The sequence below is a fragment of the Pontibacter saemangeumensis genome, assembly GCF_039541895.1.
GTDB classification, from domain to species: domain Bacteria; phylum Bacteroidota; class Bacteroidia; order Cytophagales; family Hymenobacteraceae; genus Pontibacter; species Pontibacter saemangeumensis.
In genome coordinates, this window is sequence record NZ_BAABHC010000001.1 from 57,672 (window position 1) to 115,342 (window position 57,671).

At 54.7% G+C, this 57,671-nt stretch carries 52 protein-coding genes (2 of these 52 cut by a window edge); 30 read left to right on the forward strand and 22 right to left on the reverse strand.

Going from position 1 to position 57,671, the window contains the following annotated elements:
• Window positions 1-331, reverse strand: the 5' end (the start) of a protein-coding gene (locus tag ABD920_RS00265; protein WP_345156119.1) for a sigma-54-dependent transcriptional regulator. Its footprint begins 1,058 nt before the window's first position; only the first 331 of its 1,389 coding nucleotides appear in the window; its start codon is at window positions 329-331; the stop codon falls past the left edge of the window.
• Window positions 332-755: 424 nt separating this feature from the next.
• Window positions 756-1,127 (reverse strand): hypothetical protein, encoded by a 372-nt coding sequence (locus ABD920_RS00270; protein WP_345156120.1) that lies wholly within the window; start codon window positions 1,125-1,127, stop codon window positions 756-758.
• 317 nt (window positions 1,128-1,444) lie between these two features.
• On the opposite strand from ABD920_RS00270, the gene polA reads away from it, so the two are divergent.
• Window positions 1,445-4,297 carry a DNA polymerase I gene (gene polA / locus ABD920_RS00275; RefSeq protein ID WP_345156121.1) on the forward strand — a complete coding sequence of 951 codons (2,853 nt, stop codon included), beginning with the start codon at window positions 1,445-1,447 and terminating at the stop codon, window positions 4,295-4,297.
• A 210-nt stretch (window positions 4,298-4,507) separates the two neighbouring features.
• Here polA and ABD920_RS00280 read toward each other — a convergent pair whose 3' ends face one another.
• Together ABD920_RS00280 and ABD920_RS00285 are read right to left on the reverse strand one after the other, a co-directional pair.
• Entirely contained in the window at window positions 4,508-5,899 is a 1,392-nt protein-coding gene (locus ABD920_RS00280; RefSeq protein ID WP_345156122.1) for an SGNH/GDSL hydrolase family protein, read from the reverse strand.
• Between the two features lie 15 nt (window positions 5,900-5,914).
• Window positions 5,915-7,153 (reverse strand): OmpP1/FadL family transporter, encoded by a 1,239-nt coding sequence (locus tag ABD920_RS00285; RefSeq protein ID WP_345156123.1) that lies wholly within the window; start codon window positions 7,151-7,153, stop codon window positions 5,915-5,917.
• Window positions 7,154-7,525: 372 nt separating this feature from the next.
• Between ABD920_RS00285 and ABD920_RS00290 the strand changes: the two genes are divergently transcribed.
• A complete protein-coding gene (locus ABD920_RS00290; protein WP_345156124.1) occupies window positions 7,526-8,446 on the forward strand; it encodes an NAD(P)/FAD-dependent oxidoreductase in 921 nt (306 codons plus the stop codon).
• A gap of 36 nt (window positions 8,447-8,482) precedes the next feature.
• On the opposite strand, the gene ABD920_RS00295 is transcribed toward ABD920_RS00290, so the two are convergent.
• Both ABD920_RS00295 and ABD920_RS00300 read right to left on the reverse strand, forming a co-directional pair.
• On the reverse strand, window positions 8,483-9,346 hold the full coding sequence (locus ABD920_RS00295; protein ID WP_345156125.1) for a cyanophycinase: 864 nt from the start codon (window positions 9,344-9,346) through the stop codon (window positions 8,483-8,485).
• Between the two features lie 91 nt (window positions 9,347-9,437).
• Complete coding sequence (locus ABD920_RS00300; RefSeq protein ID WP_345156126.1) at window positions 9,438-10,304, reverse strand: sterol desaturase family protein; 867 nt, start codon at window positions 10,302-10,304, stop codon at window positions 9,438-9,440.
• 350 nt (window positions 10,305-10,654) lie between these two features.
• Between ABD920_RS00300 and ABD920_RS00305 the strand changes: the two genes are divergently transcribed.
• Window positions 10,655-10,819 carry a hypothetical protein gene (locus tag ABD920_RS00305; protein ID WP_345156127.1) on the forward strand — a complete coding sequence of 55 codons (165 nt, stop codon included), beginning with the start codon at window positions 10,655-10,657 and terminating at the stop codon, window positions 10,817-10,819.
• A 57-nt stretch (window positions 10,820-10,876) separates the two neighbouring features.
• Window positions 10,877-11,041: a hypothetical protein gene (locus ABD920_RS00310; protein ID WP_345156128.1), complete on the forward strand. Its 165-nt coding sequence runs from the start codon at window positions 10,877-10,879 to the stop codon at window positions 11,039-11,041.
• 959 nt (window positions 11,042-12,000) lie between these two features.
• Here the strand turns inward: ABD920_RS00310 and ABD920_RS00315 are convergent.
• Both ABD920_RS00315 and arfB read right to left on the reverse strand, forming a co-directional pair.
• Window positions 12,001-12,558: a hypothetical protein gene (locus ABD920_RS00315; protein ID WP_345156129.1), complete on the reverse strand. Its 558-nt coding sequence runs from the start codon at window positions 12,556-12,558 to the stop codon at window positions 12,001-12,003.
• 203 nt (window positions 12,559-12,761) lie between these two features.
• Entirely contained in the window at window positions 12,762-13,175 is a 414-nt protein-coding gene (gene arfB / locus ABD920_RS00320; protein WP_345156130.1) for an alternative ribosome rescue aminoacyl-tRNA hydrolase ArfB, read from the reverse strand.
• A 117-nt stretch (window positions 13,176-13,292) separates the two neighbouring features.
• Here arfB and ABD920_RS00325 point away from each other — a divergent pair, with 117 nt between their 5' ends.
• From ABD920_RS00325 to ABD920_RS00390, 14 genes are all read left to right on the forward strand, one after another.
• A complete protein-coding gene (locus tag ABD920_RS00325; protein WP_345156131.1) occupies window positions 13,293-14,204 on the forward strand; it encodes an alpha/beta fold hydrolase in 912 nt (303 codons plus the stop codon).
• A 248-nt stretch (window positions 14,205-14,452) separates the two neighbouring features.
• Window positions 14,453-15,418, forward strand: a complete 966-nt coding sequence (locus ABD920_RS00330) for a TIGR03885 family FMN-dependent LLM class oxidoreductase (RefSeq protein ID WP_345156132.1) — start codon at window positions 14,453-14,455, stop codon at window positions 15,416-15,418.
• A gap of 83 nt (window positions 15,419-15,501) precedes the next feature.
• Entirely contained in the window at window positions 15,502-16,581 is a 1,080-nt protein-coding gene (locus ABD920_RS00335) for a site-2 protease family protein (RefSeq protein ID WP_345156133.1), read from the forward strand.
• A 424-nt stretch (window positions 16,582-17,005) separates the two neighbouring features.
• Entirely contained in the window at window positions 17,006-17,392 is a 387-nt protein-coding gene (locus tag ABD920_RS00340) for a BlaI/MecI/CopY family transcriptional regulator (RefSeq protein WP_345156134.1), read from the forward strand.
• On the forward strand, window positions 17,392-19,452 hold the full coding sequence (locus ABD920_RS00345) for a M56 family metallopeptidase (protein WP_345156135.1): 2,061 nt from the start codon (window positions 17,392-17,394) through the stop codon (window positions 19,450-19,452). The genes ABD920_RS00340 and ABD920_RS00345 overlap by 1 nt, the downstream gene beginning before the upstream one ends.
• Window positions 19,453-19,818: 366 nt before the next feature.
• Window positions 19,819-21,954 carry a T9SS type A sorting domain-containing protein gene (locus tag ABD920_RS00350; protein ID WP_345156136.1) on the forward strand — a complete coding sequence of 712 codons (2,136 nt, stop codon included), beginning with the start codon at window positions 19,819-19,821 and terminating at the stop codon, window positions 21,952-21,954.
• A 430-nt stretch (window positions 21,955-22,384) separates the two neighbouring features.
• Window positions 22,385-23,356, forward strand: coding sequence for a porphobilinogen synthase (gene hemB / locus ABD920_RS00355; protein ID WP_345156137.1), 972 nt, complete (start codon window positions 22,385-22,387; stop codon window positions 23,354-23,356).
• A 206-nt stretch (window positions 23,357-23,562) separates the two neighbouring features.
• Window positions 23,563-24,027 (forward strand): hypothetical protein, encoded by a 465-nt coding sequence (locus tag ABD920_RS00360; RefSeq protein ID WP_345156138.1) that lies wholly within the window; start codon window positions 23,563-23,565, stop codon window positions 24,025-24,027.
• 146 nt (window positions 24,028-24,173) lie between these two features.
• Complete coding sequence (locus ABD920_RS00365; protein ID WP_345156139.1) at window positions 24,174-24,416, forward strand: hypothetical protein; 243 nt, start codon at window positions 24,174-24,176, stop codon at window positions 24,414-24,416.
• Entirely contained in the window at window positions 24,407-24,718 is a 312-nt protein-coding gene (locus tag ABD920_RS00370; RefSeq protein WP_345156140.1) for a type II toxin-antitoxin system RelE/ParE family toxin, read from the forward strand. The genes ABD920_RS00365 and ABD920_RS00370 overlap by 10 nt, the downstream gene beginning before the upstream one ends.
• 110 nt (window positions 24,719-24,828) lie before the next feature.
• A complete protein-coding gene (locus ABD920_RS00375) occupies window positions 24,829-25,104 on the forward strand; it encodes a toxin-antitoxin system YwqK family antitoxin (protein WP_345156141.1) in 276 nt (91 codons plus the stop codon).
• A 9-nt stretch (window positions 25,105-25,113) separates the two neighbouring features.
• Window positions 25,114-25,464, forward strand: coding sequence for an iron chaperone (locus tag ABD920_RS00380; RefSeq protein WP_345156142.1), 351 nt, complete (start codon window positions 25,114-25,116; stop codon window positions 25,462-25,464).
• A 113-nt stretch (window positions 25,465-25,577) separates the two neighbouring features.
• Window positions 25,578-26,042, forward strand: a complete 465-nt coding sequence (locus ABD920_RS00385; protein ID WP_345156143.1) for a hypothetical protein — start codon at window positions 25,578-25,580, stop codon at window positions 26,040-26,042.
• A 68-nt stretch (window positions 26,043-26,110) separates the two neighbouring features.
• A complete protein-coding gene (locus ABD920_RS00390; protein WP_345156144.1) occupies window positions 26,111-26,548 on the forward strand; it encodes a GNAT family N-acetyltransferase in 438 nt (145 codons plus the stop codon).
• A 63-nt stretch (window positions 26,549-26,611) separates the two neighbouring features.
• Here ABD920_RS00390 and ABD920_RS00395 read toward each other — a convergent pair whose 3' ends face one another.
• Window positions 26,612-27,739 carry a Gfo/Idh/MocA family protein gene (locus ABD920_RS00395; RefSeq protein WP_345156145.1) on the reverse strand — a complete coding sequence of 376 codons (1,128 nt, stop codon included), beginning with the start codon at window positions 27,737-27,739 and terminating at the stop codon, window positions 26,612-26,614.
• A gap of 299 nt (window positions 27,740-28,038) precedes the next feature.
• Between ABD920_RS00395 and ABD920_RS00400 the strand changes: the two genes are divergently transcribed.
• The gene (locus tag ABD920_RS00400) at window positions 28,039-31,803 is read left to right on the forward strand and encodes a S8 family serine peptidase (protein WP_345156146.1); all 3,765 of its coding nucleotides are present in this window, start codon (window positions 28,039-28,041) and stop codon (window positions 31,801-31,803) included.
• A gap of 195 nt (window positions 31,804-31,998) precedes the next feature.
• Here ABD920_RS00400 and ABD920_RS00405 read toward each other — a convergent pair whose 3' ends face one another.
• From ABD920_RS00405 to ABD920_RS00425, 5 genes are all read right to left on the reverse strand, one after another.
• Complete coding sequence (locus ABD920_RS00405; protein WP_345156147.1) at window positions 31,999-34,515, reverse strand: DUF5916 domain-containing protein; 2,517 nt, start codon at window positions 34,513-34,515, stop codon at window positions 31,999-32,001.
• 225 nt (window positions 34,516-34,740) lie between these two features.
• Entirely contained in the window at window positions 34,741-35,133 is a 393-nt protein-coding gene (locus tag ABD920_RS00410) for a co-chaperone GroES (RefSeq protein WP_345156148.1), read from the reverse strand.
• A 1-nt stretch (window position 35,134) separates the two neighbouring features.
• The gene (locus ABD920_RS00415; RefSeq protein WP_345156149.1) at window positions 35,135-35,662 is read right to left on the reverse strand and encodes a hypothetical protein; all 528 of its coding nucleotides are present in this window, start codon (window positions 35,660-35,662) and stop codon (window positions 35,135-35,137) included.
• Window positions 35,663-35,782: 120 nt separating this feature from the next.
• Window positions 35,783-36,964: a homogentisate 1,2-dioxygenase gene (locus ABD920_RS00420; RefSeq protein WP_345156151.1), complete on the reverse strand. Its 1,182-nt coding sequence runs from the start codon at window positions 36,962-36,964 to the stop codon at window positions 35,783-35,785.
• Between the two features lie 260 nt (window positions 36,965-37,224).
• The gene (locus tag ABD920_RS00425; protein ID WP_345156152.1) at window positions 37,225-38,886 is read right to left on the reverse strand and encodes a S41 family peptidase; all 1,662 of its coding nucleotides are present in this window, start codon (window positions 38,884-38,886) and stop codon (window positions 37,225-37,227) included.
• 385 nt (window positions 38,887-39,271) lie between these two features.
• On the opposite strand from ABD920_RS00425, the gene ruvX reads away from it, so the two are divergent.
• Together ruvX and def are read left to right on the forward strand one after the other, a co-directional pair.
• Window positions 39,272-39,688 carry a Holliday junction resolvase RuvX gene (gene ruvX / locus ABD920_RS00430; protein WP_345156153.1) on the forward strand — a complete coding sequence of 139 codons (417 nt, stop codon included), beginning with the start codon at window positions 39,272-39,274 and terminating at the stop codon, window positions 39,686-39,688.
• Entirely contained in the window at window positions 39,685-40,254 is a 570-nt protein-coding gene (gene def / locus ABD920_RS00435) for a peptide deformylase (RefSeq protein ID WP_345156154.1), read from the forward strand. Before ruvX ends, def begins: the two co-directional genes overlap by 4 nt.
• A gap of 149 nt (window positions 40,255-40,403) precedes the next feature.
• Here the strand turns inward: def and ABD920_RS00440 are convergent, their stop codons facing one another.
• The 4 genes from ABD920_RS00440 to ABD920_RS00455 all read right to left on the reverse strand — a co-directional run bounded on the left by ABD920_RS00440 (window position 40,404) and on the right by ABD920_RS00455 (window position 42,756).
• Window positions 40,404-40,703 (reverse strand): HigA family addiction module antitoxin, encoded by a 300-nt coding sequence (locus ABD920_RS00440; protein WP_345156156.1) that lies wholly within the window; start codon window positions 40,701-40,703, stop codon window positions 40,404-40,406.
• An 11-nt stretch (window positions 40,704-40,714) separates the two neighbouring features.
• Window positions 40,715-40,996, reverse strand: coding sequence for a type II toxin-antitoxin system RelE/ParE family toxin (locus ABD920_RS00445; protein WP_345156157.1), 282 nt, complete (start codon window positions 40,994-40,996; stop codon window positions 40,715-40,717).
• 143 nt (window positions 40,997-41,139) lie between these two features.
• Entirely contained in the window at window positions 41,140-41,874 is a 735-nt protein-coding gene (locus ABD920_RS00450) for an energy transducer TonB family protein (RefSeq protein WP_345156158.1), read from the reverse strand.
• Window positions 41,875-41,985: 111 nt separating this feature from the next.
• On the reverse strand, window positions 41,986-42,756 hold the full coding sequence (locus ABD920_RS00455) for a ligand-gated ion channel (protein ID WP_345156159.1): 771 nt from the start codon (window positions 42,754-42,756) through the stop codon (window positions 41,986-41,988).
• A 172-nt stretch (window positions 42,757-42,928) separates the two neighbouring features.
• Here ABD920_RS00455 and ABD920_RS00460 point away from each other — a divergent pair, with 172 nt between their 5' ends.
• Window positions 42,929-43,903, forward strand: coding sequence for a zinc dependent phospholipase C family protein (locus tag ABD920_RS00460; protein WP_345156160.1), 975 nt, complete (start codon window positions 42,929-42,931; stop codon window positions 43,901-43,903).
• On the opposite strand, the gene ABD920_RS00465 is transcribed toward ABD920_RS00460, so the two are convergent.
• A complete protein-coding gene (locus tag ABD920_RS00465) occupies window positions 43,900-44,892 on the reverse strand; it encodes a GNAT family N-acetyltransferase (protein ID WP_345156161.1) in 993 nt (330 codons plus the stop codon). The genes ABD920_RS00460 and ABD920_RS00465 overlap by 4 nt on opposite strands.
• Before the next feature lie 23 nt (window positions 44,893-44,915).
• Here ABD920_RS00465 and ABD920_RS00470 point away from each other — a divergent pair, with 23 nt between their 5' ends.
• Window positions 44,916-46,655, forward strand: coding sequence for a serine hydrolase (locus tag ABD920_RS00470; protein ID WP_345156162.1), 1,740 nt, complete (start codon window positions 44,916-44,918; stop codon window positions 46,653-46,655).
• Between the two features lie 489 nt (window positions 46,656-47,144).
• Here the strand turns inward: ABD920_RS00470 and ettA are convergent, their stop codons facing one another.
• Window positions 47,145-48,815, reverse strand: a complete 1,671-nt coding sequence (gene ettA, locus ABD920_RS00475; RefSeq protein ID WP_345156163.1) for an energy-dependent translational throttle protein EttA — start codon at window positions 48,813-48,815, stop codon at window positions 47,145-47,147.
• Window positions 48,816-49,159: 344 nt separating this feature from the next.
• Between ettA and ABD920_RS00480 the strand changes: the two genes are divergently transcribed.
• From ABD920_RS00480 to ABD920_RS00490, 3 genes are all read left to right on the forward strand, one after another.
• Window positions 49,160-50,473: a DUF349 domain-containing protein gene (locus ABD920_RS00480; RefSeq protein WP_345156164.1), complete on the forward strand. Its 1,314-nt coding sequence runs from the start codon at window positions 49,160-49,162 to the stop codon at window positions 50,471-50,473.
• Between the two features lie 395 nt (window positions 50,474-50,868).
• Window positions 50,869-51,090 (forward strand): DUF2795 domain-containing protein, encoded by a 222-nt coding sequence (locus ABD920_RS00485; RefSeq protein ID WP_025608825.1) that lies wholly within the window; start codon window positions 50,869-50,871, stop codon window positions 51,088-51,090.
• A gap of 92 nt (window positions 51,091-51,182) precedes the next feature.
• Window positions 51,183-51,908 carry an ABC transporter ATP-binding protein gene (locus tag ABD920_RS00490; RefSeq protein ID WP_345156165.1) on the forward strand — a complete coding sequence of 242 codons (726 nt, stop codon included), beginning with the start codon at window positions 51,183-51,185 and terminating at the stop codon, window positions 51,906-51,908.
• A gap of 420 nt (window positions 51,909-52,328) precedes the next feature.
• On the opposite strand, the gene ABD920_RS00495 is transcribed toward ABD920_RS00490, so the two are convergent.
• Together ABD920_RS00495 and queA are read right to left on the reverse strand one after the other, a co-directional pair.
• Window positions 52,329-53,018, reverse strand: coding sequence for a 2-C-methyl-D-erythritol 4-phosphate cytidylyltransferase (locus ABD920_RS00495; protein WP_345156166.1), 690 nt, complete (start codon window positions 53,016-53,018; stop codon window positions 52,329-52,331).
• Between the two features lie 191 nt (window positions 53,019-53,209).
• Window positions 53,210-54,256: a tRNA preQ1(34) S-adenosylmethionine ribosyltransferase-isomerase QueA gene (queA, locus tag ABD920_RS00500; RefSeq protein WP_345156167.1), complete on the reverse strand. Its 1,047-nt coding sequence runs from the start codon at window positions 54,254-54,256 to the stop codon at window positions 53,210-53,212.
• A gap of 192 nt (window positions 54,257-54,448) precedes the next feature.
• On the opposite strand from queA, the gene ABD920_RS00505 reads away from it, so the two are divergent.
• From ABD920_RS00505 to ABD920_RS00520, 4 genes are all read left to right on the forward strand, one after another.
• A complete protein-coding gene (locus ABD920_RS00505) occupies window positions 54,449-55,696 on the forward strand; it encodes an ABC transporter permease (RefSeq protein WP_345156168.1) in 1,248 nt (415 codons plus the stop codon).
• 130 nt (window positions 55,697-55,826) lie between these two features.
• Entirely contained in the window at window positions 55,827-56,690 is an 864-nt protein-coding gene (locus ABD920_RS00510; RefSeq protein ID WP_345156169.1) for an LOG family protein, read from the forward strand.
• Window positions 56,691-56,834: 144 nt separating this feature from the next.
• On the forward strand, window positions 56,835-57,227 hold the full coding sequence (locus ABD920_RS00515) for a DUF202 domain-containing protein (RefSeq protein ID WP_345156170.1): 393 nt from the start codon (window positions 56,835-56,837) through the stop codon (window positions 57,225-57,227).
• Between the two features lie 153 nt (window positions 57,228-57,380).
• A protein-coding gene (locus tag ABD920_RS00520; RefSeq protein ID WP_345156171.1) for a YidH family protein crosses the window boundary here: on the forward strand, window positions 57,381-57,671 show its 5' portion. 105 nt of this gene lie beyond the right edge of the window; only the first 291 of its 396 coding nucleotides appear in the window; its start codon is at window positions 57,381-57,383; the stop codon falls past the right edge of the window.

Consider the following 57,671-nt stretch of genomic DNA (forward strand, 5'->3'; position numbering starts at 1 on the left):
GCAGGGTTTCGTCCGGATTGATGGGCTTGGTGATGTATTCAAAAGCCCCCATCTTGATGGCCCGCACGGCTGTGCGTATATCCGCGTAGTGCGTCATCAAAATAACGGGCACGTCTTCTGCCAGCACTTTTATCTGAGGCAGCAACTCCAGCCCGTCCTTGTCGGGTAGCCGGAAGTCAGTAAGCACCAGGTTAAAAGAAGACGACTTGAGCAGACGCAGCCCATCATTGGCTGTAAAAGCTGTTTCCACCTCATACTGTTGCCTTTGCAGAAAGGCCTTTAGCATCATGCAGAAAGCAGGGTCATCATCAATTAATAATATTTTTGGCATAAATTGTTGTAACTAAAGTGCCGGTAAGTTACGTAGCAGCACAAAGCAATTTAGTAACGACAAAGGTACACCGATTGTTCTATACTTCCCTGCCACTTCCGCAATCTGCCATTTATAACAGCATTATATATAAATATAATACACAACAGAAGGCGTAGCAGTTACCTATATAGGCGCGTAAAACAGAAAAAGCCCCCGCGCCAACGGAAGCTTTCTCTCTGAGAAAATTTCTGCGCCAACAGAAATCTTCTCGTTAATAACTTATACATGAAGCTTTTCAGCTTACGGCCGATAACCTTGTTAGCGGCCTTTTGTAGTTAAACTACGGCCAGGATCTGAGGCCCTGCCCTTTGTGCCCGCGCCGTCACCTTCGTGCGCGCTGCGGCTAATGTGTCCAGGTTTCCCATGTTTAGATTTAGTTTAGTTAGTTGTGTGTAGTATTGGTAAGCGTAATGTTATTCTTTAACCCAACAGAATTCCCCTCTCCGTCGAACCGGGCAATGGCCCGCTTCTGCTCAGCATTAATGAAGTATACCTCATAAGTGGCTTCGGCACCGGATGCCACCTTGTATACTTCACTAACTTGCCACACGGTCAGCACATCGCTTCTCAGGGCTTTCTTGATACCGTCCGGCAGTTCCTCCTGCGGGATCTGCTGCTTTCCGGTTGCCTGCCGCACCTGCTCTGCCGCGGGTGGCTGCTGAGTAGAGGGGGAATTACTGGATTGGGCTTTGGCTTCAACAGAGACTAGTCCCAGAACTGTAAGTGCAATAGCTAATACTGTAGCTTTTTTCATTTCCCTCTTATCAGGTTGTGTTATGATGCGTTCTGCCAATCCATTTAGAGATAATGATGCCAAAAAATACGGCAAAATATAAGCTACTACTTACCAACACCTTACATATAAAGGATGCAATTATGCCGGCTTTGACAGGCGCACCCCCACTGTGGAACATTTCCACAGGTTGTAGAACTATGCTACATAATGAGCAACAGGTGTAGCTACACACATAGCCCCTGCAGAACCCATTCCCATCTTTTCCCATATAGCACGTAGCATTGCCGCTACCAGGCACCAACCATCTGTAGCAGAAAATTCATTATCTTTATACCATGAGCGAACCACGTAAAAAACTGTTTCTGTTAGATGCCCTGGCACTTATATACCGCGCGCATTTTGCCTTCAGCAAGAACCCGCGCATCAACTCCAAAGGCATGAACACCGGCGCTGCCCTTGGCTTCACAAACACACTGGTAGAGGTGCTGCAAAAAGAACAGCCCACCCATATAGGCGTCGCCTTCGACTCGGCGGCCAAGACTTTCCGGCATGATAATTTCGCAGAATATAAAGCCAACCGGCAGGCACAGCCCGAGGACATCTCCATCGCCATCCCCTACTGCAAAAAAATTGTGGAGGCCTTCAACATCCCGGTGCTGATTTTGGACGGGTACGAGGCCGACGATATCATTGGCACCATGGCCTGCCGGGCAGAGAAGGAGGAATTCGACGTGTATATGATGACGCCGGATAAGGACTACTGCCAACTCGTGACGGAGCACGTGTTCCTATATAAGCCCGCGTTTCTGGGCAACGCTGTGGAGGTGTGGGATGTGCAGAAGGTGCTGGACAAGTGGGAGATTGAGCGCGTGGAGCAGGTGATCGACATCCTGGGCCTGCAGGGCGATGCGGTGGACAACATCCCGGGCATCCCGGGCATTGGTGAGAAAACAGCCAAGTCGCTGATACAGCGCTTCGGCTCTGTGGAAAACCTGATCGCAAACGCGGAGCAGCTGAAGGGGAAACAGAAAGAGAATGTGGTGAACTTCGCGGACCAGGGCATGCTGTCAAAAGAACTGGCGACGATTCACTGCAACGTGCCGCTTGATTTCAGCGCGGAGGCCCTGCATTACGACGGCCCCAACGAAGAACAGATAGCCGAGCTTTTTGCGGAACTGGAGTTCCGGCAACTGGCCCAGCGCGTGCTTGGGCAAAGCCTGGCCTCGGCTGTTTCGGCCCCGGCGGCAAGGCCTGCCCGCAAAGGCAAAGCCGCCGACCAGAGCCAGACATCCCTTTTCGGCGCTGCCGCCGTTGCCGCTGTAGAAGAAACAGCCGCAACGGCTTCCGGGGAGGCCGCGGTAGCGATGCAAACCATCAACACCACCCTCCACAGCTACCATCTCATCAATACGCCGGAGCTGCGCCAGCGCCTGGTAAAGTACCTGCTGAAGCAGGACGAGGTTTCGTTTGACACGGAGACAACCAGCGTGGACGCCATCACCGCCCGGCTCGTGGGCATGTCGTTCTGCTACCGTCTAGGCGAGGCATACTATGTGCCCGTGCCGGCTGATGACCAGGAGGAGGCGAAGCGCATTGTGGCGGAGTTTAAGCCCGTGTTGGAGAACCCGAACATCGCCATGATCGGCCAGAACATCAAGTACGACATCCTGGTGATGAAGAACTACGATGTGGAGGTGCAGGGGCCGATTTTTGACACCATGCTGGCGCACTACCTGCTGGAGCCCGAGATGCGCCACAACATGGATGTGCTGGCGGAGACATACCTGAAGTATTCGCCGGTGCCCATCACTGACCTGATCGGGCCGAAGGGCAAGAACCAGAAGACCATGGCCGACCTGGAGCCGGAGGATATAAAAGACTATGCCTGCGAGGATGCCGACGTGACGCTGCAACTGAAGCAGTACTTCGAGCCGCTCTTGCAGGAGCAGGGCCTGATGAAGCTCTTCCGGGACGTGGAGACGCCGCTTATCCAAGTTATTGCGGACATTGAGAAGGAGGGCATCAGCATCGACTCTGATGCGCTGGCCGATATATCCATCCAGCTGGAGTCGGAGATCATGAGCCTGGAGAAGCGCATTTTCGGGATAGCCGGCGAACAGTTTAATATCGGCTCTCCAAAGCAGCTGGGCGAGATCCTGTTCGACAAGCTGGAGCTGCACGGTAAATCCAAGATCAAGAAAACGAAGACAGGCCAGTACGCCACCGGCGAGGAGATTCTATCGAAGATGGCAGGCGAATATGAGATCGTGCGCCTGATACTGGAGCACCGCGAGCTCACGAAGCTAAAGTCGACGTACGTGGATGCGCTGCCGCAGCTGGTCTGCAGCCTCGACGGCCGCGTGCATACGTCGTTTAACCAGGCCGTGACTGCCACCGGCCGCCTCAGCTCCACCAACCCGAACCTGCAGAACATCCCGATCCGGACGGAGCGCGGCCGTGAGATACGCAAGGCTTTTGTGCCCCGCAACAACAAGCACCTGATCATCTCTGCCGACTACTCCCAGATTGAGCTGCGCATTATGGCCGATTTCAGCGGCGACCCAACCATGAAGGAGGCTTTCAAAAATGGCATCGACATTCACGCCTCCACGGCCAGTAAGGTGTTTCATGTGCCGCTGGAGCAGGTAGACGCCGAAATGCGCCGCAAAGCCAAAACCGTGAACTTCGGAATCATATATGGCATCTCCGCTTTCGGGCTGGCCGAGCGCCTGGCAATACCGCGCCGCGAGGCCGCCGATATCATTGAGGCCTACTTTCAGGAGTTCCCGGCGGTGAAGGAGTATATGGACAGCACCATTGAGAAGGCACGGGACCTGGAATACGCCGAGACGCTGCTGGGCCGCCGCCGTTACCTCCGCGGCATCAACTCCCGCAACCAGACTATCCGTGCCTTCGCCGAGCGCAACGCCATCAATGCCCCGATACAGGGCACCGCCGCCGATATCATCAAGATCGCGATGATCAACATACAGGATTACCTGAAGCAGGAGAAGCTGCAGACGCGCATGATCCTGCAGGTGCATGATGAATTGCTGTTCGACGCCCCGAAGGAGGAAGTGGAGATCGTGACGCCGAAAATCGTGGAGCTGATGACGAACGCCCTGCCGCTGAGCGTGCCGATGGAAGTAGGCCTGGGCGTGGGCGAGAACTGGCTGGAGGCGCATTAAGCCTGTTTTACCAGACCTCGCAGCGTGCGCAGCTCCTGCGGGCGTCTGGTTTATATAGAGCCACGCTTCTTACACCGGACTCTCCCGGAACTTCTGACACAGAGGTATATAGATCGGCACATAGCCTTTTGAGCAGGCCATATAGGATAGCACACAAAAAAAGCACCCCCGGCGGGGGTGCTTTTTTGCATTTGGAACTTGGGTTGTCAGTTACGGGAAAAGGACGGCGCGGTACTGCGTTTCGTCTAGTGTCGGCACTGTAGCGCTATATTTTGCATTGATAGCCTTTATCATCTCATTTGCCGCTATCGCATAGCCTCTGGGCGTTAAGTGCACGCCGTCAAGAGAGAAGAGGTTACCTGTTATATAGGCTGGAGAATATGACACCCCGTTTTTAGCGAATCCGCCCTGGATGCTGTTGAAGAAGCTGAAGGCGTCCCATACAGCCAAATCATTTTCCTGGGCATTTGCCTTTATAAAATCATTGAACGCGGTGGTTCTGGCTAGAATAGCCTCCTGCTCTGCCCCGTCGAGTAACAGGGAGCTTGGCCATGGGTTTTGAGGAGACCCGAAAGCCTGCGTCGTGTCAATCATATAAGCATTCAGAAGCCCTTGCAGCGCCGCCTGGTTACCCTTTGCTATATCTTTCCAGTATTTGCCTGTCGGGGTACCAATGAGGGGGGCATAAGCTGAAGCGGTTAAGGGAATCAGCTCTGTTCCTCCTGCAGCGTCTTTGATGTTGCTGATTAAAAGTGGGATACGTTGCGGTGTGTCCTTGGTTAGCGCGGCAATTGCAGTTACACCGGCAGCCTGCAAACCGGCTTTCAGGCTTGGGCCAACTGTTGTGAAAAACGGGATAGCCGTCACATTTGGTATAGTCACAGCGATACCTTTCTCACCATCGGCGGTCAACACATCCACTAGCGCGGTGTAGTTAGCCTCAAACACACCGACCTCCGTAAGGCTTCCGGAAAATCCCCCGGAAGTTGCATAGCCTAATACATCATTCTCAGCCATCCACACACTAAAGAAAGTGTGGTCTGCAGCAGCCGCTTGTTCCTGCACATACTCCAGGTACGTTTTGAGGGGGGCTTCTGTCAGTCGTTCAAAGTAAGGATTGCCTTTCGTGCTGCCATAACCGGGGGTTTTTATATCCGCAGTTCTTATACCCGGCACAGCCAGGTTATTTATGTTCCCGGGATATTTGACGTAAAGCGGCTCCCCTTTTTCATTCACCCCTCTTACCGCTACCTCCGTTGTCACGTTGGCCATGATAGGCGTGCCCTGCGGCGTGAAACCAGCTAAGCGGATATAACCGGAACCGTTTTTCTGTGCTTCGTCAAACAAGGGCTGCTTAAACTCCCCTCCTCCTACTGCGCTGAATTGCTGCGCCAGCAGGGCGGGCACCGAACTTTGCTGCCCTTCGAGGTAGAGGCCGCCGTCAGCATAGCCGGCGCTCAGCGAGTTTCCTACCGAGAGAAAAGAAGAGAAATCTGCCTGTCCGGCGCTGGCGCTGGGCGCGTCAATCTCGGGGTCACAGCTTGTCAGGAGCACACTGGCAAACAAGGCCAGCGCACTTGGTATATAGAAATGATTTTTCATGACTGTTTAAGGGAATTAGAATTTAAAGTTGACACCTAAGCCAGGGATATAGGCAGTTGATTTGAACGTACCTGGCACGCCTCCAGACTTATCGGCGGCATCGGTGCGTTTCGTCTTGTTGATGTACAGGAAAGAGGCATCCACACTAATCATATCTGTGAAAGCGTACCCAACACCGGCAGACAGGCCGCGCGAGTCTGAGTCCGGTGTTTCAGGCGTCAGGTAACCGTCCTGCACCGGCGTCTGGTCGTAATAGGCGCCGGCACGAAGAGCCAGTGCCTCGCTGACCTTGTACTCCCCGCCAATGCGGTAAATCATAGCGTCCTCATAGTTCCTGGCTGTCTCCGACACGGTACTCCCGGCAACCGGCTGGCTGAAGTCGAAGCGCAGGCTCTCATAAGCACTCCACTGCACGCGGCTTACATCCACCGCTAACGTAAGCTGCTCGGTTGGCCTGAAGCCGATGCCCAGTGTTAAGGTAGAAGGCATCGGCAGCTCCGCGGTGAAGGTCGTCCCGTCAGGGAAATTCGGCTTGGCGATCGCAGGAATATCGCTGAAGATCACGTCGCCGTCTTCCACTTTCAGGTTTACCCTGGAGCGGTAGTCGACCCCGATCGACAGTTTCTCTGTCGGCTGAAAGTAAACGCCCGCGTTAAAGCCATAGGCGGTGTTGGCGCCTCCATCCAGCTCAAGGCCGCCCTCCTGCCCGTCCTGGCTCTGCAGCGGCAACACGCGCTGCAGGTTCACGCCTCCAACGGCAACCACAAGCCCGACTCCTATGCCGATTTTATCTGAGACCCGGTAGCTCACGGTGGGCTGGAAATAGATGGCCTGCAAGTCGATTTCGTTCAGGCCGAAGCGCCCGCTCCACTCGTCGCCCCACCGTACGCCACTTCCGAACGGCGTGTAGATGCCTAACCCTACTTTGAGCTTATCGTTGATCCCGTACACGCCATACACCTGGAACGGGGTACCGAAATCGTTATCGGCCTCCGCAGTGTTGCTAGTAGGCTCGGGGGCGCGGTAGGCAATGTGCGAGCTGATGGCGCCCGCCCCAACCGTTACGCCGTTCTCGCGCAGGTAGGCCATGGCGCCCGGGTTAAAAAAGATGCTGGATGTCCCGGTCTCGATGCCGGTGCCCGTATGCCCCATACCGATCTGCCGCTGGCTTGCCAGGTTCACCTGGTAACCGCCGGCTATAGCCGAGGCCGAGAGAAGCGTGCCACCCAGTAGGGCGAAAAATTTGCTTTTCATATATGCTACTTTAATAACTGTAAAGGTTGGATTAATGTAAACAAATATATTATTAAAGAAGCGATGCGCAAGACGTTTTTCAAATATTTTTCTATTTCGGTCGAAAAAATAAATTGGACCCAATTCCTGAAGCACAGGCCTGGTGCTAACAAGGTTAAACTGCTCCGCCAGCCATGATTCCAGGGACAGGCACTCCTCAGAACCGAACTTTTTCCATCCAATACCCTGGCCTGCCTAAGCGCCTGCAACGGCATCACGGACGCAAAAGCGAGAAGCGCGGCAGCATAGGCAAAATATAACATATTCATGGTTAAGGGGCTATCTTAATGCAGGCTGCTACGTTAACAAGTGCTCGGAGCAAAAGATAGATCTATGTATGATGTGATAGTGATTGGAGGAGGGCCGGCCGGGCTGAATGCGGCAATGCTGCTGGGCCGCTCGAGGCGAAAGGTGATCGTGTTTGACGGCGGCAAGCCGCGCAACCGCTGGTCCCGGAACATGAACGGCTTCCTGACCAGCGACGGCATGAACCCACGCGAGTTCATAAAGCGCGGCCGGGACGAGCTGAAAAAATACAGCGTTGAAGTGAAAGATATAGAAATAGCCTCTGCCACCTACAGCAAGGGCGAGTTTGTGGTGAATGATGCCGCCGGCACGGTATACCGCTCGCGCAAGCTGCTGCTGGCCACCGGCCTGAAGGACAACTGGCCGGAGGTGGAAGGGTTTGAAGCATTCTACGGAAAAAGCGTGCACCACTGCCCCTACTGCGACGGCTGGGAAAGCCGCGAGAAAGCCATTGCCGTGTATGGGAAAGACCGCAGCGGCATTGGGCAGGCGCTGGCCATGAAAAACTGGAGCGACGACGTCACGCTCTTCACCGACGGTACCGACACCCTGCAGCGCTCCGACCTGGAGCTGCTGGAACTGAACGAAGTGAAGGTGGAGAAAAGGAAAATTCTGCGTTTAGAAGGTGAGGACGGCATGCTGCAGCACATTGTACTGCAGGACGGCGAAAAGCGGGCGCAGCAGGCCATGTTTTTCTCAGAGGGCACGAAACAGCAGTCCGGGCTGGGTGAAATGCTGGGTTGTGAGTTCACCAGCAAGGGCGTTATCAAGACCCGTCGCAAGCAGCAGTCAAATATCCCGGGGCTCTATGTGGCAGGCGATGCGGCCCGCGACATGCAGATGGTGGTTGTAGCCGCCGCAGAAGGCGCCAAAGCGGGCGTGGCCATCAACATGGACCTGCAGCAGGAAGACAGGAAGCACGTGCCCGAAGTGGAGCGCCATATGTAAAACAGACAGAAGGAAAGAGACAGAAATAAATTCGCGCTACTCTCCGGGCACCGGCTCGGGGGTGGCGCGCTCATTTTGCGGAACCGGCTGAAACAGGTGCTCGCGCAGGCAATAGCGGTAGCCGTGCACCAGCAGGTGCATTTTCAGGTTCTCCACGGCAATCGGCTCGTTCTCCTCCACCGCACGGGTATTCGAGAAGCGGATCTCGCTGGCATCGATGACCGTGACCACACCCGGCCCGAACACCTCCACCTGGTCGCCTCCTTTGATGATGATCCCGGTTTCCTCGCTCAGCCCGATGCCGACATATTCCGGGTCGTGGGCCACGGCATGTGCCAGCCGGCCAAAGCGGCCCCGTTCCGCAAAATGCGTGTCGATATACACACCCCTGATAAAGGAGCAGCCTTCCGTGGTCTTCATCTCTCCTTTGATGAGCGAATAATGCCCATACCCATCATATATCATCCGGTCAGACATGATAGCCGCGCCCGCACTGGTGCCTGAAATGATGATGTCTTCGGTGCGGTAGCGGTGGCGCATGATGCGGAGCAGTTCCGTGTTGTCCAGGAAGCTTGCCAGCCGCACCTGGTCTCCTCCTGTAAAGAAGATAACACCGGCTTTGCCAATGCGTTGCAGGTTATCGGGGGTGTCAGCGGGGTGCTCCTCGTCTATATGCATGAACCGCACATTTTTGCAGCCGAGCTCCTCGAAGGCTTCTTTGTAAGCGTTGCCAGAGCTGATGGCATTCAGGGCCAGCGGCGTGGCGGTGGCAATCACTTCTATATGCGCTGTGAGCTCGCATATGTTAGACCGGATCAGTCTGATCAGGCCTTCATCATCTCCACCACCCAATGCAATCAGCTTTCCTTTCACCTGTTCCATAGCCACGTTAACTTCCAAAGTTGTATCTTATACACAGGAAGGCGCTGCTTTGTTGAGATAAAACAGGTGCAATTTATATGATAGGGGCTTATCCCCTGAGCCAGAACCACTAAGGGAGCAACTGTTGCCGAGGGTGGCGCTCTTCCCGTTCCGGCACAGTGCCATCCGGCAGTTGCCACGGCCGCTGCCGTTCGAAGGGCAGCATAAACAGGTGTGTCGGTGTCTGCTCCTGCGGATTACGGTAGGCGGGCACGCCTATGGTGATTTCATCCTGCGGCACGTTCAGGCGCAGCGACTGGTGCAGCCGGTCCCACCACGAGAAGATGACGGAGAAATTGCTGTTCGTTTCCCGTGCCACGATGGAGTGGTGGATGCCGTGCATGCGGGGCGTGACGATAACCCGGCAAAGGCGCCGCTCCACCGGGTAAGGCAACCGCAGGTTGGAGTGATGAAAGGCGGCGGCGCCCTCAAAAATCACCTCATAGAACAACACCAGCGGCGCAGGCACCCCGATCAGGGCAATGGCAGCGCCTCGATAAGGCAAAGAAGCGATATTCTCGCCTATATGGAAACGCCAGGCAGTAGAAAGGTCCAGGTCCAGGTCGGAGTGGTGCACATTGTGGAAGCGCCACAGCAGGTCCGACTTGTGCAGCAACACGTGCCACAGGTAATTGGTATAGTCCAGCAGCAGAAACCCTGCTACGTTTCGCGCCCACCTGGGCAGCCTTAGCCAGCGCAGGAGGCCGTACTCATACCGGCTCGCCTGCCGTGCCGCCGCATACATACCGGGCAGCAGCAAGAGCCGCAGCGCAGGCAGCGCAGCAGCAGCCACGCTCCCGTTCTCGAGCAGGCGCTCTATTTTTGGGCGTGTGCGCCGGCGCAGTTGCCGCTTCGCCTCTGCCACAAACAAAACGGCGGCGGCAATACCTAACAGGGGCATGCCCACCTTGTCAAACTTCGGAAACATGATCTTCATCCCTCTAAGCTACCTTTAAAGCAAGCGATTGGTTACCGTTCCTCCCTCAGGCCCGGGTAATAAAACCTCAAAACAGGGAGAGGCAGGAGCAGCAGCATAAAGAAAAGAAGATATTTTGTTCGGTTGCGAACAGTAAGGTGTCCGGCACCGGACACTTTACTGTGCCCTCCTTATACACTATTTATCAACAACAATCTGAAAACCAATACGTTATTACATCTGGCACACTTCATGTAATCCATCAATCAGAAATAAAATAAATTATAGCGACTACAAGCAACCTTTTAACCTGAGCCGCTATCTATTAAGCAGAACATTAAATAAATCAAGAACCTATAAATCTTACGACAATGAAAATCCTAATCCTTCTTTTCGCATTTACATTCGGTTTCGGTGCTAACGTTAAAAAGTCAATAGACGACGTGAAAGAGATCTCTAAGAGAAACCAGGTGAAAGAGTACAACAAATACCCGAATCTTCTGCCTGTGGTAGAAATCGTGGCTGAGCAAAGCTAATACTGCCCCGCCGTACCTGATAAGGAAAAACAATAAAACGCAACAATAAATACAACTATGAAAATTATCATTCTTCTTTTCGCCATTGCTCTCGCACTGGGAGTGACATTGAAAAAGTCTGCATCAGACATGAAGGAGATCAGCATCAGAAAAGAGTTGAACACTTTCAAGCAACACGGCAACCTGCTGCCGGTGGTAGAGGTGGTGGCGCCGCGCAGCTAAGCGGCGGCCATCGCTCAAACTGTTACACGTATTGTCTGCACTCCACCAAAAAAAGTACCCCATCGCCGCCATTAGTCAATCTAAAACTATGAGAATTTTAATTCTGTTAATCGCAATTTTTGCAGGGTTTTACGTTGCCTGCAAAAGCACTTTCGACCATTGCAACCTGATAGCACAACGGCAGCAACTGCTGGCTGTGAGTGCTCCGGTGCAGGAAGCCCCTACGCAACCCCATGCTTTGTTCAATCTTTAGCGTGGGGTTGCCCAGGCCCCGCGGCGAAATGACATATAAATTTTATGCTGCCGTAAAGGCTTCATGTTACAAAACAGCCCCTGCCTCACAAAATCAGCCTGCGCTGAAACAGCCCAAACTCTATTTAAGGCTATCTTATCCGGGAAACAGGTCTCAAAACCCCATGTTACAAACAGGCTGCAGATTACCTTTTTAGGCAGCCTCCTCTCCTATAGTTTTGCCATCGCATTCATTCGAGCAGAAGCATTGGAAAAGCAGCAGCACCGTGCTGTGCTGCCGCATCTGCGGGAAAGGCATGAGCAATGAGAGTTTAGAGTTGCGGCTGCAAACAAAGGATGTACGTTTAGATCAGTCTGAATCGGGCTTAGATAAAGAGCAGCTGGCTATGGCACGATGAAAGTCGCCTGGGCATGTTAGCCGTGCAAAGATGAGAAAAGCACCTGGTACGATATGATATTGAAGAACGTAGCGTGACACCCTATTAGCTTACCAACTAAGTACTGTTCCGCAGCAGGAAGCCAGCCAGTTCGGCTTATATGTTGCAGATTCCCCGCTGCAATGGCCTATGAAAACGAACTTGAGCAGCACACGGACAAGCAGGGCCCTGCAGCCACACAAAGCGCTACTTCTTTATAAAAACCCGGCAGTGCCGGGTTTTTACTTTTCCGGGCAATCAGGTTTTGGACAAGGCACGGGGCGTAGCAGTTTAATCTTCCTGCTTCTTGAAAATATCGAAGATGCCGGGCTTGTCTTCCTGCCTCTTGTTCTTCTTGTCGTTTTGTTTGCCGAAAGGCCACAGGCGTTTCTTCTCCTTTTTCTCCTTCACCAGCACGTAGCGCACCGAGACGCCGGAAGAAAGCTGGATCCAGTCTTCGTGGTTGATATGGAAAGCGGGTTTTATATCGGCGGAGAGCAGGAAAGGAAGCCCGTTCACTTTGTATTCTATGCCGAGGATGACATCGCCGCCGGTAAACACGCCGCTGTCTTTCAGGTTGCCGATGTGCGCGCCCGCGCCGAGGTAGTAGTTAAAGCGCTTGCCCAGCAAGGGCAAATGCCACTCGTACAGGCCGGTGGCGCTGTACTCGCGCGAGCCGACGGTCGCAATGGCCTCCAGGGTGCCCTGCTCGTGCAGTTTCTGCTGCAACGTCACACCGAAGCGGTCGCTCTCGATGCGCACGCCTGCAGCTGTTCTGTATTTCTGTGCCTCGCCTGCCACACTAATGCCGCAAAGCAGACAAGCCATCAACAATAATCTTTTTACCATAACCCAACGGGATTCTAAATCTTAAGCAGAAGGTGCAAATATCCTACCTGAAACGCACATTAGCAGCCGCTTCATATAGATAAGTGCAGGCAGTGGTTTTGCCTGCGCAATTACCCGCACCGCTATATGGCTGATACACATAAACTTGGGCAGCCATATAGCGCCGGTGTTTTTTTTAAAATTCAGGAGGGGCACCCGATGCGCTACAGGTCGCCGCGATAGCTGCGGTTTGATTTTTTGTCGGCCTGCTTTTTCTTGCCCTCCAGCCGTTTGCGGACACTGGCCCGGGACGGACGGGTGGCGGTGCGCTTCTTCTGTCTGGTGAGTGCCTGCCGCAGCAGCTCGTAGAAGCGGTCGAGGCAGGTTTCCTTGTTCCTGAGCTGGGTGCGCTCCGTCTGGCACACCACCTGCAGGAAGCCGTCGTTGTTGATCCGGTTCGCCAGCTTCTCCTGCACCAGCGCCTTTTCCTCCTCCGTCAGCACCGCCGACTGCTGCACATGAAACCGCAACTCCACCTTGGTAGCCACTTTATTCACGTTCTGCCCGCCGGCGCCTCCGCTCCTCGATGCCTGGAACTGCAGCTCACTTTCAAAATCTCTTGCGCGTAGGTCTGCCATATATAGAAAGTACCGAAAAATAATTAACTTCAGATGCGTCTTCACGAAGGTAACTCCGTCTCACTTATAACCTGTTCAACTTTTTATTATTTACTGCCATTCTATCTATATAGGCTGATGAAAAAGATCCCGTTTACGCTCCTGCTTCTGACGTTGTTGCTGGTGCCGCTGGCATCTAAGGCTGTGCACAAAAACTTCTACTTCACCACTTCCGACGGCGTGCAGTTGTATGTGCGCGTGGCCGGCGAGGGCAAGCCCTGCCTCTTTATCCACGGCGGCCCCGGCTCCTGGACCAAATACTTCTATGCCCTCGGCGGCGATGTGGTGGAGCAGGACATGACCATGGTCTACGTGGACCAGCGCGGCTGCGGCCGCTCCTCCAGCCCCAGAAACAACGACTATTCGCTGGCCCGCGTGGTGCAGGACTTTGAGGAGCTGCGCGCGCACCTCGGTTATGACAAATGGCTCCTGATGCCGCACTCGTTCGGGGGCACCATTGCCACCGAGTACGCCTACACCAAGCCGGAGCGTGTTTCCGCGACCATCTATATAAACAGCACCCTGAACCTGGAGGAGGCGAAGCACAATTCGATCAACAATGCGGCACGCATCATGGGGGTGCCCGTGTCGGATATACTCAAGCCGGGCGTGTCGCTGACCGATGCCTTCAACGGCGTGATGTACTCGCTCAACCAAAAGGACCTGATGTACAAAATGATGTACCGCGACAAAGCTATGTTTCAGGCGATGGCCGCCGTCATGGACACGACGCTTAACTGGCACTTCGGCAGCAATGTCTGGAACTACAAGGAATACGAGCAGGACTTCACCCTCAAATCTGCCGCTATCAAAATGCCGGTGCTGGTTTTCTCCGGCAAGTACGATTACTCCGTCGGGCCGGAGCATTACAAAACCTTCCGGTTCCCGAATGCCACCTACCACCAACTGGAAACCGGCCACTGCCCGTACCAGGAGCAACCCGAGCAGTTCCGGCAACACATCCGAAGCTTTCTGGCTAAGCTGGAGTAAGCAAAGCGGCAAGGCCCGGCGACGAGAAAAGTTTCCGGGCCTTTTTGTTGCCAGGCTGCCCCATATAGGTAAAACCGCCATGCGACAGGGCAGGGCACTGCATCGGTTTTGCAACCAGCGCGTACATCTCTTTTCCCTTCCTGCACGAACATCGGTATATATAGCACCTGCTTCTACGCCATATAAACACAGGCTCCTACAGGGTGAAAGGGAAAACGGAAGCATCTAACCATTAACAAAACAGACGTATGATCAAAATAGGATACCATGCCTCGCATGAGCAGTTTAAACCAAGCGCTTTGCTGAAAAACGTGCAACTGGCGGAAGAGGCAGGGTTCAACGCCTCGCTCTCCTCAGACCATTTCGCCCCCTGGAGCCTGGAGCAGGGCGAAAGCGGCTTTGCCTGGTCATGGCTGGGTGCCGCCATGCAAGCCACGAATCTTTCCTTCGGGATAGTGAATGCCCCGGGCCAGCGCTACCACCCCGCTATTATCGCGCAGGCGGCCGCCACGCTCTCCGAGATGTTCCCGGAGCGCTTCTGGGTAGCCATGGGCAGCGGCCAGTATATAAACGAGCAGATAACCGGCGAGCCGTGGCCCGTGAAACAGGACCGTAACGCCCGCCTGAAGGAGTGCGTGGACATCATCCGGGCGCTTTGGGCCGGAGAGACGGTAACGCACCACGGCCTGGTGAAGGTGGAGGAAGCCTATCTGTTTACAAGACCCGCCGTCGCGCCCCAGATTGTGGGCGCTGCCATTACCGAGGAAACAGCCCGGTGGGTCGGTGGCTGGGCCGATGCGCTGATCACTGTATCGAAGCCCCCGAAGGAAATGAAGAAAATGGTGGACGCGTTCCGGGAAGGCGGCGGCGAGGGGAAGCCGATGTACCTGAAGGTGCAGCTTTCGTATGCCGACGACGAAAAGCAGGCGCTGCAGGGGGCACACGAGCAGTGGCGCTCCAACATCTTCCCGAGCGCGGTGCTTTCCGACCTGCGCACTGCCAAGCAACTGCAGCAAGCGTCCATGTTTGTGCGCGAGCAGGACCTCCGGGACCATGTGCGCATCTCCTCAGAGCCGAACCAGCACCTGGAGTGGCTCCAACAGGACCTGGAACTGGGCTTTACGCAGCTGATGCTGCATAACGTGAACCTGCAGCACGAGCGGTTTATAGAGGTGTTCGGCGAGCGGGTGGTGCCGCAGCTACTCCGGAAGTAACGACAGAAAAGCTTCAGCTGTAAAAGGTTGAAGCTTTTCGCCTTTTATCGCGTTATATAGATAAGCTCTTATGATAATAGCCTATGAAATGGTCCCTTAACCTTGGTCGCATTGCCGGCATAAAAATACTGGTGCACTGGACGTTTGTGCTGTTGCTGGGATGGGTGGCGTTTTCCGAGATGCAGCGCGGCAGCGATATGCAAACCACGCTGCTTGCCCTCGCCTTCATCCTGCTGGTTTTCTTCTGCGTGGTGCTGCACGAGCTGGGCCATTCGCTCACGGCGCAGCGCTTCGGCATCAACACCAAAACCATTACGCTGCTGCCCATTGGGGGGGTGGCCAGTTTGGAGCGAATGCCGGAGAAGCCGAGGCAGGAGCTCCTGATCGCGGTGGCGGGCCCGGCCGTAAACGTGGTCATCGCCCTGATCCTGTGGCTGGTCCTGCCCTCGCTGGGCGACATCCCGACGGAGGAGTTCTTTATGCGCATCACGCCGGCCAACTTCCTGTACCTGCTGCTCTTCGTGAATGTGGTCCTGGTGCTCTTCAATGCCATCCCTGCCTTCCCGATGGACGGCGGCCGGGTGCTGCGCGCGCTGCTGGCCTTTAAGCTGGGCCGGGCACGGGCCACGCAAATCGCCTCTAACCTGGGGCAACTGCTGGCCATCGGCTTCATTTTCATCGGCTTCTTTTACAACCCTTTCCTCATCCTGATCGGGGCTTTCGTTTATTTTGGGGCCTACTCCGAGAATATGATGGTGCAGCACCTCGACTACCTGCGCGGCCACAGCGTGCGCGAGGGCATGATGACGAACTTCGTGACACTGGCCCCGACCGAGACGGTGCGCGAGGCACTGAACAAATTGCTGATGGGCTCCGAGCATGAGTTTATCGTGGAGCTGGATGGCGCTGTGGTGGGCACCCTCACCCGCTCACAGCTGATACAGGCCGTGAAGGAAGAGCAGATGCAAAAACCGGTCGCTGAGATTATGTCGGGCGAGGTGCGGACATTCAATGTGCAGGACAAGCTCTCCGAAGCCTACACCGAGCTGCAGAAAACCCGCATGCCGCTCTACCCTGTGCTCGAGAACGGCCGCCTCGCCGGTGTCATCAACACCGACAACATCAACGAATTCATCATGATCAAATCCGCCCTGACACATTAGGCTGTATATGCCTTTATAAAGAAAGTAACCTGGAGAAGCCTTCTCCGTGAACTGGCCTTTTCATGCGCTTTTTACTGGCGCGGGTCTCTCCGGTCCCTTCCCATATCCTGAGAAAAAGGACTGTTACGCTTTATAGCCTTTGGCAGCAACACCGGCACTTGCTGTCCAATGCATCTGGCAGCAGGGCCAGGTCGCGGCCGGACCCTGTGATGGAGTCCGGCAGGCTGGGAGCGGAACGGCTTGGCTCATAAAGGCTATATATAAACTGCCTGCCTGTTTTCCCCTTCTGCCTGCTGCAATTCACCCTCTTTTATAGCAATCCAACCCATAACTACGAAAATAATCGTATATAAATTTCCTTTTACGAAAATATTCGTATATACTTGTAATGCAACTACTGCAACACCATAATAGGCTATATGCTATGTCATTAGAAAAGATACCCAAACCCACTGAGTCGGAGCTGGAGATACTGCAGGTGCTCTGGCAGCACGGCCCGAGCACGGTGCGCCTCGTGCACGAGGAGCTGAGCAAAAACAAGGAGGTTGGCTACACCACCACCCTAAAGCTGATGCAGATTATGGCGGAGAAGGAAATGCTGGAGGCCGACAAAACCAGCCGCTCGCATATATACCGCCCGCTACTGGAGGAGGAGCGCACGCAGCGCCAACTGCTGGACCGCTTCCTGGATGCCGCCTTTCGCGGGTCGGCCAGCAAGCTGGTGATGCAGGCGCTGGGCAACAGCAACACATCCAAGGCAGAACTCAACGAAATCAGAAACTTATTAGATAAACTGGAAGGAGGTAAATAATGAACCGGATCACTGACTTTTTCCCCGACACCCTGACCCACGCCCTTGGCTGGACACTGCTGCACTCGCTGTGGCAGGGCGCTTTTGTGGCCTTGCTGCTGGGCCTGCTGTTAGTCTTGCTGCACCGCCACAGCGCAAAAACCCGCTATGCCGTAGCCGGAGGAGCCATGCTGGCGCAATTGCTGCTGGCAGCGGGCACCTTTGCCTATTATAGCCAGGCCGCGCTACCAGCCAGCGCCTCTTTCCGGTTTGGTGCCGCTGCCTCCTCTCCTGCTGCCCTGCAGCCGGCGTCCGTTCAAAGCTCGTTCTGGGCCGCCCCTTTTGAAGTGGCGCAGGCCTATTTTGAGCAGCACATGCCCCTGCTGGTTACGCTGTGGCTGCTGGGCATGCTGGTGATGGCGCTTCGCTTTATAGGGGGGGTGGCTTACACGCAGCGCCTGCGCCACTACAAAACCGCTCCGCTTGGGGCATACTGGCAGCTGCAGGTGAACGCCCTCAGCCACGCCATGGGCCTGAAGCAGGCGATACAACTGGCGGAGTCGGCGCTGGTGCGGGTGCCAATGGCGATTGGTTTTGCCAAGCCTGTCATCCTGCTGCCGATTGGCGCCGTCACCGGCCTGACGCAGGCGCAGGTAGAGGCCGTGCTGGCGCACGAGCTGGCTCATATCCTGCGCAAGGACTACCTCACCAACCTGCTGCAGTCGGTGGTGGACATGCTGTTCTTTTACCATCCGGCGGTTTGGTGGGTATCGGGGGTGGTACGGGCCGAGCGCGAGAACTGCTGCGACGATATAGCGGTGGCTATATGTGGCGACACGCTGACCTATGCCCGCGCCCTCGCTGAGATTGAGGCCATGCGCTTACCCGCCGCCCCTGCTGTCGCAGTTGCTTTTTCCGGGAAGCGGGGCACCCTGATGAGCCGCATTAAAAGATTGGTTGGCCAGCCTTCGCTGAAGCCGACGTTTACCGAGGGCTTTGCCGCCGCGCTGGTGCTGGTGGTGGGGCTGCTGGTGCTCTCGTTTGGCGCCGTGGCGGGCCTGCAGCCGCAGGATGCGCAGCAAACCGTCCGGCTGGCGCAGCTTACTGTGCCGACAGATGTGCCTGCCGCGGACAGAAGCGCAACCGATGACCGTGTTGCCGCGGCTTACACCGTGCAGGACGCCAACGGGAATACCCGCGACATTGTGATCATCAAAAATAAAAAGGGAAAGGTGAAGGAGCTGTACGTAGACGGCAAGCGCATCCCTAAAAAGGACATGGACGAATATACTGCCCTGGTAGAGCAGCGCCTGCAGGCTGTGAAAAACGCCCCGCGCGCCACCCGCGCGGAAGTGCGGACAGAAATGCGGGCCGCCCGCGCCGCCGCCGCAGAAGCCCGCCGCAGCAACCGCGAAACCTACTCTTACCAGTTCAACTACACTGACGGCGACAGCCTGGTGCCGCCGCCACCCGTACCGCCAGTTCCGCCCATGCCCCCTGCTCCCGTACCACCGGCCCCTCCGGCCCCGGCCATCGTGCCGCCAGTTCCACCTGTGCCGCCCAGTGCCCCTTTCAAAGATGATAAAAAGGCCTTAAAGGCTTACGAGCAGGAGCTAAAGGCATATGAGGAGGCGCAGAAAACGTTTGATGTGGATATAAAGGCTTTTGAAAAGGAGATGGAGAAGTATGAGAAGGAAATAGAAAATTATGAAAAGGAAATAGAGAAGTTTACGAAGGAGTACGGCAAAGGCATGACCTTTCAGGCCGCAACGCAGCAGGAGATGGCCAGAATGCAGGCAGAGTTGAACCAAGAGATGAGCAGGCACCAGATGGAACTGGCAAGGGAGCAAGAGAAGATGGCCCGCAGGCACGAAGCGCAGTTTAAGAAAGTGAAGGAAGAGCTGATCAAAGACGGCATCATTGAAAAAGGCGAGGAGAACGTGAACATCCGGTTCAACAACGAGGACTTGTATGTGAACGACAAAAAGCAGCCGAAGAAAGCGTATGAGAAGTACAAGAAGCTGATGAACATAGAAATAAACGGCCCATCTGATTTCAACTACCAGCACAAGAGCAACTAATCCACCGTTAATCAGCACCCATTGTGCCCGCCAGCTTTCCTAGTTGGCGGGCATTTTTTAATTTTGGGCCTGCTGACGGCTGCTCCCGACGGCGGGAAGGGGTGCATTAAAACCTCTGACGCGGCGCATGCTCCGGCATATAGCGAGTGCTATATGCCGGAGCACAGCGGGCATGGCGCCATCTATAATCGTTTACCGTCCGGAGGATGGCATCCGGACCTGGCGTGAGGCTGGCGCAGGCCTTTGCCTGTATAGAAAAACTATATATCCCTATGCCTGTTATTTTCCGTACGTATAAAGCGCTGAACTTTTTCCGTTAAGCATATATGCATTCGTTACATCACCTTTTGAACTATAGCTGCTTCCATGTATAGATTTTACACACCAGCTGCTGCCATACTCCGCAGCAACCCCCTGCTGTTGCTTTTCACATTGCTTTTTACTGTTTTCCACACCCGCGCCGCCGATAACCCGCACATGGTACCGCTGACGCTGGCCGAGCGTGTGCAGGCGGCAAGCCTGGTAGTGGAGGGCGAGGTAGTGTCGCAGCAGTCGTTCTGGGATGCGCGCCACGAGAACATTTACACCTCCAACATCATCCGGGTATATAAGTCTTTTAAAGGAGGCACAGAAAGCCAGCAGGTGGAGCTGATAACAGAGGGCGGCACAGTCGGCCTGAAAAAACACGTGTTCTCCACTGCCCTGCAGCTGAAGCCCGGGCAGCAGGGCGTTTTTTTCCTGGAGCGGCAACAGGAGCTGCAGCGTACCCCGGGCAACCGGCACCTCAGCACCAAAGCCTACGGCAGCCAGCAGGGCTTCGTGCAATACCGCCTGCCCGAAGACAAAGCCACCGGCGTTTTTGACCGCTATGAGAGTGTGCAGGCACTGTACCGGGATATCACCGCGCAAACCGGGCAGCGCTTCCGCAGCCTGGCCCCGAACACGCGCCTGGACGCAGGGCTTTCTGCCGCAAAACAGCAGCAGCAGACGCAGGCTGACGCACTGGCACCGGTCATCTCCAGTTTCAGCCCTATCACTACTAATGCCGGCACGGGCGTGGTGCTCACCATCAACGGCTCCGGCTTCGGCAGCACACGCGGCGACGGCGCCGTGGAGTTCAAGAACGCCGATGATGGCGGCCAGACCTATGTCCGCCCTTTTGCCTCGGATTATATCTCCTGGTCAGACAGGCAAATCAAACTGCATATCCCTTCTACCTCGGAAGATGGCGGTACCCCGGGCTCCGGGGCCATACGCGTCGTGACCGACGCTGAAAGCAGCACGACCAGCTCCAATCCCATCATCATCGAATTCGCCTACTCCAACATTGAATTTGAGGGCGCGCCGTTCCAGCCCATCCTCACCAACATGGACGGGCTGGGCGGTTACACCATGCGGTTTGCGCCGAGCATGGTGAACAGGCAGCCCGCGCAGGAGGGCTTCCGGCGGGCCATGAACACCTGGATCTGCGTGTCGGGGGTAAACTGGCGGCTTGGGGAGCCTACCGAACTAGAGGCCGCTGCCGAAGACGGCGTGAACGTGATCCGCTTTGCCTCTTCCTCCACCACCGGGCAGGGCGTGCTGGCGCGCACGGTCAGCCGCTACGAAGGCTGCAGCAACGGCCAGGACACGCTGTTCTGGGTAACGGAGTTCGACATGGAGATCAACAGCAACATCACCTGGCAGTACGGACCCGCCCCGCCCGTTCAGCGCCAGTTCGACTTCGAGACGGTGATGCTGCACGAGCTGGGCCATGCCCAGCAGCTGAGCCACGTGATCCTGTCGCGGGCGGTGATGCACTATGCCATTGAGTTTGAGGTGCTGGTGCGCGACCTGAGCACCGCCGACATTTTGGGGGGCAGGCTGGTTGTGGCCAACAGCATTGAGCCGAACATGTGCGGGGAGCCGCCGATGGTGCTCAGCGGCGATGGCCAGTGCAACTTGGCGCCGGAGATATATACCCTGCAGGCGTCGTTTAACAGTTCCAGCGCCGTTACCGTGGACTGGAGCACCAAAAACGAGCAGACAGTGGCAAACTTTGTAGTAGAGCGCAGCGCCACCGGCACCGACTGGGGCGAAGTGGGCACCGTGGCCGCCAAGGGCCCTGCCAGCGGTATCCTGTCCTACACGTTTATCGACAACGACCCTGTACCGGACATTGCCTACTACCGCCTGCGCGTGGTGTATAACAACGGCACGTTCAGTTACTCGCCGCCCGTGCGCGTCATCAACCCGGCCTCCCTGCGCAGGCTGCGGGTGTACCCGAACCCGATCAACGAAGAGACCCGGACCGTTACCCTGCTGTACCTCGTGGAGGGCACTGCCACGCTGGAGGCGCAGCTTTACGACATGGCCGGAAAGATGGTGCGCGATTATGAACTCACTTTCCGGGATATAAACCTGCCGGTGGAGTTAGAGGTAACGGACCTTGCCGCAGGGGTATATATCCTGAAGTGGCAGGAAAAAGACAGAAGCGGAAACGTGAAAATCCTAAAACGGTAACTCCTCTGAACGGGACCCCAGAGAGAGGCAGCACTTGTAGCGGGTGCTGCCTCTCCTGCTTTCAGGCCGGGTTATATATAATTCAAGGTGCGATTTCCTTCCTTTGCTAAAACAAGACCCACCCCTACCCTCCGAGGAGGGGAATAAACTACTCTTGCGGAAGATTCCCCTCTCGGGAGGGGCAGGGGTGGGTTTTAAGTCATAAAAAATTAACCGGCTACATATCGCTACCGGAGTTATATATAGACGTGCACCCGGCTCTGGTATATAGAGCTGCAGCGGGTTTTCAGCTCAGACGGCCTCCGCCCTATATACCGGCGATGCGGCGGGGAAGCGACTCAAAAACAGGCGGGCTTCATTTCAATTCCCCGGCAATCGCCGTACCTTTGCAACAGTTCGATGTTGAACTTTTCTGAAACGATATATAGCTATGATCAGAAGACCGAGACGTAACCGCCAGACCGAGGCGATTCGCAATATGGTGCAGGAAACCACGCTCACCACCCACGATTTTATATACCCGCTTTTCCTGATAAGCGGCCAGAACCAGCGCGTGGAAGTGAAGTCGATGCCGGGCATCAACCGCTTCTCCATCGACACGGTGCTGGACGAGGTGGCCGCCTGCGTGGAGCTCGGCGTGAAAGCCTTCGCCCCGTTTCCGAGCATACCCGAGGAGCAGAAAGACAAATACGCCACCGAGAGCCACAACCCCGACGGCCTCTTCCCGCGCGCCATCCGCGAGATAAAGAAGAACTTCCCGGAAGTGGCGCTGATTACCGACGTGGCCATGGACCCGTACAATTCCGACGGCCACGACGGCATTGTGGAGAACGGCGAGATCCTGAACGACGAGACACTGGAGGTGCTGGGCAAGATGGCGCTGGTGCAGGCGCGGGCCGGTGCCGACATTGTGGCCCCCTCGGATATGATGGACGGCCGCATCGGGCACATCCGCCAGGTGCTGGACGAGCACGGCTTTCAGAAGGTGGCGATCATGGCCTATACCGCTAAATATGCCAGCGCCTTCTACGGCCCGTTCCGCGATGCGCTCGGCTCGGCCCCCAAGGCCGGCGACAAGAAAACGTACCAGATGAACTACGCCAACAGCCGCGAGGCGCTGATAGAGGCCGAACTGGATACCGCCGAGGGCGCCGACTACCTGATGGTGAAGCCTGCCCTAGCGTACCTCGACGTGATCAAGCTGCTCCGCGACAACTCGAACCTCCCGATTGCCGCCTACAACATCAGCGGCGAATATGCCATGGTGAAAGCCGCTGCCCAGAACGGCTGGATAGACGGTGAAAAAGCGATGGTGGAGATTCTCACAAGCATCAAGCGCGCCGGCGCCGACATCATCCTGTCATATTTCGCAAAAGAGTACGCCCAGTACCTGAAGAAGTAGGCCCGGCTATATATAAACTGCCTCTCCAAAAGCACATCAGCCCTCCGCTGGTGTGCTTTTGCTTTTAGATTTTTTTCGGATATATAGGCAGTAATACATTGTTTTATATATAGTATATTCGTTAGTTCAGTTACGGTTATCTGTCAGAATCTACAATAAACCGTATGTTTATATATGCTATCTACTAGTTGTGCTTTATATAATCTATGAAAAAGGTTCTACTTCTGTTATTAGTATCAATTAGTTTTAGCTGTAGCGATAGTGCGAAAGAAAAGGATGATTCAGCCAAGCAGGGAACAGTTAAACAAGGAACAGTTAAACAAGAAGAAGGAGAACAAGAACTAAAAAAAGAAATACTGCAGGCAGCAATTGATTATGAAAAACTTCAGTGGTTTTACATTGACACCACTAAGCTAATCGTGTTGAAAAATGAGATAGTTACAGAACCATTAAGTTTAGAAAAGTTCGGGAAGAATGTGGTGTTCTTAGATTCTACAGAATTAGAAAACAGTGCTAAAAACCATTACTTAGTGGTTGAAAAACTAATAATTGAAGATGATTCTGCTCATGTAGGTTTACGTTATCCATCACAAGGTGCTGTAGCTAATCTTTCACTCCTAAGGGCAGATGATAGCTGGAAAGTAGTATGGAGCGAGATATTTGAAAATTAAAAAATACAAAGCACAACACAGCACAGGCATCATGTTCGGATAATGCTTCACCCGTTGCCTGTCCGAGCCGTTAGGCGAAAGGCAAAATCGATAGAATAAAATTATCGTAACATATATTTTAAATACTTTTATAGAAGGGAAACATCATGGACTTACAAGCAAGGAAGATACATTTTGTGCAGGAATTCTTGCGGCTTGACAACGAGAAAATCATCTCCAAATTTGAAGAAATACTGCTTGCGGAGAAGAAGAAGCTCTATTCCGAAAGCTTTTCTCCAATGTCACTTACTGACTTTAATCAAATAATTGACGATTCGGAAGATGATGCTTTAAACGGGAGAGTTAAAGAAATCAATGAACTGGATAAGGACATTGACGCATGGACCTGAAGGTGCTATGGACAAACACAGCAAGTAAACAATTAGAAGATATATTTGATTATCATAAAGTAACAGCAAGCCCTACAGTTGCCAGAAAATTGGTTAAGGGTATTGTAGAAAAAACGGCTTCCCTGTCTAAGCAACCAAAGAAAGGGCAGCGTGAAATACTCCTTGCCGACAGACAAAAAGAGTACAGATATATTATTGAAGGCAACTACAATATAATCTATTGGATTGACGTAGCAACTGTTCATATTGCGGCTGTTTTTGACACGCGGCAAAATCCTGAAAAAATCACAAGAACCAAGTAAAAAGCCCTCCACCCAACCAAGTGCAGCCTAAACCTAACTTCGCTGCGGGCTTGCCTGTTCAATCCGTTACCAAACCCAGCACCTTAAACAAAACCCGTAAGCAAGAAAACATGCTAACCAAAAAGACCTATGCAAACGGCCAGAAAGCCCATGAGCTTGAGGGGACCAGGCTAACGTACTTTTTCAAAAACGGGAAAGTGAAAGCCGAAGGGGACTTTGATGACGACAACATGGAAGGCGAATGGAAATTCTACAGAGAGACAGGGCAACTCTGGCAAGTCAGCAATTTTACCAAAGGTAAGAAAAACGGCTTCTGGGTGCGCTACGACCGGAACGGACAATTGGAATACCAGGAGGCTTTTGAGAATGACAAACGCATGAAATAGCCATTCTGTATGGAGGATGTAGCGTCATATATAAAAAGCTTCCCGGAAAACGTGCAGCAGCTACTGAAGCAGGTGCGCGCGACCATACAGGAGCAAGCACCGGATGCAACGGAAAGCATCAGTTACGGCATGCCAGCTTACAAGACCTCCGGACAACCCCTGGTGTACTTTGCCGCATTCAAAAACCATATAGGCTTTTACGCCACACCCACAGGGCATGCAGCATTCGCAGCGGAACTCTCTAAATACAAACAAGGCAAAGGCTCCGTCCGGTTTCCGCTCGACCAGCCACTGCCACTTAGCCTGATAGCACGAATAGTAGCCTTCAGAGCGAGAGAAAACGCAGCCAAAGCAACATAAAGCCTGCACTACGCAGTAAGCAGGAATAACAAACTGTTTGCAACAGCTACAAAATCAAGCAACATTTTTCAGTCCAACCAGTTTTGAGAAGCTTTAGAAAGCAAGCAAGTTGTATGCAAAGAATCATAGGATTTATCGTACTTCCCTTCCTGCTCGTAGCGTGTGGGCAGGAGAACGGGGACAAGGCCTCCAAAGCCACCCTGAACCCGGTAGCAGGAACCTGGCAGCTTGTGACGGCAATTTTGATTGAGAAAGGGGATACGACGGTAACGGACTACACCAAAAATATCTCCTTTATCAAAATCATCAACGATACCCACTTTGCCTTTTTGCAGCACGATGTAAATAAAGGCAGGGACTCTGCTGTTTTCGTTGCCGGGGGAGGTAAATATACCCTCCGCGATAGCCTATACACAGAACACCTGGAGTACTGCAGCGCCCGGGATTGGGAAGGAAATGACTTCACCTTTACGATTGCCCTGAAAGGCGACACCCTCCTGCAGAGCGGCGTAGAAAAGATTGTCAGCTCCGGGATAGACCGGATCAATATCGAAAAGTACATCAAGGTAAAAGAATAACAGCTCCCGACGCCTGAGAAACAAAGGTGCATTTTCAGGCACAGGGCATTCCATATACCCCATACCCCATGATCAGGCCCTATATACCTGCCGACAAAGAGAAAGTGCTCGGACTGCTGCGGCTGAACACGCCCCTTTACTTCCACAGTTCCGAGGAACCTGACCTCCTGGCGTACCTGGCGCAGGATGCGGAGCACTATTACGTGGTGGAAGAGGCCGGGGAAATCATCGGGTCGGGCGGTTTTAACCTGTTCCCGGAGCAGAAGACAGCGCGCATCTCCTGGGACATCATTCACCCTGCCCACCACGGCAAAGGAATCGGGAAACAGCTGACGCTTTACAGGATAAACGAAATCAGGCGCAACCACCCGGTAGAGCTGATCATAGTCAGAACCACACAGCTTGTCTACCGGTTTTACGAAAAGCTCGGTTTCGAATTAGTGAAAACCGAAAAAGACTTCTGGGCCAAGGGATTTGACCTTTACCAGCTGCACAAGCCTGTATAACCAGTTTTTGTGCTGAGCATACAGGCTTGTGTTGCTGTTGGATGCGGGTGGTAATGAATGCTGCTATACTGTCAAATCTACCTTTTTACCCGTTTTCGCGGCGAGGTAGATGGCGTCAATGATTTTCAGATCCTTCAGGCCCTCTTCGCCGTCTACGGGCACAACTGGCTTTTTGCCTTCCAGTATAATGGCTGCCATTTCGTCCATCTGCACCGTCTGGTGCGTCTGGTGGGGCTGGGTCAGTTCGCCTTTGTGCGTGCGGCCTTTGATGGGGCCATAGCCGGTAGCCGGGTGCAGTTCGGCAAACCCTTCCGTCCCGTTCAGGAAAAAGCGGTCGAGGTTGCTCATGCTGTAGGTCGAGAGGCAGGAGGCCACCGCCCCGCTCGGGAAGCCAAACTGGAACTGGATGGTTTCGTCCACACCTTCCTTGAATTTCACCGGGTCTGTTTTCGTCTCCTGCGCCGTCACCCAGACGGGCTCCTCGCCCACCATATAGCGCGCACCATTGACAGAGTAAATCCCGATGTCCATCATCGCGCCGCCGCCGGCCAGCTGCTTGTTCAGCCGCCACTGGTTCGGGTCTCCTATCGTGAAGCCGCTCAGGCCCTGGAAAAACATAATCTTGCCGAACTCCCCGGCTTCCCGCATCCGGATAATCTCCAGCGTCTTCGGCTCGAAGTGCAACCTGTAGCCCACCAGCAGTTTCACATTCGCCTTGTTGCAGGCGTCCACCATCTCCTGCCCCTCTTTTGCGTTGATGGCCATGGGCTTTTCACAGATGGCGTGCTTGCCGGCTTTCGCCACCCGTATCACCTGGTCGTGGTGCAGGGCGTTAGGCGTGATGACGTACACGGCGTCAATGTCCGGATTGTTTTTGATGGCATCGAAGTTCTCGTAGTTGTAGCAGTTCTTGGCGGGGATGTTGTACTTGGCCTGCCAGTCTTTTACTTTGGAGGGCGTGCCGCTGATAACTCCTACCAGCTTCGCTTTTTTAGAGGACTGCATGGCCTCCGCCACCCGCGTTCCGTAGCTGCCCAGCCCCATGATGGCCACGCGCAGCACCGGCCCCTGGTAAGGCTGCTCATATATAAGATTTGTAGCTTCTGCACTTGCCAAACCGGAAAAGGTCAATAAAGGCAATCCGATGGCTGAAAAAGTAAGCTTCTGTAAAAAGTCGCGGCGAGAATCCATAACAGGTGGTTTTGGGGTGAATACTTGACAAGCTTTGTAGTACTCTTAAATTTATACAAAGTTTTCATGAAATGAAATTAACCCTGACACCGGCGTGCTGATTAGCGCATGTTGCCAGGGCGGTATATATGCGCCGGCCATAACCCGGCCTCGCCACACCGCTGCTGTACCTACCAAAACAGGCCACGGGCGTGTTTCGCTGAAGCCTGTAAATTCTATGCCTGCTATGGAACGACTTTGCCTATATCGCGCTTTTATAGTACCTTGAGAATTGAATAACGCGACCCCAACCTTTGTTTATGAGAAGATTAAGCCTCTGGCTTGTTGCTCTTGGGCTGACAGCTGCCGCTCCGGCGCTTGCGCAGCGTGATAAATCCCCTATACGCTCCAACACCGAGGCACTGCAGCGGATAGCCGCCTCCGCAGAAAAGGACTTTAAAGCGAACAGAGCCCGGGCAATTGCACTGGCGCGCAAGAACGGCTGGGTGATTGAAAAAACCTCTAAAGACGGCACCTATATCTCCCTTCAGGGGCTGGATGCCAAGGGGCTTCCGATCTACTACATCACCTATAACAACACACGTGCAGCCGCTACCACCAAAACAGACCAGCTGTGGGCAGGCGGCTCGCTCGGCCTCAGCCTGAGCGGCGCCGGCAACACGGTGGCCTCCAGGCTCGCGATGTGGGACGGCGGCAAAGTGAGGGCCACGCACCAGGAGCTAAAGGGGCGCGTGCAGCCCGGAGACGATGCCAAAGAGAACAACGAGCACGCCACCCACGTGGCCGGCACTATGATCGCCAGCGGCGTGAACCCCCTCGCGAAAGGCATGGCATTTGGGGCCAGCCTGCAGGCATATGATTTTAACGGCGATGAGGCCGAAATGGCGAAAGCCGCTGAAAGCCTCCTTATATCAAACCACTCCTACGGCTCCATCTCCGGCTGGCGCTACAACGACGAGCGCGAGGGCACCGACGAGGACCCGTACTGGGAGTGGTGGGGCGACACTGACATCAGCAAAACAGAGGACTACCGCTTTGGCTACTACGACGAGCAGTCAGCCAGGTGGGACAAGATCGCCTACAATGCCCCGTACTACCTGATTGTGAAGTCCGTGGGGAACAACCGCGGTGAGCGGGGGCCAGAGGTAGGCAAGCCCTACTTCCAGCGCAACAGCGACGGGAAATTCACTTTAGTGAAAGCGCGCCCGGCAAACCTGAGCAGCAACGACAGTTACGATGCGATCTCCACGGCGGGCAACGCCAAAAACATCCTGGCCGTCGGGGCCATTGCCCCGCTGGCCGACGGCTACACGCGCGCCGAGGACGTGCTGGTCTCCTCTTTCAGCAGCTACGGCCCCACAGACGACGGCCGTATCAAGCCGGATATTGTGGGGAACGGCGTAGCGGTGCTTTCCAGCTCCTCGAACAGCGACCGCGACTATACGACCCTGAGCGGCACCTCGATGGCGGCACCCAACGTGTCGGGCACGCTGCTGCTGCTGCAGGAGCACTTTGCCAACCTGAACAGCGGCGCCGTGATGCGCGCCGCCACCCTGAAAGCCCTCGCCATCCATACCGCCGACGAGGCCGGCACCGCCAAAGGCCCGGATTATATATATGGCTGGGGATTGCTGGATGCCGAGCGCGCCGCCAACATGATCACCAACACCAGGGGCACGCACCTGATACAGGAGAAAGCCCTGGCGCAGGGCCAGCCGCAGACTATCAGTGTAAGGGCCTCGGGCGCCGGCCCGCTGCGGGTGACCATCTCCTGGACTGACCCGGAAGGCACCGTGACCGAGATAGGCGCCGGCGCCCTGAACAACCGCGCGGCCCGCCTCGTGAACGACCTGGATGTGCGCGTTACCGGCAAAGGCACCACCTATATGCCCTGGACGCTGGACCCCACGGCACCTGACGTGGCCGCCAAACCCGGCGACAATGTGCGCGACAACGTAGAGCAGGTGCTGGTGGAGAACGCCGTGCCCGGCGAAACCTATACCATCACCATCAGCAACAAAGGCACTCTGAAGAAAGGGCCGCAGGCTTACGCGCTGCTGGTGAGCGGCGCCGGCGGCGCAGCCGTGTGCGCCAGCGCACCCACCTCTGAGGCAGGCGCCAAAATCACCCGCTTCGCCATCGGCACCAAAGCGGTGGCCGGGGCAACGGGCTGCACCACCTACCAGAACCTCACAGGCAACGTCTTCACTCTGGAGCCGGACCAGCCGGAAACGATCTCCGTCACGACGGGCACCTGCGCCACCGATGCCCCCAGCATAGCGAAAGTGTTTGCTGACTGGAACGGCGACGGCGACTTTACAGATGCCGGCGAAACGGTGGCGGCATCAGGCATGCTGAGCGGGGCGGCAACTTTTTCGGGTACCATCAAAGCCCCGGCTGCGGCTGTTGTGGGGGATAAGGTGCGGCTGCGCGTGGTGCTGCAGGAGACGCAGGACGCCGCCAGCGTAAACGCCTGCGGCAGCTATGCCCGCGGCGAGACGCAGGATTACCTGCTGCAGTTCTCCCAGCCCGGCAAAGACATTGCCGTCACGGCCGTCACGCCGCTGGGCTCCTCGCTCTGCGCCACCACAGCGCAAACGGTGGCGGTCAGCATCCGCAACCTGGGCGCAGTGGCACAAAAGAACATTCCGGTTACCATCAGCGTGCGCGAAAACGGAACCGAGATCACCCAACTCACCGGCACCTATACCGCCACGCTAGAGCCTTTTGCAAAGGCTGAAATGCTGTTGGAGGACAGCTTTGCCACCGTGGCCGGCAGCACTTACGAGCTGGTTGCGCTCTCAAACCTAGGGGGCGATGCCATCAGCGCCAACAACCGCCTGCAGCGCACCTTTACCGTGCAGCAGAACATGGCAGCGCCTACCGCTATTTCGGCCACCCGCTGCGGCAGCAGCCCAACCCTGACTTTGTCGCACCAGGGGGAAGGCACGATCTTCTGGTATAACTCGCCCACCAGCACACAGCCGCTGGCGGCAGGCAACATGCAGCACATCCCGGTGGCCGGGGTGAACGGCACTTTATATGCGGCTTACAACGATTTTGCGGGAACTGTAGGTCCGGCCAACAAAGCCTTTGCCACGGGCGGCGGTTATAACCAGTTCTCGCCGGATGTGCTGGTGACGACGCAGGCACCGCTGGTGCTGGAATCGGCCCGTTTATATATAGGTAATGGCGGCAGAATCACTTTCACGGCGTTTAACGAGGACGGCGCGCAGGTATCATCCCGCACCTTGCAGGTTACGCCCACCCGCAGCCCGGCAGTTCCGGACGCCCAGCCCGACGACCCGGCAGACCAGGGCGCGGTATATTACCTCGGGCTGGAGCTACCGGAGGCGGGCGACTACCGCATTGCCATCTCCTACGAAAACGGGGCCACGATCTTCCGGAACAACGCCGGGGTGGAAGGCTATCCTTTTGAGATCCAGAATGTGTTCGCCATTACCGGCAACACCGCCACCACCACACCCGAGGAGTATTATTACTACTTCTACGACCTGAAGGTGCGCGGCCTGGGCTGCGAGAGCGAGCGGGTAGAAGTGCCCATGATAACCGGTGCGCCGATCGAAACACCTGCTATCTCGCGCAACGGGCAGGTACTGGTATCCAGTGCCGCGAGCGGCAGCCACCAGTGGTTCCAGGACGGCAGGCTGATAGAAGGTGCCACAGGCCGCGAGTACACCCCTGCATCAAGCGGAATCTATACCGTGACGGTGGCGGAAAACGGCTGTGTATCGGAGGTTTCGGAGGCGCTGCGCTTCGACCTCGAGACGTCGGAGCGCGCGGTAAGCGCTGACCTGCTCGCCTTTCCGAACCCGAGCAAGAACGGCATGTTCAGCCTGACGCTGGAGACGCAAGGCCCCGAGGATATACAGATTGAGGTAGTAGACCTGCTGGGCAAGCGGGTATATAGCGGTGCCACAAAGCAGTTCAACGGCCAGTACCGCACCGACATCGACCTGACAGCACACTCCTCCGGCCTCTATATCCTGCGCGTGCAGCACGCCGATAAACTGGAAACCACGAAGCTGCTCATACGGCGCTAAATCATCTATAGCAGAATTAAAAAGAGCAGGCCCCTCTAGAGGCGCCTGCTCTTTTTAATTTATATCACTAAACCACAAGAATCCTCTCACCTTTCCTTTTTAAGAAAACAGGTTAAGCCGATAGCTTGGTAGGGACAGGTCGCGTCCTGTTCCTACCAAGCTATCGGAATCAGAAACACAGTTACTACAGGCGATTTACCGCTTGGCGAGTTTGCTGCGCATCGTAAGGTAATCCAGGTAATAAAGTACTTTGATGGAGAAGGTGCTGGACTGGGGCGATGACAGGGTGTGTGAGAAGTTGTCGAAGTAGCGCGGCTCCGGCAAATGCACATTCTCCTCGAAGGCATTTTTCCAGACGATGCTGATCTCACTGCCCGGCGCGAACCACCACGAGTACACCATGTCCAGGTTAAAGGAGTTGTAGTTCTGGTGCGGCGTTTCAGGGCGGTAGGTGTCCGCTACAAGGCTGCCGTTCGGCTCCAGCGCAAAGAACTCCCTGGTCAGCACTTTAGACCAGTTGTGCCGCACGCGCAACGCCAGCGACATGCGGTTGTTGAAGATATAGCTCCCCGAGAGGCTGTTGTACACGGAGTTCACATCGCGAAGGCCGAAGATGATTTTCTTCTCCGGCTCTCCAGTGCCGTTCACCACTTCCGTGTTTGTAAAGAAGCCAATGTCGTCGTAGCTGTTCCCCGACTGGAAACTGTATGAAAAGCTCAGCTGGTTATTGACGCGGAAGCGCGGCGAGACACCGAAATTCAGGCTGCGGCGGTCATTTTCCTCAAACAGGCGGTAAGAAAACTCCAGATCCAGCGCCAGCCGTTTGCGGTAGTCAGTGGAGTACCATCCCCCGGCCCTGTAGTTCACCGGGAACGTGTAGTAACGGCCCGCTGTGCGCGGCTCAAAAAAGTCATAGGTTTCCACAGGCTCCAGGTTAAAGTTTAACCCGGCGCTCATGAAGTTCTTGAACGTGCCGTTCAGGTTGCTGTACACCACGAAATTCTGAAACACGTTGGGGTCGTACCTGCGCGAATAAACCGCCCCGAGGTTGGTATAGAGGTTCAGCATTTTCCAGAACGGCTCATACCGGTTATAGGACAGGTTCACTTCCTCATCCATCGTGTTGTTCACGAACAGGATGCCCAGGTCGTTCGGGTCGTATTTGTCTGACTTTACCGAGTGCGACAGGTTATACAGGAAGTTGCCGCTGATCTTGCCGACGCCCACCTGGTACATATACCCGAGGTCTGTGCCGTCGGCTATATACCGCTGGCTGAGGGCGGCCTTCCCGTTCACGGCGTATTTATTGGCTTTATTGGCAAAGCGGAAAAGGGCGCCGGTCAGGTTGGCGTCGTAGGTGCCGCCCTGCCGCATCACGTTGGTGTTCACCAGCGTGATATAGGAGTTGTTCTTGAGCGACTGGTCGAAAACGGCGATGTTGTAGTTGGTGAGCGGCTGCGTTTCCACCTCCAGCCTGTTGCCGGCGCTGTCCTGCAGCACGGCGTGCTGGCGGCCTACCACTGCGTTGAAAATGCCGATGCCCAACCCGGACTGTGTGCGCCCCGATACTTTGGTGCCGTTGATCATCTTGGTTTCCCGTGGGTTCTGCAGCACTTCGTAGCCGGCGTATTTGTCCTGATCATATACAGCGCCGTAATTGACGGGAGCCCCCCCGATGCGGCGGGAGTAAAAGAAATCACCTTTGTTAAACAGCTCCGTGCCCTCCAGGAAGAAGGGCCTGTTCTCGTTAAACTGCTGCTCGAACGGCGAGAGGTTCAGCACCCGGTTATCAGACTGCACCTGGCTGAAATCCGGGATCAGGGTCATATCCAGCGTGAAGGCATCGTTGATGCCGTACTTCAGGTCCAGGCCCCCGCTGAAGTTAAACTCGTGCTTGTACCTGGCATCCTCTGCCCCGGCCTGCTCCGCAGGGTAGCGCTCCATATACCCCGACACGTACGGCGTAAGCGACAGCCGGAGCGGCGCCTCGATGTTTTTCAGGCCCTGCAACAGCCCCCACTGGTTCACGAAGCCGTCTTTGGAGGGCTCCACGTGGTTCCAGAAAAACTGCTCGCGCGTAGACTGCCGGTTGCGCATGAAGTTGAGGCCCCACACCTGCTCCGGCTTGTTCCCGAAGCGAATGGCGGAGTAGGGGATCTTCAGCTCGGCCGCCCAGTCGGTGCCTTCCAGTCTGGTGCTACTCTCCCACACCGCGTTCCAGCTCTCGTCTTCCCCGTTCGAGGAGTAGCGGGCGTCGAACTGCACCCCGGCAGGGCTCACGATAAAGCCAAAGCCATTGATCTCATCCTTATAGGTATCCAGGAAAACGCCAAACCAATCGGTGTTGCCCAGGTCGTCGCGGCGGCTCATCTCCCTGAAAATGCTGTCCTGCGACACATCGTGCATCACTGCTCCGATATACAGGGCGACGTCGTCATACAGGATGCGCACCTCCGTCGGGCGCTTCTCTACCGGGCCGGGCGTGGGCCGGTGCTGGATAAACTGCGTGGCAACGTCGGCCTGTTGCCAGATGGGCTCGTCCAGCACGCCGTCTATGTCGGGTGGCGCCGTGATGCGCAGGGCCTGCATGCTTTTCTGCGGATGGTTGTACTCCTTTTTCTGCGCCTGCTGTGCTCCCGCTGCCTGGCACAGGTAGATGAAGAAGAAGCAAAAGAGCAGTGCTTTGGAAACAGCGGTAAAAAATGGTTTCATAGCTTTGGTCGTGGCCTGAATTCACAGCGTGTAGGGGAAAGATGCAGCAGCGACCGCAATAGTTGCCTGAGAGGGGCGAAAAGAGTATTCGTGTTCAAACATATTTACCAGGCGCAATGTCATCGAAGGTATACATATGCCCGCACCTGCCACAGGGGGCAAAAGCAAAGGGCCACGCTTAATAGATAAGCATGGCCCTTTTACCAACCAACAGCGGGATTCTCCCTACAGATCCTCTTCGCGCACCAGCATCAGCACCGCCGACTGTGGCACGATGAAGTAGCGCTCGCCCAGGTAGTTTATCTCAATCGCGTCGCGCTGCAGGTAGATGGCCAGGTCGCCCTCTTTGGCCTGCAGCGGTATATAGCGCACCTCTTCCTCCTCCTCGCTCCAGTTCTCGTCCTCAAACCCGTAATCGGCCGGGATCGGGTAGCCGGGGCCCACCTTCATGATGTAGCCCTCCTGCACCTTCTCCCGCTCCTGCACGCCCGGCGGCAGGTACAGGCCGCTCTTGGTCTGCTCGCGGGTGGTCTTTGGCTTTATCAGTACACGATCACCCACAATGATGATCTTCTCTAACTTGTTCTTCTCGGAAATCCTCATCGGTAATGTTTGCATGTTATATCGGGTCAGCTGTTACTTTAAAGCGCATATCTGCCTTAATGGTTATATCCCCTGAGATAGGCTTGGCCAGCTCAGCCTTTGTCCGGATGTTGTACGTCTCCCCTTTGATAAACTCATCCAGCTCCGCGTTGGTCGACTTCAGGTTCAGGGTGGTGGCGTTGGCCGGCACCACGTCCAGGTACGCGATCTTCACTTCGTCCCTGCCTTCACTGGATATATAAATCTCGATCTTCTTCAGGAAATCGAAGTCTTCCCCCGCCGGATCTGTGATGCTTAGGTTCAACCTGTTCAGTGTTACATCCTTTACCAGTTCCGCGCGCGTTTTGTTGTTCTTAAAAGTTTCTTCTGAGTTGGTGGTTACCGTAACCGGCGTAAACGGTACCAGCGCCCCCACCGGGAAATGCGACTCTACCGTGATGGTTTCTTCTTCCTCGATGTAAAATGTGAGCAGGTCATCTACTTTTTCACAACCTGCTGCCACAAAGGCAAAAACCATAACGGCAACAAAAAACAAATGCTTCATCACAATAAGTGTAAAATGTAAAAGGGTAAAAATGCAATTTGCGTCAGAAAAAAGCGATCTCAGCAGCGCTTCCTGACGCAAATTTACAAATACCAAAGCATTTTAGGTACAAATTTCCGGTTAATGTGTCGTGTCGTTGCCGTGCTCGTTCCAGCTCATCGGGTAGTTGTGGTCCATATAGGGGACAGCGTCCTCGGTTATATATAAGGGCTTGAAGGTGTCGATCATCAAGGCGTACTCCTCCGTGCCTTTCTTGCCGATGCTGGCCTCTGCCGTGCCCGGGTGCGGGCCGTGCGGGATGCCGCCCGGATGCACGGTGAAGGAGGCGATGTCCACGCCTTTGCGGCTCATGAAGTTGCCCTCCACGTAATACAGCACCTCGTCGGAGTCCACGTTGGAGTGGTTGTAGGGCGCCGGGATAGCCAGCGGGTGGTAATCGAAGAGGCGCGGCACAAACGAGCAGATCACGAAGTTGTGCGCCTCAAACGTCTGGTGCACGGGCGGCGGCTGGTGGATGCGGCCCGTGATCGGCTCAAAATCATATATGGAAAAAGCGTAGGGGTAGAAATAGCCGTCCCAGCCCACGGCATCGAACGGGCTGAAGTCATAGTAGAACTGGTGCAGCTCGCCTTCTTTCTTGATCTGCACCAGCTTTTCGCCCCGCTCCGTCTCCGTGATCAGCTCCACGGGCGGGCGCATGTCGCGCTCGCAGAACGGCGCGTGCTCCAGCAGCTGCCCGAAATGGTTGCGGTAGCGGCGTGGCGTCTCCACCGGGCTGAACGACTCGATGACCAGCAGCCGCACCTGCCCCGCATCAAAGCGGAACTTATGGATGATGGTGCGCGGGATCACCAGGTAATCGCCGGGCTTGAAGGGGACGCGGCCCATCTGGGTGAGCAGGTCGCCGGTGCCCTCGTGCACGAACACCACCTCATCGGCCTGCGCGTTTTTATAGTAGTAGCCCATCTCCCGTTCCGACGAATTGCAGATGCTGATGGCCACGTCGCTGTTAAAGAGCATGGTTTTGCGCGCGCCGAGGTAGTCCGGCCCGGTGGTCTCCACGGGGAGGGTGCGCAGGTGGTGGGGAGCCAGCTTAACGCCTTCCGCCTTCTTTGGCGCATAGGGCCTTGCCTCGCCGATGCGGCTGATCTGGGTGGGCGGGTGGATGTGGTACAGCAGCGAGGAAACACCACTGAAGCCCAGCGTGCCCACCAGCTGCTCTTTGTAGAGGCTGCCGTCCGGCTGTCGGAACTGCGTGTGCCGCTTGTGCGGGATCTCTCCTAACTTATGATAGTACGCCATGCAGTGGTGCTCTATAGGGTTGTTGTTCAGATAGCGTGTGCAAATTCACAGCCATCATTCTTAAAACAGACATTTATCTGCTTCAAGTCTGTGACTTGGAGTACAGATGAAGCCAGTTTGTAACTGGCGTGGGACGCTCTGTATAGTTCCGGCAGTTGCAAACTAACCTCAAACAAGCTCCAAGTCACAGGCTTGAAGCTTGTTTTAATATCCCACCCTCTTTAGATGAAGGAGGAGAATCACATCGAACGAGCAGGCACCTACCCTTTGCCCTTCGCCATGCTCATGGCCTGGTTAAAGTGCTTCAGGGCCTCCTGGAATTCCTCATCCGACTCGTGCAGCACCGGGAAGAAGCCTTTGTTGCCATATATGCTGCGCGCGATAAAAGCCTTCACGTTGTTGCGAAGCAGGTCTTTGGAGCGGGCGTATTCCTCCTGCTTGAACTCCACGCCGGCTGCCTTGGCCATCTGCACGATTTCCTGCAGCATCTTATCCGTCACCTGGAAATTCTTGTTGAACTTCTCAAACGACAGCTTCTCCAGTTCTTTGCGGTGGCCGCGGTAATACTCCAGCGTGTACTCCCGGATCACGTTCTTGTTGTAGAGCTGGCTCAGGTACGGGGAAAGCTCCATCGTGTCGCGCGCCACGAACACATCCGGCATAATGCCGCCGCCGCCATATACCGTGCGGCCGCGCAGGGTCTCGTACTTCAGTGAATCCACGAAGAGGCTGCTGTCTGGGTGAAAGTACTCGCCGTTCTCGAAGCGGTTCAAAATGTCCATTTCATATTCCTCTGCCCCGGCGGTATAGGGTTTCTGGATAGAGCGGCCGCTCGGCGTGTAGTAGCGCGAGATGGTGAGGCGCAGCTCGGAGCCGTCGTTCAGTGGGATCGGCATCTGCACCAGGCCTTTGCCGAACGAGCGGCGGCCCACGATCAGGGCGCGGTCGTTGTCCTGCAGGGCACCGGCCACGATTTCGGCCGCAGACGCGCTGCCTTCGTCCAGCAGCACGATCACCGGGCCGTTTTCGAAATCGCCTTTGGTGCGGGCAAACGTCTTGGAATCGTACTTGTCCCCCTTGCCGTCGGTGTACACGATCATCTTGTCGCCGGAGATAAACTCATCCGCCATCCGGATGGCGTGGTCCATATAGCCGCCGGGGTTCCCGCGCAGGTCCAGGATGAGGCGCTGCAGCCCTTTCTTCTTCAGGCCTGTGAGGGCCTCCTTGAATTCGTCGTAGGTGGTGGCCGAGAAGCGGCTCACTTTTATATAGCCCGTCCTTTCGTCCACCATGTAGCTCACATCCACGGAGTGCGTCGGGATTTTGCTGCGCTGCAAGGTGAAAGAGAGCGGTTTTTTGGTGCCCTGCCGCTTGATGGTGAGGTTCACCTTAGAGCCTTTCGGGCCGCGCAGGTGCTTGAAAACGCCCTCGTTGTTGATGCCGACGCCAGCCACCTTCTTGCCGTCCACTTCGATGATCTTGTCGCCGGCCTGTATGCCCGCCGCCTCAGACGGGCCGCCGCTCAGCGGGGAAATCACGTAGATGGTGTCGTTGAAGATGTTGAACTCCACCCCGATGCCCTCGAAATCGCCCTCTAAGTAAGAGCGCGCCATGGCCAGCTCGTCTGCCGGTATATAGGAGGTGTGCGGGTCCAGTTTCTCCAGCATTTTCGTGATGGCGTAGTCGGAGAGCTCCTCTATATCCACCGTGTCCACGTAGTCGCGGTCTATATAGCTGAGAATGTCGCGGAATTTCAGGTAGCTCTTGGCCGTGCCCTGCGGGTTAGTGGAAGAGGGCGAAAACGTGTTGGCCCCGATCAGCACGCCCACGGCCAGCGCCAGTGCGATAAACAGTGGCAGCCTTATCTGAAATGGCGAGTTCCGGATATTTTTCTTTTCCTCCCCGTGCTCTGTGTTGTTCATAATCTTGCTTAAAAAATGTGCGTGTACCTGTCTCCACAAAAACACCGCAGCAACTGATGCTACAAGTTAGTAAATATCCAGAGGGGCCAATATATTTATACAAGTACAAATTTGTGAAGGTTGCGGCCTTTGGCAGCATATCGCCCCATTTACTATGCTTATAACACAATCCGAAGCTAAATAATTTAAATCTCCCTTCTTCTTGTTTGTGAACAGCCCGGCGCGCCAACTGATTTAGCCTGAGCGGCCAAAAGACCGGGTTCTATATATAACCCCGCTATGCATACTGGGTCTGCAGACAGGAAACCCGCACTTGCCTCCCCGCCGCCCGTGCCTCAACAACAAACCATATAAATTCCTACCTTTGCAGTTTAAGAACAGGCACATGGGCAGGATAATGGCAATCGATTACGGGACAAAGCGCGTGGGGCTGGCAGTGACAGACCCGCTGCAGCTAATTGCCAACCCGCTAGAAACCGTTCACGCCAAAGATGTGTTATCCTACCTAAAGGATTATGTGCAGCGCGAGCCGGTGGACGCCCTGGTGGTGGGCATGCCGCGCCGCCTCTCGGGGGAGGACACGCAGGCGACCCAGCACGTGGTGGGCTTTGTGCGCAAGCTGCAGAAGGAGTTCCCCGCGGTGCCGGTGCACACCGTGGACGAGCGCTTCACCTCTAAAATGGCCAGCGCCGCCATGCTGGCCGGCGGCCTGAAGAAGAAAGCCCGCCAGGACAAGGCAACTGTTGACCGGGTGAGCGCCGCCATTATTTTACAGTCGTATTTAGAAAGCAGATTTATATGATTTATCCGATTACCGCTTACGGCGATCCAGTTTTAAAAGAAGAAGCCCAGGATATTCCGCAGGACTACCCGGACCTGAAGGAACTCGTGGATGACATGTTCACGACCATGTACCACGCCCACGGCGTCGGGCTGGCCGCCCCCCAGATCAGCAAGAGCATCCGCCTGTTCGTGATCGACTCGGAGCCGATGATGGACGACGAGGACAAGGGCAAGGGCGTGAAGAAAGCGTTCATCAACCCGGAGATTGTGGCCGAAGACGGCGAAGAGTGGGGCTTTGAGGAAGGCTGCCTGAGCATCCCGGGCGTGCGCGAAGTGGTGTACCGCCCCGAGCGCATCGTGATCCACTACTTCGACGAGGAGTGGAACGAGCACGAAGACAGCTACGACGGCATGACCGCCCGCGTTATTCAGCACGAGTACGACCACATCGAGGGCATCCTGTTCACGGACCACCTGAACGGCCTGAAGAAGCGCCTGATTAAAAGCAAGCTGGCGAAGATTTCCAAAGGTGAGGTGGACGCTGACTACAAAATGAAGTTCCCGGCGCTTGCGAAGAGAAGGTAGGTTATCCGTAAGCCTATATATAACCGGGCCTGCCGCAAGTGCTGTGGCAGGCCCGGTTTTTTGTTGCTGTTATATATTAATCTGAATCTATATATAATGGTGCATACTGCCTAAGCTCGAAGCAAAGCGAGGGTTTAGGCAGTACTGGGTCAGGCTACTTTTTTATCAAAGCGCTTTATTGTTTCCAACTCTTGTTGCTTTTTTGTTATTTCTTCTTCCAAATCGTAGTCGTCCTGGAGCCCGAGCCAGAACTTAGGGGAATTGCCAAAGTAGTAACTTAACCTTAAAGCTGTGTCTGCTGTGATGCGCCTGTTCCCTTTTACAATCTCAGACACCCTGGTTTGCGGTATTCCAATGTCCTTTGAAAGCCTGTAGGCTGTGATGTTTAGAGGAACAAGAAACTCTTCTTGTAATATTTCTCCTGGATGAATATTAGGTAGTCGCTCCATTGTATTTCTTCTTAGTGGTAATCAATAATTTCTACTACTGATGCCTGGCCGTTATTCCATTGAAAGACGATTCTCCATTGGCTGTTTATCCTGATGCTGTAGAAATCTTTCAGGTTTCCAGCTAACTTCTCTAACCTATTGGAAGGAGGAATCCGAAGGTCAGCAATATCTTGAGAGTTATGAAGCATCCTTAATTTACGTCTGCCAATTGTCTGGATTTCCATGGGCAGCTTCGCTACTCTTTCTCCATTCCAGATTTTTTCAGTTTCCTTTGACCCGAAAGATATAATCATACTTACTTACTGCGTTACTAACGCCAAAAGTAAGTATTAAGTTTAACACTAAAAAGGATTGAAATTATATTTTTTGAAATGAAGCCTAACGGATTAGTACATGCTGTGAACGAGGTGTAACCGAGTATGGAGCATGTGCAGGGTTAGCCACAGTTGTTCTTCTTTGACTTTCTACTAAATTTTATTGGAACAGTATATCGCTGCTTTATTGCTGCCTTATTTTGAAACGCTGGAATCCAACGAGGCATCTTCTCTACCAGTTGCTCGACCTTTTCATCATACAGCGCTTCATCCTTCCAAATGTTTCTTCTGACAAGTATTTCTGATTCCTCAATCTCACCTTGTTCATCTATGACTAATGAGATTACAACTAAGGGTGCTTCACTATCTTCTTTCAACAAGCTGTCAGCCAGGCTGCAGTAGATGTATTTCATTAATCCTTCATCCCCACCTTTGAACTTTACATCTCTGTCCCCCAAACCTAACTTATACAGGCTGTCCACCTTCGTATCTATCCGCTCAAAAGCGTTCTTTCCATACTTTTGCTCTATCAGTTCATACATCACCTTATTGTAGCACTTCCCTGCTGGTTCAACAATGTCACCACCACCTTTGAGCTTTAAGCCATATTCTTCTATCATCAGCCGTACCCTTGTGTTGAACTCTGGATTTGGCAAGCCATAAAAGTATAGCCCCAGCTCCCCTGCCTGATAATCCTTTACTGCATCTTCAATCCCTCTACGACACGCTATAGTATCACCAACTTCCTCGAAGGATATGCTATCAATTAATGGAGATAGATTTTGCGGAGCATTGGTATTATTGCACCCATATAACATGACCACCAAAATTATTACCAACCATGCTCTTATGTCCATAAAGGTGAAGTCATTTTTTATTCTTAAAATCACAGCTAACGGTTAGTACATAATGCGAGCAAGGCGTAGCCGAAGCTTGGTTTATGTGCCGTGTTGTGGTTCGTTTTTCTTCTAATCTCCCAAGTCAAATTCAGGTTGTAAAATCTGCTTTTCTCCTTTTATTGAGCTTAGGTCGATTTCAATCGGGTTGTCTAAGCGGAATACTTTGTCAATTTCAGTATTCCGAAAACCTAAGATTTCAACAGAAACTACTTTCTTAAAGCTTGTGACAATCTTGACTTTAGTTTCTGGACAGTAAATCCCTGGTCTATACCTGTCCCTTATTCCATTTTCCTTTATAAAGGCTTCTAATTCTTCAGAGTTACTTACGGCTTCAATGGTCAAGTCGGGAGTAACTGAAAAAGTTACTTTGAAGTCATTGCTATTCTTGTCAAAGTAGTACCAACAGTTAAACTCGTCTGTATGGGGTTTCCATATAAAGGAACCCATTCCGACTGTAAACAGAGCCAGAACAGACAAAATGATAAAGCCAACTCTAAATGGCTTCCCAACCCCTTCTTGCCATTCTTTATATATTAGAGTGAATAAGAAGAGAGACAACAAAAGTGGTATCAATACCAAAACCCAACGCCCAATATTTTGGAGGTCGTAAAGAATCAAGTAGCTGGCATGCTCGAAATAACGCAGAAGCCAACCTATAGTGGTGGCGAAGATTATAGTCCATCCTGTTTTTCTGTCAGAGAGTGATACTATAAAACCCGCCAGGGTTGCGCCTGTTAACAGAAGGGTGTAAAGACCAATACCGAACCAGATAGTCCCAAAAAAGATTAGAAGCCCTACAAGAAATAGAATGAAGGTTAGTATCGGTATTAGTCTCTTCAATTTCCTTTTTAATTTATTAATTCAAATGCACCACAACTTGTAGATAGCATGAATAAACATACGGTTTTATGTCGATTCTGACAGATAACCGTAACTGAACTGCCGAATATACTATATAGAAAGAACAACATAAAAACACCAATTACCTGTAAGCCTCCGTACACCGGCAGATATGGTGCGAAGAACCCAACTCATCCTGCTGCTGCTAACCTTGCTCCTGCCAATCCACGGCTATGCTTGGGGCTTCTTCGCGCACCAGCGCATCAACCGGCTGGCGGTGTTCACGCTGCCGCCCGAGATGATTGGGTTCTACAAAAAGCACATCCGCTACATCACCGAAAACGCCGTGAACCCCGACCGCCGCCGCTACGCCGTGGAGTGGGAGGCCGCCCGGCATTACATCGACCTGGACATATATGGCGACAGCGCCCTGTACAAGATGCCCCGCTTCTGGCCGGAGGCTGTGGCGCTATACTCCGAAGACACCCTGCAGGCGTACGGCATCGTGCCCTGGCACATCAGCCTGATGAAGTTCCAGTTGACGCAGGCGTTCAAAGAGCGGGACCTGGACCGTATCCTGCGCCTCAGCACCGAAATGGGCCATTACGTAGCCGACGCCTGCGTGCCCCTGCATACCACCCAAAACTACAATGGCCAGCTGACGGGCCAGCGCGGCATCCATGCGTTCTGGGAAACGCGCCTGCCGGAGCTCTTCTCCAGCGAGTACGACTTTTTTGTGGGCCAGGCCCTGTACATCGAGCAGCCGCAGCTCCGGGCCTGGGACCTGGTAGCCAGCGCGCACACCGCCCTCGACTCAGTGCTTTACTTTGAAAAGGAGCTGACGCAGGAGTTTGACGAGGAGAAGAAATATTCTTATGAAGTACGTAACAACCTGACCACCCGCGTGTACTCCCGCGCCTTCTCCGAGGCATATAGCCGAAAGCTGAGCGGGCAGGTGGAGCGGCAGATGCGGCTGGCCATACAGGCGACTGCCAGCTACTGGTACACGGCCTGGGTAGATGCCGGCCAGCCCGACCTGCGCACGTTTCCGAAAGCGCTTACAGCACAGGAACAGCAACGCCTGGAGATGGAGAAAAAAGAGTATGAGGCAGGCCAGCACAAACCACGCGAAGAAGGCAACCCTTAAGCAAGCCCTCTCAGCTTCCGGACCAGCCGCATCCGCGCCTCCCGGATAAACCTGACCCCTTTTGGCAGCTGGTTATACTGCAGTGCGGGAATCGGTTTCGCCTCCGGCCCGAAGCTCTGGTAGAAATGCAGGATATCCGGCTCCTTTGCATCCGGGCTCTCGAAGTCAAACACCATCTCCTGCCCCGCATACTCCCGGATCAGATGGTCGATGAGCAGGGTGCGCCCGTTCTGCTTGCGCCCGTGCTGCGGTGCGGCGTTGAAGATATAAACGATATGCCCGCCCCACACAATAAACAGGCAGCCGCTGTTTTTGCGTCCCTGGCTATCGGTGGTATAGTACAGCCTGGCCACCCCTTTCTCCTGCAGCACCTGGTACAATTGCCGCAGCAGGGCATAGGCTTTCGCTGCCACGCCGCCATAGATACGCTCCGCTGTTTCCTCCCTGAAGAATTGGATGATCGGCTCTATATCCCCGCTCTCCTCCAGGGTCAGGCCCGCCTTCTGCGCGCGCTTCAGGTTCATTTTCCGGTCGCGGGTATAGCCTTGGTAAAGCTGGCCGTAATCCTTCTCGAGCGACAGGTACAAGGTGAGCGTCTGATTCGATTTTATCGCGGGCGGCAGTATGGCGGGCAGCTGGTTGCCTGTGTTAAAGTTGTAGCTGGCCACGTAGCGGAAGCGCCGGTACAGCTCCTGCACAAAGGCTATATAGGTGGCTTCTGGGATGGTTTTGGCCAGGCTATATATCCCCAGCTGCTGGCAGAACAAAGGCTGCTGTATGTAGCGGATGCCCAGCTTGCTCCGCCACGGCACCGGCATCACGGTTATATATACACCCGAGGCGTCCAGCGCCACCACCGCGTCCCAGTCCGGCGCCACCACATCCAGGTACCACGACATGGCATACACCTGCCGCTGCCGCGACTGCTCCACCACGGCGTCCCACTGCGTCCGGTCTATGTTGTGGTGCTTCAGGTAGAGAACAGGCATGGTTTGCGGATGGGTTATATATAATGGCGGATAAACACGCCCGGTTTCCTTCACTGCCGAAAGCCGAAACCCCGACGGCAAAGGCCCTGCTGGCATGGGGCAAGATACAAAAGAGCGGCAACATTTGTCCCTGCCCCACAGCGCCCTGCGGCAAGGGCAACCGAAATTTATTATCTTGCTTCTTTATTCTTCCTGATAACCACCCGATGCATCACATCCGCAACACCCACAAAAAACTCCGCCTGCTGCTCCTGCTGTTGCTGGTGCTGCCACAGGCCTGGGCGCAGGCCAAAGCGCCCGCCGATCTCCAAAAACTGGACGCCTATTACCAGCAGGCGCTGCAGGACTGGGACGTGCCGGGCATGGCCATCGCCATCGTACACAACGACTCCGTTATTTTTGCCCGGGGCTACGGCGTGCTCAACAACAAAACTGGCGGCAAGGTAGATGCCAACACCCTGTTCGGGATCGCCTCCAATTCCAAAGCCTACACGGCAGCGGCGCTGGCCACGCTCGTGGATGCCGGCAAAATCGGATGGAAGGACAAAGTGCAGCAATACGTGCCGTACCTGCAGCTCTACTCCCCCTTCGTCACAGAAAACCTCACCATCGAAGACCTGCTCTGCCACCGGGTCGGTTACCAGACCTTCAGCGGGGATCTGCTGTGGTACAACACCACCTACAGCCGCGAAGAGATCATCCGGCGCATGCGCTACCTCGAGCCCACCTACGGCTTCCGCGACGGCTACGGCTACTCCAACCTGATGTTTATCACGGCAGGCGAGGTGATCGAAAACGTGACAGGCGAAACGTGGGAGGGATATATAAAAGAGACGTTTCTGCAGCCGCTCGGCATGAACCGCACCTACACGTCCGTCAACGACCTGAAAGGCGTACACAATGTGGCCTCCCCACATGGTTTTGATGAGAAGGGAAAGCCCTACGCCACCACCCTCACCGCCTGGGACAGCTGGAACCCGGCTGCCGGTATCTTCACCAGCGTAACCCAGCAGGCCCAGTGGATGCGCCTGCAGCTGCATCATGGCACGTATGAGGGCAAGCGGATTTTCAGCGAGGAAGCCAGCCGCAACATGTGGACGGTGCACAACCCTTTCCCCGTATCGAAGCAGGCAGCAGCGGAAAACCCCTCCACGCATTTTACCGGGGCGGGCCTGGGCTGGTTCCTGAGCGATTACGAGGGCCGCAGACTGGTGTACCACGGCGGTGGCCACGAAGGCATGAACAGCCGCACGGTGCTGGTGCCCGAGGAGAACCTGGGCATCGTGATCCTGACCAACAGCATGAGCAGCATCATGGCCCCGCTTGCCAGCTATACTGTCGATCAGTTTCTTGGGATCACGAACGGCCGCGACTGGAGCCGGTTTAAGCTGGATGCCGAGAAAGCGGAGAAGGCATCCGCGGCCCGCGCGCCAAAGGAGGAAAAACACCGCAGGCAAAAACCAGCCATGGACCTGGCCGCCTATGCCGGCACGTACAGCAGCCCCCTATATGGCGACGCCACCGTTGCCCTGAAAGACGGCAAGCTGCAATTCCAGTTGGTGCCTGCCCCGACGCTCAGCGGCACTCTACACCCTTGGCGGCACGACATCTTCAGCCTGGACTGGAAAAATGATTATGCCCTGCTGCACCCTACCAATGTTCGCTTCCTGGTTGGCGAAGACGGAGGAATAGCCGGGATGCGCCTGGACTCCGACAACCCGGACTTCCATTTCAGTGAGTTGAAGTTTGTAAAAGTAAAGTGACGCCCCGGTGCAGCACAGGAGAGGCCTATATACCAGGGCAAACAAAAAGGCCGCACGAAACAGTGTGGCCTTTTACCTTACATGTTGGACTAAAATTTTACGATACGATCAAAGCAAGCGTGCCCACAGCTGTGAAATAGCCCGCAATTAACCAGTAAGCGACAACGTCGCTGTTCGAGTAGATTTTTTTCATAATTGACACCCATTAAGTTAGAAAACACTTATTTACCTTTGGCTGTCATTGTATTTATTTACGATACCGATGGTACTTTTGTTAAGATTTCACCCCTAAAAAAAGGCATTTTATATCCTTTCAGCCCATTATGATTTTTGCACTAAATAATGTTATATATAAACATATTATAATTCCATAACACAACCTATCCTATCTGCGGCCGTCGCTATATAGGCAGAAGAGCCGCCCCCGTTATGGGAGCGGCTCTTCTGCCTGCACGGGAACAAGCCCGCTGTATGTGCCTGCTGCTTCTGCTAAACCAGCTTCTTGTAACGGATGCGTTTAGGCTCGGCATCGCCCAGGCGCTTCTTCTTGTTCTCTTCGTATTCCGAGTAGTTCCCCTCGAACCAGTACACCTGCGAGTCGCCCTCAAAAGCGAGGATATGGGTGCAGATGCGGTCGAGGAACCAGCGGTCGTGGGAGATAATCACGGCGCAGCCGGCGAAGTTCTCCAGCGCGTCCTCCAGCGCCCGGATCGCATTTACGTCCAGGTCGTTGGTCGGCTCATCGAGCAGCAGCAGGTTGCCGCCTTCTTTCAGCGTCATGGCCAAGTGCACGCGGTTGCGCTCGCCGCCCGACAGCTTATCCACTTTCTTCTCCTGGTCGCCGCCCGAGAAGTTAAACTTGCTCACATAAGCCCGCGACACCACCTGGCGGCCGGCCATCATCATATGCTCTGTCCCGCCCGAGATCACCTCGAACACCGACTTATTCGGCTCCAGCTGCGTGTGCTCCTGGTCTACGTAAGAAATCTGCACGGTAGAGCCCACGGTAAAGTCACCGGCATCCGGCTTCTCCTGGCCCGTGATCAGCTTGAACAAAGTCGTTTTACCCGCACCGTTCGGCCCGATGATGCCGACAATGCCACCCTGCGGCAGCGCGAAGTTCAGATCCTCGAACAGGAGCTTATCGCCGTAGGCTTTGCTCACGTGGTTCACCTCAATTACCTGGGCACCCAGGCGCGGGCCGTCCGGGATAAAGAGCTCCAGTTTCTCTTCTTTCTTGGAAGCCTCCTCTCCCACCAGCTTATCGTACTGGCTGAGGCGTGCCTTTGACTTGGCGTGGCGCGCCTTCGGCGCCATTTTCACCCACTCCAGCTCGCGCTGCAGCGTTTTCTGGCGCTTGCTCTCAGTCTTCTCTTCGGCAGCCAGTCGGTTCGACTTCTGCTCCAACCAGCTGCTGTAGTTGCCTTTCCACGGAATGCCCTCGCCGCGGTCCAGTTCCAGGATCCAGCCGGCCACGTTGTCGAGGAAGTAGCGGTCGTGGGTGACGGCGATCACGGTGCCTTTGTACTGCTGCAGGTGCTGCTCCAGCCAGTCCACCGACTCGGCGTCGAGGTGGTTGGTGGGCTCGTCCAGCAGCAGCACGTCCGGCTCCTGCAGCAGCAGGCGGCACAGGGCCACGCGGCGCTTCTCCCCGCCCGACAGGTTGCCGACGATGGCGTCCTCCGGCGGCGTGCGCAGTGCGTCCATGGCGCGCTCCAGGCGGTTGTCCAGCTCCCAGGCGTTCAGCTGGTCCAGTTTCTCCTGCACCTCGCCCTGCCGCTCGATGAGCTTGTTCATCGCATCGTCGGTCATTTCCTCGGCAAACTTCATGTTGATCTCGTCGAACTCGCGCAGCAGTGCCACCACTTCGCTCACGCCTTCTTCCACCACTTCGCGCACCGTTTTGGTTGGGTCCAGCTGCGGCTCCTGCTCCAGGTAGCCCACCGTGTAGCCCGGCGACCACACCACTTCGCCCTGGAACTCTTTGTCCACGCCGGCGATGATCTTAAGCAGGCTCGACTTACCGGAGCCGTTCAGGCCCAGCACCCCGATCTTGGCGCCGTAGAAAAACGACAGGTAAATATTCTTAAGCACTTGTTTCTTTGGCGGGTAGATTTTGCTTACCCCGGCCATCGAGAAGATTATGGTTTCGTTACTCATGCTGTAATAAATAGTGTTTTGCTAATATTATTCTAAGAAAGCGGTATTCAGACCCTTGCCCCTCTCCTTATCCTATCCGCTTGATTCTTATTCTGTAAAGAATTACAAATATCGTAAAAATTCATGCATATGCACTTCGCAAAATTGGTTGAAATCCTTAAACTTGTAAAAATACTGCATTGGGTAGCGTAAGTTCTTACTTATCTTAGCACCAGAGTATACACATGGCGCTGTTCCTGATGCTGAAAAGCCAAGACACGCGCCGCAAGATGACCTGTTTATGCAAGGGTTAGTTCGGCAAGCCGACCAGCCCTATTTTTCGACCCATAACCCTATCCAGTAAAATGGAAAACAACGACCTATTGGAAGAAGCCAGACTGTATGGCTTTATTCAGGAGCAGCAAGTGTGGCTGAAACCCTTTATGAACTACCCTGCGCGCCAGGTAGGTGACGTGAAAGAGTCTGAGGATGACTCGCTGGTGTACTTTGCCAAGCGGTATGAGATGTTCCGGGACAAGGTGAACGACCTGCTGGGCCGCATTGAGGCATCTGAGAACAAAGGCTCTTTCCTGATGAAGGTGCTGCACATGAAAGAGCAGGTAGGGAACTATGACGCTTTGGGTGATTTTGAGAAGCTCTACCATACCCTCACCGGGGCGGAGGCATCGATAAACGAAACCATCAAGCAGAACCGGGAGAAGAACCTCACCTCTAAAATAGCCCTGATCCAGGAGGCCGAGGCCCTGAGCGACAGCATTGAGTGGCAGGAGACAACGGATAAACTGAAAGACCTGCGCAGCACCTGGATCAAGACAGGGCCCGTGGAGAAAGAACTGACCGAAGAGATCGAGGAGCGCTTCCGGGCGGCTGTGGAAAACTTCTTTGAGCGGAAGAAAAACTTCTTCGAGGACAAGAAGAAGATGCAGAACCGCATCTACGACAAATACCGCGACCTGATCACGCAGTCGGTGGCCCTGCAGAACTCCGAGGACTGGGAAGTGACCACCGCCAAGCTGAAGCAGCTGCAGAACCAGTGGAAAGAGGTGGGCGGCACTCTGCCCCGCAAGACCATGACCAGGATGTGGACCGACTTCCGGAAGGCCCACAACCACTTTTTCGAGCGCCTGAAGCAGAAGATCAACAACGAGAAAAACGAGTCGCGCGGCAAGTACTACGAAGCCAACTTCGAGCGCAAGAAAGAACTGGTGGAGGAGGGCGAGCAGTTGCTGCAGCAGCACAGCCTGAGCGACGCGGTGAAGCGGGCAAAAGAGCTGCAGGCGGAGTGGAAGAAAGTAGGCCCCGTGAGCCCGGAGGTGTCGGATATGATCTGGGAGCGCTTCATCAAAGCCTGCGACCGCGTGTTTGAGATGAGCAGCCTGGAGCATTACATCCGCAAGCGCCAGCAGGCGGCCAACGAGACGTACTCCGAGACCGACGACCTGCAGGCCCGCATCAACGCGCTCCGGGACTTTATAAAATCCGACAAGAACGAGCTGGAGTTGCTGCAGGATAACCTGGGCAAGCTAAGCGATGCCCCCGGCAACGACGCCTTCCGCAGCATGCTGCAGGGCAAAATCCGCAACTTCAACCGCAAGATCGGCACCAAGACAGACATGATCGAAATGTTCCGGAACCAGCTGAGCGCCATCAGCCGGTAGGCGTGTAAGATCCGGCACCCCTGCGCAGGGCTCGGGGCCTGCTCTGGTTCGGCTTATATATAGCCTGGCCCTTACTTCCCCCCAAGCCCATATATGGCTCAGCTTCGGCTGCCTGCCTGTAAAATTTCCCACAACGGCACCTGCTGCAGACGCGACAGGTGCCGTTTTTTATCGCGATTCGCGCCATCCCTGCACCTCCTGCGGCTCCTGTCTTATATCCCCGAAAAGGGTAAAAAATAATCCGCACTTTTTGAACATTTGCAGTTTATCTGCGTTGTGTTGGTAAAAACAAACAAAAAAAGCAATTAATTTTTCTGAAAAATTTTTGTTTTTGTTTTTATTCATACTTTTGCAAACCCATTTCAAAAAGCCAATATTTTAAAGGAGAAAATACTATGTACTGGACACTTGAATTAGCATCATACCTGGAGGACGCACCTTGGCCAGCCACGAAAGATGAGCTTATCGACTTTTCAATCCGCTCAGGTGCACCCATGGAGGTTGTAGAGAACCTGCAGGCCCTGGAGGACGACGGTCAGCCATACGAAAACATCGAAGAGATCTGGCCTGATTATCCTACCAAAGAGGATTTCATGTTCAACGAAGACGAGTACTAAGCAGCGTTAGAAATTATGAGTTAGAAATTAGAAATGACCTATAGAAAGCATACCCTTCATTTCTAATTTTGCGTTTCTAATCAATTTAGAATTTGATCATTGAAGCAAAAAATCTGGTTGCGGGTTACGGACAGCGCGTCCTAATCCGCAACCTTTCTTTTTCTGTACCGGCCCCGGCCTTTGTGGCCATTATCGGGCACAACGGTGCCGGCAAAACCACGCTCTTCCGGGCCTTTCAGCAAAAAATCCCCTACCAGGGGCAACTGCTGGTGCAGGGGCAGGACCTGAAGCGGCTCCACCATCCCGCAGAGCAGGGCACGCTCTCTTACCTCCCCCAGAAAAACACCGTTACTTTCCCGATTAAAGTGCACGACCTCGTGGTGATGGGCCTTTTCCGGAAAAAACGCTTCTTTGAGAACTACAACGCTGCTGATTACGCACTGGCCGCCAAGACCCTGGAGCAGTTGCAGCTCTCTCACCTCCTCGGCCATGACTTCACCACCCTCTCCGGCGGCGAGCAGCAACTGGTGTGGCTGGCACAGCTGATGCTGCAGGATGCCCGCATCAGCCTGCTGGACGAGCCCACGCAGCAACTGGACGTGTATTACAAGAACAAGGTGTTTCAGCTGCTGCAACAATGGGTGCTGCAGCACGACAAAACGGTTCTCTGCATCACGCACGACCTGCAGAACCTGCCCCCGCTGCAGGGCTACCTCCTCAACCTTTCCAAACCTGCGCCGGCACTTGAAAAGATTTCGCCGGAAACCGTGCAGGCAAACCAGGCGTTCCTGGAGGCGGGGCGGCAGCCGGTGCTGTAATATCAAGTCGCATAAACCTTCTTCCATATATGGCTTCATCCTGTTGAATTAAAGGGGAGTGGCAATTATACTGTAGCTATGGAAGGAAGTATATATGATCTGGTATAAGCCGGGGTATATATAAGAAGATGTAGCCAGACGCTCGCAGGAGCGGCGCACACTGCGAGGTCTTTGGGTTGAAAAGAGTAATTCTATTTGGTTGAGATACCTCACTTACCGGGTCAAACCACCCCTACCCCTCCTTATCCTAGGCGGGGAATGTAAGTTACTGTTCGACAGGCTGATGTTTCAGTACCACTGTTTATTAAGCTCCAGTTATATATCTCTAAGTAAACTTTATATATAACTCTTCTCAAAAGCCTAGCAGCGTGCGCCGCTCCTGCGAGCGTCTGGAGGATTTCCCTCACCCCATATAGGCCTTTACCCCTGATTTGACATCTCCCGGGCGAAAGCCTCTGCCAAAACGAGGTCCTCTGGCGTGGTAATTTTGATGTTGCGGTAGCTTCCCTCTACCAGCGCCACCTTCTCGCCCAACTGCTCCACCACGGAGGCATCGTCGGTGAAGCACTCCTGCTCCGGCTGCTCATACGCCCGCCGGAGAATACTTGCCCGGAAACACTGCGGCGTTTGCACGAGTCTGTAATTGGCCCGGGGCACCGCACGGCTTCCCTCCTGCGTCAGCTCCCGGATAGAGTCTTTCGGCGACACGGCCACCACCGCGCTGCCATATAGGGCGGCCGCCCCGAAAGCGGCTTTGATCGTACCCGTTTCCACAAAAGGCCTGACACCGTCGTGCACGGCCACCAGCGCCTCCCCCTGCACTTCCTTCAGTCCGTTCTTCACCGAGCCGAACCGCGTAGCGCCCCCTGCCACCGTTCGATGCGACAGGTTGAAGCCATGTTTCTGGCACAGCGCACGCCATACGGTAAGTTGCAGTTGGGGCAGCACCACGATCAGGCGCACCTCCGGGTTATATCTATGAAACCGCTCGATGGTGTGCATCAGGATCGGTTTGCCGGCCACCTCGGCAAACTGCTTCGGAAGCGCCTGCTGCATGCGGCTGCCGGAGCCGCCCGCCACTATAATCGCGTATTCAGGGAGTTGCGCCATAGCCGCAAAGATAACTGTTTGAGGCGCGAGTTCCGAGTGCCGCTCTGGTGCTTATATATAGATCAGGGTATATAACGGGCAAACCACGGCCATTATATCCATTGCCCCACAGTGGGCTTAAAACAAAAACGCCGCCCGCCGAAATGGCAGGAGGCGTTTTATATATGGCTATGTGAAAGTTTCGAACCAGGCTACAGAATCAGCATGACGTCGCCGTAGCTGAAGAAGCGGTACTTTTCCTTTACGGCCTCCTCATATGCTTTCATGATCAGGTCATACCCGCCGAAGGCTGCCGCCATCATCAGCAGCGTGCTTTCCGGCATATGGAAGTTGGTGATCAGGCAGTTGGCTATCTTAAACTCGTATGGCGGAAAGATAAAGCGGTCTGTCCAGCCTTCGTTTGCTTTCAGGCGGTTGTTGGCCGACACCGAAGACTCCAGCGCACGCATGGTGGTGGTACCGATGGCGCACACGCGCTTCTTGTTATCCAGCGCCTTGTTTACCATTTCTGCCGTCTCGGCCGGCACCCTGAAGTTCTCAGAATCCGTTTTGTGCTTGGTCAGGTCTTCCACGTCCACCGGCCGGAAGGTGCCCAGGCCCACGTGCAGCGTCAGGGGCGCCACGTCCACGCCTTTGATCTCGAGGCGCTTCAGCACCTCTTTCGTGAAGTGAAGGCCGGCGGTAGGGGCAGCCACAGCGCCCACGTTTTTGGCATATACCGTCTGGTAGCGCTCCCGGTCCTCGGGCTCCGCCTCCCGCTTGATATACTTTGGGAGCGGCGTCTCGCCCAGATCGTTGATGGTCTTGTAAAACTCCTCGTCAGAGCCGTCGAACAGGAACTTGATGGTGCGGCCTCGGGAGGTGGTATTATCGATGACCTCGGCTACCAGGTCACTATCGCCGAAATACAGTTTGTTTCCTACACGGATTTTGCGTGCCGGGTCCACCAGCACGTCCCACAGGTGGATATCTTTGTTCAGTTCGCGCAGCAAAAACACTTCAATCTTGGCGCCTGTTTTCTCTTTGTTGCCATACAGGCGGGCAGGGAACACTTTGGTGTCGTTCACCACCATCACGTCGCCATCGTCGAAGTACTCCAGGATATCTTTGAAAACCCGGTGCTCTATTTTGCCGGTATCGCGGTGCACCACCATCATGCGGGACTCATCGCGGTTTTCGGTGGGGTGGGTGGCTAAGAACTCCTCGGGAAGGTCGAATTTGAATTCGGATAATTTCATATATTAAATATTACGGTATTTAATGTGTTTGGCTTCTGCTCGTACAACAGGCAAATCACCTGCTGTAGTTCATAAACATCTGTTTTGAAGAAACCAAAAAATCAAACCGCAAATTTACTCAGTTTGCCCGAATTATTCTTACTTTTAAAGAAATTACTTCTGCATGATTCAACCTCCATATAGAACAAAACTATGATATACCTGCGGCTCGTAGCAGAAAGTTTCCGTTTTGCGTGGCAGGCGCTGCGGGCAAACATGCTGCGCACGTTCCTGTCGCTGCTTGGCGTCACCATCGGCATCTTCGCCATCATCTCCGTGTTCACACTCGTCGACTCGCTGGAGCGGAACGTGCGCGACAGCATGAGCTTTATCGGCGACAAGGTGATCTATGTGCAGAAGTGGCCCTGGGCTTTTGGTGGCAACTACCCCTGGTGGAAGTATTTCCAGCGCCCGGAGCCCAGCATGCGCGAGTTTCGCCAACTGGAGCGCCGCATTACTATGAGCAACGGGGTCGCTATTTTTGCGGACAAGGGCGACAACACGTTCAAACACCGCAATAACAGCTACTCCGAGGCCAACCTGATGGGGGTAACGTTTGACTACAACAAAGTGTCTGAGATTCCGATTGTGCAGGGCCGTTACTTTGTGCCGCAGGAGGTGGAGGCCGCCCGCAACGTCATGCTGATCGGCGATGAAGTGGCCACCACGCTGTACCCGCAGACCGACCCCATTGGGCAGGAACTGAAGGTGGCCGGCCAGAAATTCACCGTCATCGGCGTGATCGAGAAGCAGGGCGAAAACATGTTCGGCATGCCCAATTTCGACCAGATGGGCATCGTGCCGTATGGGTCCTTCGCCAAGATGTTTGATGTGGGGCCTGACGGGCTGGGCTCCACCATCGCCGCCAAGGGCCGCGAGGACGACCCGGGCCTGCTGGAACTGGAGTACGAGGTGCGCGGCCTGATGCGCAACATCAGGGGCCTGCGCCCCCGCGACGAGGACAGCTTTGCCCTGAACCGCCCGGAGATGGCCACGCAGGCCATCGGCAGTTTTTTTGAAGTGGTGGGCCTGGCGGGCTGGGTGATCGGCGGATTCGCCATTCTGGTGGGCGGCTTCGGCATCGCCAACATCATGTTTGTGTCGGTGAAGGAGCGCACCAACATCATCGGCATCCAGAAATCGCTGGGGGCAAAAAACTACTTTATCCTGTTCCAGTTCCTGTTCGAGTCGGTGTTCCTGAGCCTGTTAGGCGGCGGCATCGGCATCCTGCTGGTGTTCCTGCTCACGCTCATCCCCCAGGACATCATGGCAGTGGGGCTGTCGTTGGGCAACATTATACTCGGCCTCGGCGTATCGGCCGTCATAGGGATGCTCTCCGGTATCATCCCGGCAGTGCTGGCCTCCAACTTAGACCCTGTGATTGCTATCCGATCTAAATAAATACTTTTACACCCCTGGTTTTGCAGCGCCTCCTCACCGACCTGCGTGGCCGGGGCTTAATTTTTGTGATGATGCACACCTGCCTGTCAGGTGGCCGGGAGCCTGAGGCTCCGGAAGATGACGACGAAAAATGACGAAACTTAGAAAAACAAGTAAAACCAAGCTGCACGAAGAAACAGTGAACTCCGGCAGCGGCCAGACCATCCTGAACCCGGATGTGAACAAGAACAAAGCCACCTCGATTACGGACCTGCGCGAAAGCGGGGAGTCCACGGCGGCCCCCGCCTCGGCGGAGGACAGGAAAATACGCCAGGCGTTTGTAGACAAAGACTGGAACGAGATAAAGATTGCCGACTCCTGGCAGATATTCAAGGTGATGTCTGAGTTTGTGGAGGGCTTCGAGAAGCTGTCCAAGATAGGCCCCTGTGTCTCTATCTTCGGCTCGGCCCGCACCAAAAGCACCCACAAGTATTACCAGATGGCCGAGGAGATCGCCGCCAAACTGGTGCGCCACGGCTACGGCGTGATCACGGGCGGTGGCCCGGGCATCATGGAGGCCGGCAACAAGGGCGCCCACTCTGAGGGGGGCAAGTCTGTGGGCCTGAACATACAGCTGCCCTTCGAGCAGTTCAATAACATTTACATCGACTCCGACAAGCTCATCAACTTCGACTACTTCTTTGTGCGCAAGGTGATGTTCGTGAAATACGCGCAGGGCTTTATCGGCATGCCGGGAGGCTTTGGCACGCTGGATGAACTGTTTGAGGCCATTACCCTGATCCAGACAAAGAAAATCGGCGCTTTCCCGATTGTGCTGGTGGGCCGCTCTTACTGGGAGGGCCTGTTCCAGTGGATCGAGAGCGTGATGCTGCACGAGGAGAGCAACATCAGCCCCGCCGACCTGGACCTGGTGCATATCGTGGACGATGCCTCCGAGGCAGTCAAGATCATTGACGACTTCTACAGCAAGTACCTGCTGTCCCCGAACTTCTAAGCCATTTAGCACCGGTATATATAACTGCATAAAGAGAGGAAGCCATATGCGGGGCTTCCTCTCTTTGTATTTCAGCCATGCACGCTCCTTCACACCTCCCTACCCGTTGCTCACCTTTCCCGGCTGCCTTGCGTACAATTTTGCATGAGCATCAGAGCAATACTTTCCAGAAAGGCCAGCAAGACCGTAAAGCAGGAGCTGAAGGTACAGGAAAAGCAGAACATCGAGATCGGCGACAGCCTGGCGATGGAACGCACGAAGCTTGCCAACGAGCGCACCTTCCTGGCCTATATGCGCACGGCCATGGCGATGGTGCTGGCGGGGCTTACGTTCATCAAGCTTTTTGAGGACATCGTCTACAGGGGCTTAGGCGTAATCGCCATCCCTGCCGGGCTGGGGATCGCGTACTTTGGCTACCGCAGGTTCACGAAGAAGCAGGAAACAATCACGCAGCACACGACGGCCTATACCCCCACCAGCCCGGTGCATGCTGAGGTAGCCGCCCAGGAGAAAAAAGAACCAGCCCCGCCACGCTGACCGCGGCCGCCCGGTTAAGCCGATCATGTGAGGATGAGAACCGGCTCCCGTGCTACCGACCGGGGCACGGAGCGGGCCGAAAAGGCAGTTCCCCGGGCCGATCGCCTTACACCCTGCCCCAAATCATGCGTATATCTTTGTAAAGGAAGTGCTATGCTCGACCCTGACAAAGAAAAGATTAAGAAGCTAAAGAAAAAGCTCAAGGTACAGGAAAAGAAGAATGCCGAAATCCGGGACCATATGGCGGAGCAGCGCACCATCTTCGCAAACGAGCGCACCCTGATGGCCTACCTGCGCACGGCCATGACGGTGACGGTTGGAGGATTTGTGGCGGTTAAGTTCTCAGATGATTTGTACCTGGAGGTTATCGGAGTGATCCTGATTCCCATCGGCATCATATTGGCCATCTACAGCTTTGTCAGGTACCGCCAAAAGCAGCGACTT

Excerpts from the sequence above, each read along its gene's own strand:
- ABD920_RS00390 (WP_345156144.1), top strand. The coding sequence starts at position 26,111 with ATGATCAGGCCCTATATACCTGCCGACAAAGAGAAAGTGCTCGGACTG.
- ABD920_RS00300 (WP_345156126.1), bottom strand. The coding sequence starts at position 10,304 with ATGAAGATCATGTTTCCGAAGTTTGACAAGGTGGGCATGCCCCTGTTA.
- ABD920_RS00350 (WP_345156136.1), top strand. The coding sequence starts at position 19,819 with ATGTATAGATTTTACACACCAGCTGCTGCCATACTCCGCAGCAACCCC.
- ABD920_RS00400 (WP_345156146.1), top strand. The coding sequence starts at position 28,039 with ATGAGAAGATTAAGCCTCTGGCTTGTTGCTCTTGGGCTGACAGCTGCC.
- ABD920_RS00360 (WP_345156138.1), top strand. The coding sequence starts at position 23,563 with ATGAAAAAGGTTCTACTTCTGTTATTAGTATCAATTAGTTTTAGCTGT.
- ABD920_RS00395 (WP_345156145.1), bottom strand. The coding sequence starts at position 27,739 with ATGGATTCTCGCCGCGACTTTTTACAGAAGCTTACTTTTTCAGCCATC.
- ABD920_RS00375 (WP_345156141.1), top strand. The coding sequence starts at position 24,829 with ATGCTAACCAAAAAGACCTATGCAAACGGCCAGAAAGCCCATGAGCTT.
- ABD920_RS00385 (WP_345156143.1), top strand. The coding sequence starts at position 25,578 with ATGCAAAGAATCATAGGATTTATCGTACTTCCCTTCCTGCTCGTAGCG.
- ABD920_RS00480 (WP_345156164.1), top strand. The coding sequence starts at position 49,160 with ATGGAAAACAACGACCTATTGGAAGAAGCCAGACTGTATGGCTTTATT.
- ABD920_RS00340 (WP_345156134.1), top strand. The coding sequence starts at position 17,006 with ATGTCATTAGAAAAGATACCCAAACCCACTGAGTCGGAGCTGGAGATA.
- ABD920_RS00515 (WP_345156170.1), top strand. The coding sequence starts at position 56,835 with ATGAGCATCAGAGCAATACTTTCCAGAAAGGCCAGCAAGACCGTAAAG.
- ABD920_RS00505 (WP_345156168.1), top strand. The coding sequence starts at position 54,449 with ATGATATACCTGCGGCTCGTAGCAGAAAGTTTCCGTTTTGCGTGGCAG.
- ABD920_RS00330 (WP_345156132.1), top strand. The coding sequence starts at position 14,453 with ATGATCAAAATAGGATACCATGCCTCGCATGAGCAGTTTAAACCAAGC.
- hemB (WP_345156137.1), top strand. The coding sequence starts at position 22,385 with ATGATCAGAAGACCGAGACGTAACCGCCAGACCGAGGCGATTCGCAAT.
- ABD920_RS00410 (WP_345156148.1), bottom strand. The coding sequence starts at position 35,133 with ATGCAAACATTACCGATGAGGATTTCCGAGAAGAACAAGTTAGAGAAG.
- ABD920_RS00365 (WP_345156139.1), top strand. The coding sequence starts at position 24,174 with ATGGACTTACAAGCAAGGAAGATACATTTTGTGCAGGAATTCTTGCGG.
- arfB (WP_345156130.1), bottom strand. The coding sequence starts at position 13,175 with ATGGCAGACCTACGCGCAAGAGATTTTGAAAGTGAGCTGCAGTTCCAG.
- ABD920_RS00415 (WP_345156149.1), bottom strand. The coding sequence starts at position 35,662 with ATGAAGCATTTGTTTTTTGTTGCCGTTATGGTTTTTGCCTTTGTGGCA.
- ABD920_RS00470 (WP_345156162.1), top strand. The coding sequence starts at position 44,916 with ATGGCGGATAAACACGCCCGGTTTCCTTCACTGCCGAAAGCCGAAACC.
- queA (WP_345156167.1), bottom strand. The coding sequence starts at position 54,256 with ATGAAATTATCCGAATTCAAATTCGACCTTCCCGAGGAGTTCTTAGCC.
- ABD920_RS00290 (WP_345156124.1), top strand. The coding sequence starts at position 7,526 with ATGTATGATGTGATAGTGATTGGAGGAGGGCCGGCCGGGCTGAATGCG.
- ABD920_RS00450 (WP_345156158.1), bottom strand. The coding sequence starts at position 41,874 with ATGGACATAAGAGCATGGTTGGTAATAATTTTGGTGGTCATGTTATAT.
- ABD920_RS00495 (WP_345156166.1), bottom strand. The coding sequence starts at position 53,018 with ATGGCGCAACTCCCTGAATACGCGATTATAGTGGCGGGCGGCTCCGGC.
- ABD920_RS00310 (WP_345156128.1), top strand. The coding sequence starts at position 10,877 with ATGAAAATTATCATTCTTCTTTTCGCCATTGCTCTCGCACTGGGAGTG.
- ettA (WP_345156163.1), bottom strand. The coding sequence starts at position 48,815 with ATGAGTAACGAAACCATAATCTTCTCGATGGCCGGGGTAAGCAAAATC.
- ABD920_RS00305 (WP_345156127.1), top strand. The coding sequence starts at position 10,655 with ATGAAAATCCTAATCCTTCTTTTCGCATTTACATTCGGTTTCGGTGCT.
- ABD920_RS00370 (WP_345156140.1), top strand. The coding sequence starts at position 24,407 with ATGGACCTGAAGGTGCTATGGACAAACACAGCAAGTAAACAATTAGAA.
- ABD920_RS00380 (WP_345156142.1), top strand. The coding sequence starts at position 25,114 with ATGGAGGATGTAGCGTCATATATAAAAAGCTTCCCGGAAAACGTGCAG.
- ABD920_RS00345 (WP_345156135.1), top strand. The coding sequence starts at position 17,392 with ATGAACCGGATCACTGACTTTTTCCCCGACACCCTGACCCACGCCCTT.
- ABD920_RS00285 (WP_345156123.1), bottom strand. The coding sequence starts at position 7,153 with ATGAAAAGCAAATTTTTCGCCCTACTGGGTGGCACGCTTCTCTCGGCC.
- ABD920_RS00335 (WP_345156133.1), top strand. The coding sequence starts at position 15,502 with ATGAAATGGTCCCTTAACCTTGGTCGCATTGCCGGCATAAAAATACTG.
- ABD920_RS00270 (WP_345156120.1), bottom strand. The coding sequence starts at position 1,127 with ATGAAAAAAGCTACAGTATTAGCTATTGCACTTACAGTTCTGGGACTA.
- ABD920_RS00460 (WP_345156160.1), top strand. The coding sequence starts at position 42,929 with ATGGTGCGAAGAACCCAACTCATCCTGCTGCTGCTAACCTTGCTCCTG.
- ABD920_RS00325 (WP_345156131.1), top strand. The coding sequence starts at position 13,293 with ATGAAAAAGATCCCGTTTACGCTCCTGCTTCTGACGTTGTTGCTGGTG.
- ABD920_RS00440 (WP_345156156.1), bottom strand. The coding sequence starts at position 40,703 with ATGGAGCGACTACCTAATATTCATCCAGGAGAAATATTACAAGAAGAG.
- ABD920_RS00315 (WP_345156129.1), bottom strand. The coding sequence starts at position 12,558 with ATGGTAAAAAGATTATTGTTGATGGCTTGTCTGCTTTGCGGCATTAGT.
- ABD920_RS00465 (WP_345156161.1), bottom strand. The coding sequence starts at position 44,892 with ATGCCTGTTCTCTACCTGAAGCACCACAACATAGACCGGACGCAGTGG.
- def (WP_345156154.1), top strand. The coding sequence starts at position 39,685 with ATGATTTATCCGATTACCGCTTACGGCGATCCAGTTTTAAAAGAAGAA.
- ABD920_RS00420 (WP_345156151.1), bottom strand. The coding sequence starts at position 36,964 with ATGGCGTACTATCATAAGTTAGGAGAGATCCCGCACAAGCGGCACACG.
- ABD920_RS00425 (WP_345156152.1), bottom strand. The coding sequence starts at position 38,886 with ATGAACAACACAGAGCACGGGGAGGAAAAGAAAAATATCCGGAACTCG.
- ABD920_RS00280 (WP_345156122.1), bottom strand. The coding sequence starts at position 5,899 with ATGAAAAATCATTTCTATATACCAAGTGCGCTGGCCTTGTTTGCCAGT.
- ABD920_RS00510 (WP_345156169.1), top strand. The coding sequence starts at position 55,827 with ATGACGAAACTTAGAAAAACAAGTAAAACCAAGCTGCACGAAGAAACA.
- ABD920_RS00445 (WP_345156157.1), bottom strand. The coding sequence starts at position 40,996 with ATGATTATATCTTTCGGGTCAAAGGAAACTGAAAAAATCTGGAATGGA.
- polA (WP_345156121.1), top strand. The coding sequence starts at position 1,445 with ATGAGCGAACCACGTAAAAAACTGTTTCTGTTAGATGCCCTGGCACTT.
- ABD920_RS00485 (WP_025608825.1), top strand. The coding sequence starts at position 50,869 with ATGTACTGGACACTTGAATTAGCATCATACCTGGAGGACGCACCTTGG.
- ruvX (WP_345156153.1), top strand. The coding sequence starts at position 39,272 with ATGGGCAGGATAATGGCAATCGATTACGGGACAAAGCGCGTGGGGCTG.
- ABD920_RS00405 (WP_345156147.1), bottom strand. The coding sequence starts at position 34,515 with ATGAAACCATTTTTTACCGCTGTTTCCAAAGCACTGCTCTTTTGCTTC.